We start from the raw sequence: 57,671 nt of genomic DNA, 5'->3' as shown, positions 1-57,671 counted from the left end.
GGGCGCTATGTACTACCGAGCCACGTTGACGTCCGAGGGGCGCGTGATGGATATCACTGTGGGGCCCTGCAACCTTTTCCGGTGGACCGCTAGCCCGCACGGATGGAAGCGGCGCGCATATAAGCCGATTTGCGGACATCTTGCTGGCATAGTGCGCCCATGAAGATCCCGACTGCCGGCCGCCGAGACAGGAAGCAGCGCCCCCGCCGCAGGGCCCTCGTCCTCGCTCTCGCTCTTACCGCCGCCGTCGGCATCACCGGAGCCGCCGTACTCACCGGCACGCTCACCTTCGGGACTCACGGGCCCACCGCACATCCCGGCCCCGCCCCTGCTCCCGGCCCGTCCGTCGCCCCGTCCGGCCCGGCCCCGTCGCCCGGCGCCCCGGGTATCGGCGACCCGCTCCTGCCGCACGACGGCAACGGCGGCTACACGGTCCGCCGTTACACGCTCGCCTTCGACTGGCGCGCCCCGCGCACGCCCTTCGCCGCCCGCGCCACCATCAGCGCCACCGCCACACAGGCGCTGTCCCGCTTCAACCTCGACTTCGCGGGCAACACGCTGCACACGGTCACCGTCGACGGCGCACCGGCGACCGCCGAACGTGACGGCGACGAACTCCTCGTCACGCCCGCGAGGCCGATCCCCAAAGGCAACCCCTTCACCGTGCGGGTCGCCTACACGGCCGATCCGACCCAGCAACGGCAGCGCGACGACGCGATCCGGACGTACGGCTGGGTGCCCACGTCCGACGGCACCGTGGTGTGTGCGCAGCCCAACGGCGCCAAGATGATCTTCCCGGTGAACGACCACCCCAGCCTCCGGGCGCCCATCACCTTCCGCATCACCACCCCGCCGGGCCTCAGCGCGGTGGCCAACGGGCGGCTCGTCGAGCGCGTCCGGCGACCCGACGGACGGGTCCGGTGGACGTACGACTCCGAGCACCCGGTCGCGGCCCAGCTGATCCAGCTGGCGATCGGGAAGTTCACGTTCGTCGACAGCACCGGCCCGCGCGGGCTGCCGGTCCGCGACGTGGTCCCCGAGGACCTGGTCGCCGACACCGAGGACCACCGCTCCCGCACCTCCGAGCACCTGACCTGGCTGGAACGGCGGCTCGGCCCGTACCCCTTCCGCCGCTACGGCGTACTGGTCGGGGACACCGACCTGCCGGTGGCGCTGGAGACACAGGCGCTGTCCGTGGTGCCGAGGGCCGCGCTGCTGGGTGACCGGGTCGACGCCGAACGCGACCTCGTGCACGAGCTGGCGCACCAGTGGACCGGTAACAGCGTCGCCATCCGGCGATGGTCCGACCTGTGGCTGAGCGAGGGACACGCCCGCTTCTACGAACGTCTCTACTCCGACGAACACGGCGGCGTCGCCATCGAGGACGCGATGCGGGCGGCCTACGAGCAGCACGACCGGTGGCGGCACGACGCCGGGGCGCCCGCCGAACCCACCGAGCCGACCCTGTTCAAGGTGATGCGGTACGACGGCTCGGCGCTGGTGCTCTACGCCCTGAGGGAGAAGGTCGGCGAAGAGACGTTCGACCGGATCGAGCGGTCCTGGGTGACGAAGTACCGGGGCCGGGTCGCCGGCACCCGCGACTTCATCGCCCTCGCGTCCGACGTGGCGGGTGAGGACCTGACGCCGTTCCTGACGCCGTGGCTGTACGGGGAGCGGACCCCGCCCATGCCGGGGCATCCCGACTGGGAGGTGGACCCGGTTCAGGACTGAGCGGGCATGCGGCAAGTCCCGGACCGTACCCGTCGGTACGGGGTCCTGGGGCGACTCCCGCCCGGGCGGAGGTACTGCCGCTGACCGGGTGGCCTGTGGCGGGCGGCTGGTCCAGCCCGGTGACGCTTGGCGCGACGTGGCGCTGCGGGCACGGAAGCGTACGAGGGGTGACGTGGAGAGCGACTCCGCCGTCGTGGTTGCGCCGAGCATCGCCGGAGGCCTTTGCTATGACAGAACCCGCCGCCCCCCGTGTCCCCGACGCCGTACGCCGGCGCCGCCGCCGGGTCGTCTGCGTGGCCGCGTCAGTGGCGCTCCAGGTCCCGCTGCTGGTCACGCTGCTGAGCCTGCCACCCGCCGACAAGGATCCGGGGGTCGGGAGCGCCGCGGCGGACGAGCGGCGTCTGCAGGACGTCTTCACGGCCGCCGCCGCCGAGTACGGCGTGCCGCGCAACGTGCTCATGGGCGTGTCCTACCAGCAGTCGCGATGGGACTCCCATCGGGGAGCGCCGAGCGTCGTCGGCGGCTACGGGCCGATGCACCTGGTGGACGTGCCCTACGCCCAGGGGATGCTGCCCGGTGGGGGTGCTCTCGCGGGCCCGCAGACCTCGAAACACACGGGGAACTCCCGGGGCACCCGCTCCGCGCAGCCGGCCGACCTGCAGCGCGCCGCCCGCCTCATCGGGGTCCCGGTCGAGCAGCTGCGAACGGACCCCGCCGCCAACGTGCGCGGCGGCGCGGCACTCCTCGCGGCGATCCAACGCGAGCTCGGCAAGCCGCTCAGCCCCGACCCCGCCGACTGGTGGGAGGCGGTGGCGCGTTTCCCGGGCATGAGCGACACCGTCTCGGCGAACACGTACGCGCACGACGTCTTCACCGTGATCCGGCGCGGCGCCCACCGCACCACCGATACGGGGCAGCACATCACCCTCCCCGCCAGCCCCGGCGTACGGCCCCATCCGAACAATCCCCGGCAGCCGAAGGACATCGAGTGCCCGCCGGAGCTGTCCTGCTCCTGGCTCAGAGCTCCGTACGTCGAGATCGGTGACGGCGAATACGGCAACTACGACCCGGCCGACCGGCCCAACGACCAGAAGATCGAGTACATCGTCATCCACGACACCGAGGGGCCCCTGCCGTCCATGTTCAAGACGGTCGAGGACCCGTACGAGGTGTCCTGGCACTACTCGATCCGCTCCAGCGACGGCCACGTCACCCAGCACGTCAAGACGAAGGACGCGGCCCGGCACTCCGGCAGCCAGTACATCAACGCCCGCTCGATCGGCATCGAGCACGAAGGGGTCCTCACCCAGCCCGAGACCTGGTACACCGAGCAGATGTACCAGGCCTCGGCCCGCCTGGTGCGCTACCTGGCCGAGAAGTACGACATCCCGCTCGACCGGCAGCACATCTTCGGCCACGACAACGTGCCGTCCCCGATGGGCGTGACCATCCCCCACATGCACGACGACCCCGGCCCCTTCTGGGACTGGCAGCACTACTTCGACCTGCTCGGCGCGCCGCTGCGCGGCAAGGCCGGACGGGACAGCGACATGGTGATGATGCTGCCCGACTACACCACCCACAAGCCGCTGTTCACCGGATGCAAGACCAGCGGTGTGGCGTGTGCGCCGCACGGCTCCAGCGCCGTCCGCCTGCACACCGAGCCACGCGACGACGCCCCGCTGATCCAGGACCCCGGCCGCCGCCCGGGCGGCGATCCCTCCACGGAGGACGTCAACGACCTCGGGTCGAGAGTCTCCGCCGGCCAGATCTTCGCGGTCGCCGGCCGCAGCGGCGACTGGACGGCGATCTGGTACCAGGGCCGCAAGGCCTGGTTCAAGAACCCCAAGGTACGCCCGACGGCCGTTGCCACGACCGGCCGGATGGTGACCCCGAAGGACGGTCTGAGCGAGATCCCGGTGTACGGGCGTGCCCTCCCGGAGGCGGACGCCTATCCGGACGATGTGCCCGTGAAGGCCGAATCGCCGCTCCCGTACAGCCTCCTCGCGGGCCAGCGCTATGTGACACAGGACCGGGTCGCCGGTTCCTACGTCGACAAGTCGGGCTCCGACGGCACGTTCCGTGTGGTGAAGGGCGAAGAGGAGTTCTACGAGATCCAGTTCGGCCACCGGCTCGCATACGTCCGCGCGAGCGACGTGGACGTGGTGGACTCACCCGGCGCGGCAGGAGCACCGTCACGCCCGCGTCGGTGACACGGCCCTAGGCGTCCGTGTCGAACGTGTAGTGGGCGGTGTGGTCCAGCAGGTCCGCCGGGGTCACGTCGTTCCACGGCTTCATCGGCTCGTTCAGGTCGACCACGTTCGGCGTCCCCGCCGCCGGGACATAGCCGGATCCCGGATGCCGGCGCTGCCACTCGGCCCACAGCTTGTCGATGAAGGCGTGGTGCAGCCAGAACACCGGATCGTTGGGGGAGACACCGGTGGCCATCTGGCCGCCGACCCAAACGTGCACCCGGTTGTGCAGATTGACCCCGCGCCAGCCCTCCAGATGGTTGCGGAAGCCCTCCGAGGCGCTGTTCCACGGCGCCATGTCGTACGTCGCCATGGCGAGCACGGAGTCCACCTCGGCCCGCGTCGGCAGCTCCCGCACGGCGCTGCCCAGCGACCGGCGCAGGAACGTCCGCCCGTCGACCCGCACGTTGATCGGCCAGTCGCCGCTCGCCGCGGAGAACGGCCCGTCCCCCACGCGCCCGTCACGGGCCCGCCCGTTGCCGCCGAGGAAGTCCGGCCCCCACAGCGAGGACCGCACGGAGCGATCGGCGGTCCAGTCCCAGTACGGCAGCGTCACCGACGCGTCCACCGACTGCAACGCCCGTTCGAACTCCAGCAGGAATCTGCGATGCCAGGGCAGGAACGACGGTGAACGGTGCCCGGTGCGTTCGCCGTTGTCGGTGTCACCGAGGATGAAGGCGTTGTGCGTCGTGACGAACTCGTCGTAACGGCCACTGCGCTTGAGCTCCAGGAGTGCTGCGACGAAACGCCGCTTCTCGTCGGTGGTCAGGGTCGCCTGGTTCTTGCGGACGGTCATGTGCGGTGCTCCAAGTGTGGTGCGGGAGAGGTCAGTTGGCGGGGAACGGGACGAGCTCGGCGCCCTGCAGCTCGTCGACGGCGGCGCGCGCGGCGGCACGCGGGGTGGGCACCGGGTCGTAGTGGCTGACCACGCTGATCCAGGTGCCGTCGGCGTTCCGCATCACGTGCAGCTCGGCGCCGTCGACGAACACGGCATAGCCGCCGCCGTGATGCTGGTGACCGCCCCCGGCGACGGGTCGGCCCTGTATCCGGCGGCCCTTGTAGACCTCGTCGAAGGGTGCGGGGGAGGCGTGGCCGTGGTCGTGCCCGGTCGGGTCCTGGGCGGGAGCGGCGTTGGCGTCGGCCGCCGCGCCCGAGGCGACGACAGAGGTGGCGCCGGCGGTCGCGGCGAGGGCGGCCGCGGCGGTGAGCGCGCGGCGACGGCTGAGTTCCGGCATGCGGACCTCCAGGGGTCAGGGGACGCTGCTTTCGGCAGGTCGTTCGATTGGCGACCCCGCATGCCTATCGGTCCGATGGAAGGCGGAAGAAATCACCCGCGCATGGTTGGCTCCGATCCGGACAAGTGCCCACATGTCGTGCAAGGTTGAACCAAGATGATCTTGTCGGCGTGCCTGTCCGGCAGACCCCGGAAGGGGGAATTCCTTCCCCTGGGAGCGATCTCTCCGGCATTCCTTCGCCGATCGCCGTCGCCACAGTGGCCTGGCTCACTCGGTGAAACTGACGCGAACGCACGCCGGTGGCAGATGACAGACTGACGTCCATGGAAGAGCGTGAATTCGGCAGGTCGGGTCAGCATGCGTCGGTCGTCGGTCTCGGCACCTGGCAACTGGGCGCCGACTGGGGAGACGTCGACGAGAAGGAAGCCCTCACGGTGCTGGAGGCGGCGGCCGAGTCGGGGGTGACCTTCTTCGACACCGCCGACGTCTACGGCGACGGGCGCAGCGAACAGACCATCGCCACGTTCATCAGCAGCCGGCCGGACCTGCATGTGCTGGTCGCGACCAAGATGGGCCGCCGGGTCGAGCAGATCCCCGGGAACTACGTCCTGGACAACTTCCGCGCCTGGAACGACCGGTCCCGCCGCAACCTCGGCGTCGACCGCATCGACCTCGTGCAGCTGCACTGCCCGCCCACGCCCGTCTACTCCTCCGACGAGGTCTTCGACGCCCTGGACACCCTGGTCGAGGAGGAGCGCATCGCCGCGTACGGCGTCAGCGTGGAGACCTGTGCCGAGGCGCTCACCGCGATCGCCCGGCCGAACGTGGCGAGCGTGCAGATCATCCTCAACCCGTTCCGGATGAAGCCGCTGCGCGAGGTGCTGCCCGCCGCCCGGGAGTCCGGCGTCGGCATCATCGCCCGGGTGCCGCTGGCGTCGGGCCTGCTGTCCGGCAAGTACACCAAGGACACGGTCTTCCCGGAGAACGACCACCGCACCTACAACCGGCACGGCGAGTCCTTCGACGTGGGCGAGACCTTCTCCGGCGTCGACTACGCCACCGGCGTCGAGGCCGCCGCCGAGTTCGCCGCCCTCGCCCCCGACGGGTACACCCCGGCCCAGCTGGCCCTGCGCTGGATCATCCAGCAGCCCGGCGTCACCACCGTGATCCCTGGCGCCCGCTCCGCGCAGCAGGCCCGCGCCAACGCGGCCGCCGCCGGGCTGCCGGCCCTGCCCGACGCCACGCTCACCGCCATCCAGGACCTGTACAACCTGCGGATCAAGGACCAGGTCGAGACGCGCTGGTAGCAGCGCCGCGCACGGGGAACCCGGTTGGGAAGAACCTTTGGTCATTCTCAACCGGGAGGAACCGTGTCGACCGCGGAAGGCAGTGTGCGCAGGTCCAGGGGGCGTGACGAGACCGAGGAGGAGCGAGCCGACCGCATGTGGGGCGAGCTCATCCAGGAGGTCCGTGTCGCGCAGATGGGCGTCCAGATCCTGTTCGGTTTCCTGCTGACCGTCGTCTTCGCCCCGACCTTCGCGGACCTGCCGGACACGGACCGGAGGATCTACATCGTGACCGTGGTCCTGGGCGCCACAGCGACCGGCGCCCTGATCGGACCGGTGTCCCTGCACCGCCTGGTGTCCGGCCGCCGGGTGAAACCGCAGGCGGTGACCTGGGCCTCCCGGCTGACCCTGGTGGGCCTGGTCCTGCTGCTCGCCACCATGGTCTGCTCGCTGCTGCTGATCCTGCGCGTGGCTACCCACGACCCCTACGTGCCGTGGCTGGTCACGGGCGTCGTCCTTTGGTACGTGCTGTGCTGGTTCGCGCTGCCGCTGTGGACCCGGCGCCGTCATACGAGTCACTGAGCCGTCGTACGCGTCACTGACGGGACAGCGCGGCCAGCTGCCGGTCGTGGAACCGGCTGAGCAGGAGCAGCGAGGCGGTGGCGCCGATCAGGGCGCAGAACATGTCCCACTGCGTGTCCCACACGTCGCCCTGCGTGGCCAGGAACGCGTCCGCCGCCTCGCCGCCGATCACGGCCGCCGCCCACTCCAGCATCTCGAAGACCGCGCTGAAGGCGAGGCACGCGCACACGGTCAGCGGCGCCAGCCAGCGGCTGCCGCGCAGCGGTGAGGTGCGCACGAGCAACTCCCGTACCAGGATGGCGGGTGCGAAGCCCTGCATGAGGTGACCGAAGCGGTCGTAGGGGTTGCGGTCCAGGCCGAAGGTGTCGCGCACCCAGTCACCGAGCGGGACCTGCGCGTACGTGTAGTGGCCGCCCAGCACCAGGACCAGCGCGTGCGCGGCCAGCAGGCAGCACAGCAGGCCGGTCATCGGGAACCGCCGCCAGGTCAGGAACAGCAGCGGCAGTCCGACGATCACCCACACCGTCTCCAGGAACCAGGTCGCCCGGTCGTGCGGCTCCCAGGCGGAGACCGCCAGTGCCACGACCACCAGCGCGGCGAGCAGCAGGGGCAGGCGCCGGCCGGAGCGGGTGACGGACAGCGGCGGCATCGGGCGTGGCTCGGGACTGACAGCGGACATGGGGACCACTCCTCTTCGTGGGAGCCCCATGGTGGCGGCGCCGGGCGACCCGGACATGAGTACGGCTACTCAACTCCGCCACGCGCCCAGGCATGCCTACGCTCGCTCAACTCCCGCCGCACCCTCAGCCCTCGGCGATGACCTCGGCCAGGAAGTGGTCCACCTCGATCCGCTCCTGACCGGGCGCGACGATCTCGTGGGTCTGGCGCAGGAACGACTCCACGGCCGGGGCCCAGGCGAACACCACCGCATGATGGCGTTCGCCGTCGGACCGGGCGTCGCCGAGGAACTCCATGCGCAGCTCCTCCCACACGCCCGTCGACACCGGGCGGAACCGCACATCGCCCATGCCGACGGGCCGGTGCAGCCCGTCGAGGACCATCTCGCGGTCCAGCCGCCACCGGGCCAGCACATGCCCGTCGTGACTGAACACCGCGGTGACGGCGAACGGGTCGTCGGCGTCGTAGCTGAGGTGGGCGAGCACGGGGAAGCGTTCCGTGGCGCCCGCCTGGAGCTGCATGACCAAGGTCTTGTGCACATTGGGGTTCACGAGAGGGCCTCCGAGGAGAACGGTCGTAGAGACCTCTAGTACCCCTGTCGAGCGCGTGATGCTCAGTGCTGAGGGTGATTCTCCGCTACTCGCCCCGGAGTTCACCCGAGGGCGTCGCGCAGTGCCGGCAGCAGGGTCTTCGCCGACCAGTCCAGGTACTCCGGCTGCGAGTCGCCGCCGATCTGGACGAGGGCGATCTCCGTGAACCCGGCCTCGGCGTACGGGCGTACCGCCGCCACGAAGTCATCCGGGTCGTCACCGCAGGGAATCGACTCGGCGACGTCGTCCGGTGACACGAACTGAGTGGCCGACTCGAAGGAATCCGGGTGCGGCAGCTCGGAGTTCACCTTCCAGCCGCTGCCGAACCAGCGGAACTGCGCGTGCGCCCGCTTCACCGCCGCGTCGCGGTCGGTGTCGTAGCAGACCGGCAACTGGCCCACCCGCGGCTTGCCCGTGCCGCCGTGCCGGTCGAAGGCCTCCAGCAGGCCCGGCTTCGGTTCCGTGGCGATGACGAGGTCGGCGAGTCGGCCCGCCAGCGCGCAGGAGCGTTCGCCGGAGACGGCGATGCCGATCTGCGGCGGCTCGTCGGGCACGTCCCACAGCCGGGCCGACTCCACGTCGAAGTGCGTACCGCGATGGTTCACATGGCCGCCCGCGAACAGCGCCCGGATGATCTCGACCGCTTCCTCCAGCATCTCGTGCCGTACGTCGACGGACGGCCAACCGCCGCCCACCACATGCTCGTTGAGGTTCTCGCCCGACCCGAGACCCAGCCGGAAGCGGCCCTGCGACAGCAACTGCATGGTCGCCGCCTTCTGCGCCACCACCGCCGGGTGGTAGCGGAAGGTCGGACACGTCACGTAGGTCATCAGCGGGATGCGGTCCGTCGCCTGCGCGGCCGCGCCCAGCACACTCCACGCGTACGGGGAGTGGCCCTGCGAGCGCAGCCACGGAAAGTAGTGGTCCGAGGTCACGGAGAAGTCGAACCCGGCGTCCTCGGCCCGCACCACGTGGTCCACGAGATCACGGGGGCCGGCCTGTTCGGTCATCATCGTGTATCCGATTCGCACCATAAGGGGCGAGTTTCCGTGTGGTGCGAGCGGAAACGGCGCAGCGGCGAGCGATGGGGATCAGTGGGCCCCGGCCATCAGTCCTCGGCCGGGCGGAAGGTGCGCAGGAAGACGTCCAGTGCCTGGCGGTTCTCGGCGTCGTCCCAGTCCTCGGCCGGGGTCGTCCAGCGCAGTGAGTAGCCGCGGCCGTCGCCGATGAGGAAGCCGCGGCCCAGGGTGCGCACCCGGGTGCCGTCGACGTCGGCGAGCCACTCCATGTCTGCGGCCTGCTGCCCCCGGTACGTCGTCGCTTCGATCTCCCCGAGCCGCCGATAGTCGTCGGCGGCCTGCTTCAGCCCCGGTTCGACGTCGTCGCGCCAGACGGCGACCGGGTCCGGCCCGATGCGCTTGCTGTACGTCACCGCCAGCGTGCGCGGATCGTCGGGCGCGCCGAGCACCACGCGGTACGCCAGGTCGGACGCGCGTGTCGTGCTCAGTGGTTTCCAGCCCTCGGGGAGGGCGATGGAGAAGCCCTCGGGGGAGCGGTAGGTGCGGAAGCCCGGCGGCAGGGCGGGGGCCGAGGGGGACGGGGCCGCGCTGGTGGGCGGGGTGCTCGGAGTGGTCGGGGCGCTCGGGCTGGTCGGCGCCGGTGATGCCGGGGTCGGTGATGCCGGAGTCGGTGCGGGGGTGGACGGGCGGTTCGGCGCCGGTGTGGCCGCGGAGGCGGGCGGTCGGGGCTCGGTGCCGGACGCGGAGGTATTCGTACCGGGCAGCTCGCGGGTCACGGCGAGGACGGCGACAGCGACCGTGACCACGGCCAGGGCCGTCCCGGCGATCATGGTCCGCCTGCTCCACCCCGGGTCGGTGGCGTGCAGGGCCGTGGCGTACGCGCGGCGCAGCCGGGGGACCGGTGCGGTGGGCAGGGCCGCGTCGGGGTCCTCGTTGAGCACCCGGCTGAGCGACTGGCGCACCACGGGCCGGGTGAGGCGCTCCCGGGAGTCCTTGCGCAGCAGCCCCTGGACGGCCTGGGTGAGCGGCCCGGCGCGCAGCGGTTGGCGCAGCGGGAGCCGGTCCACGCCCTTCAGCGTGGCCTCGGGCCGGTCCCGGTCCCGGAACGGCGGGCGCCCCTCGACCATGGTGTAGAGGATCGCCCCCAGCGCCCACAGGTCGGCGGCGGGGCCGATGCGCTCGTCGCGGGCCTGCTCCGGGGAGGCGTACGACAACGCCGTGAGCCGTGGGGCCAGGGTCGCGCCCGCCAGCCCGAAGCCCGCCACCACGACCGGACCGTCCTCGCGGACGAGGACCTGGCCGGGGCTCAGCTCGCCGTGCGTGATGCCTTGGCCGTGCGCGGCCTCCAGCACGTCGAGCAGCTCCAGCCCGATCCGGGCCGCCCGTACGTAGTTGAACGAGCCGTGCTCCGCGAGGAGTTCCCCGAGCGGCGTACCGCCGATCCACTCGGTGACCGTCCACAGCGCGCCCTGCTCGGCGACCGCGTCGACGACGGTCGCGACCCGGCCGGGGCACAGCCGTGCCATCGTCTCCGACGTGCGCATGATGCGTCCGATGGTCCGGCGCGCCGCGTCCCCGTCCGGCTCGCCCGGCAGCCCGACCTGCGTCAGCAGACAGGGGCGCCCGGCCTCGACGTCCTCCCCGTACCAGCAGACGCGGTTCGTTTCGCGATGGACGACCTCAAGGAGGCGGTACCTCCCGGCGACCAACTGGTGTGCGGAGACGTACGCCTTGCTCATGGTCATCCCTCGCTGAACGCATGGCTCTCACCTTTCCCAGAGGTACGCGGGGCGCCACGGAGTGTGTTCAACGAGGGCGGCGCATATTCGGGCGCGGCCGAATTTTTGACGTTCCGTCAGTGCACGGCACCCCTTGCGTCGGACCGGCGTCCTCACTCCCCTCCATCGGAACAGAGCGCACCCCTGATCCCGGCCGACGCCCACGGTCCGGCGGGAGTGGGCGGCGGTGGATAGAATCGCACGTAGGAAGCGGCACTTTTCGCCTGAAGTGGCGCTATGTGGGCACGGCAGTGAATGACATGAGTCTGTACACGGGCCGGCCCTCCGGCCTGATCGGGAAGCAGATCGCGGGCTATCGGATCGAGCGTGTGATCGGCCGCGGTGGCATGGCCGTCGTCTACCGCGCGAAGGACCTCCGTCTGGACCGCACGGTGGCGCTCAAGCTGATCGCCCCGGAGCGCGCTGCCGACGACACCTTTCGGCGCCGCTTCACCTACGAGTCACGGGTGGCCGCGGCGATCGACCACCCGCACATCGTGCCGATCTTCGAAGCCGGTGAGACCGACGGCGTCCTGTACATCGCCATGCGTTACGTCTCCGGTCTGGACCTGCGGGCCATGCTGGACCGGGAGGGCCCACTCCCCGTCCCGACCGCCCTGCGCATCGCCACCCAGGTGGCATCCGCACTCGACGCGGCCCATGAGCACGATCTGGTGCACCGGGATGTCAAGCCAGGCAACATCCTCGTCGCCGCGGGCACCGACAGCGACCACCCCGAACACGTCTATCTCACGGACTTCGGGCTGACGAAGAAGTCGCTGTCGCTCAGTGGCTTCACCGCCGCGGGCGAGTTCGTCGGCACGCTCGACTACATGGCGCCGGAACAGATCTCCGGCCGGCCGGTGGACGGCCGGTGCGATCTCTACAGCCTCGCCTGCGTGGTCTACGAATGCCTCGCCGGCGGGCCGCCCTTCCAACGGGACGAGGACGTGGCGCTGCTGTGGGCGCACCAGTACGACCAGCCGCCTCGTCTGACCGAGCGGCTGCCGGGGATCGCGCCCGCCGCGGCCGACGTCATGGCAAAGGGCCTGGCGAAGATCCCCGAGGACCGCTACGGCTCCTGCCTGGACTTCGTGGCGGCCCTGCGTGTCGCCACGGGGCACGGCGTGGGCCGAGGCGCTCATCCACCCTCCCAAGTGGATGCTGGGCCTCTCGGTGTCTCGGGGATCCCGGCGCCACCCCCGGAGCCTCCGGCCTGGGCCCGGCCGGTCTTCCGCGGCCCGCCCGGCGGGCCGTAGACCGCTTCTGCCGGGCGTCACAGGCCCAGGGAGATGGCCAGCCGGGTCAGTTCTGCCGTGCTGTTGATGCCCAGCTTGGCCCGGATGCGGCGGAGATAGGCGTCCACCGTGTGCTTGGAGAGTCCCATGTGGCGGGCCGTCTGCAGGTAGGTGCGTCCTGCGGCGATGTGCTGCAGGGTCTCCTGTTCGCGCGGGGCCAGCGCGAGTGCGGGGGCTTCGGCGTGCGGTGTGGCGAGGGTGAGGCTCATGGGACTCTCTCCGAAAGATCGGCTCCGTCATCCCTGCTCACGGCTTCGGGAGCGGGGGACATGTGCCGGAATGTCGTATTTGTCCTCCTGGTTAAAAAGGTTGCGGGCGCGACTTCATAACGGTGTCGTCGGACTGTCACAGGCGTGTCACAGCACCCGCCGGCGTGCGTGCCACGGCGCGATGCGCCCTCAGTACCCGGCGAGCGACTGCTCGGCCCAGATGGTCTTGCCGATGGGCGCGTGTCGGGTGCCCCAGCGCTGGGCGAGCTGGGCGACCAGCAGCAGGCCGCGCCCTCCCTCGTCGAAGGTCCGGGCACGCCGCATGTGCGGGGCGGTGCTGCTCGAATCGGAGACTTCGCAGATCAGGGTGCTGTTCTCGTGAATCAGCCGCAGCTGGATGGGCGGCCGGCCGTAGCGGATGGCATTGGTGACCAGTTCGCTGACCACGAGTTCGGCGACGAAGGTGGCCTCATCGAGCCCCCAGACCGTCAGCTGGTCGGTGGTACGCCGACGGGCCTGGGCGACGATCGAGGGGTCGGACGGCAGGTCCCAGGCGGCGACCCGATCGGCATGGAGGGCACGGGTACGGGCGACGAGCAGGGCGACGTCGTCCTCGGGGCGGTGGGTCAGCAGACCTGTCAGTACCCGGTCGCAGACCGTCTCCAGGGTGGAGGCGGGACGGGACAGGGCCGCGAACATCCCGTCCAGGGCCTCGTCGATGTCGTGGTCACGGGTCTGCAGCAGACCATCGGTGTAGAGGGCGAGGATGCTGCCCTCGGCGAGTTCGGTGTCCACCGTCTCGAAGGGCAGGCCCCCCAGCCCCAGCGGCGGGCCCACCGGGACATCGAGGAGGTACACGGCACCGTCGGGAGAGACCACGACGGGCGGGGGATGGCCGGCCCGGGCGAGGGTGCAGTGGCGGGAGACCGGGTCGTAGACCACGTACAGGCAGGTGGTGCCGATGCCCCCGGCGCCCTCCGTGCCGGCCTCGTCGGCGGTCAGGTGGATGATGAGGTCGTCGAGGTGGGTGAGCAGCTCGTCGGGCGGCAGGTCGACGTCCGCGAGGGTGCGTACCGCGGTGCGCAGCCGGCCCATGGTGGCGGCGGCACGCATGCCGTGCCCGACGACGTCGCCCACGACCAGGGCCACCCGGGCCCCGGACAGCGGGATCACGTCGAACCAGTCACCGCCCACGCCGGACTCGGTACTGGCGGGCAGATAGCGGGAGGCGATCTCGAGTGCCGGCTGATCGGGCAGCGTCTGCGGGAGCAGGCTGCGCTGCAGGGTCATGGTGTTGGTGCGCTCCCGGGTGTGGTGGCGGCGTGCGTTGTGGATACTGACGGCCGCCCTCGTCGTGAGCCGCTCGGCCAGCCGCAGGTCTTCCGGCTCGAAGGGCTCCCGGCGCTGGTGACGGGCGAAGACGGCCATGCCGAGAGCGACACCGCCGGCGCGCAGGGGCACCGCCATCATCGAATGGGTCCCGTACTCGCGGATCCAGGCGGCTCCGGGGTCCTGGGCCACCCACCGGGCAATGACCAGGTCGTCTGTCCCGTACAGCACGCCACGGCCCGCAGCCAGACACTCGGCGGGAGGTGACAGCGGCGGATAGACGATCGTCCCTCCGACCCCCACCGGGGACTCCGGGCTTCCGGCGAGGACCGAGCGCACAGCGGTACGGCACATGGCGACCGGGCCTGCCGCTGGGCCGGGGGTCGGCTCGTCGCCGCGCGGGGGAGGGTCGAGCAGGTCTACGGCCACGAAGTCGGCGAGCCGGGGGACGGTGACGTCGGTCAGTTCCTGCGCGGTGCGGGCGCTGTTCAGGGTGGTGCCGATGTGGGCGTCGGCGTCGCTCAACAGGGACGGCTGCTGCCGGGGGCTCTCGACTTCCGTCCTGTCGTGCGCGGCCAGGAACACGGCTCGCACCTGGCCGTCCGGGTCCCGCAAAGGGGCCAGCGAGGTCGCCCAGTCGTGTGCCGCGCTCGTACCCGTGGGCTGGACGAAGGCCCCCACGTGCTGCGGCTCACCGGTCTCCAACGCCAGGCGCATCCTCCGTGCGATCTCGTCGCTCACGGGATCCGGCGCGATGTCCGGCAGACGCAGCCCCTGCATCGCGGCCTCAGACAGGGACAGCGCGCGCTCCACGCCGGCATTCGCCCGCATCAGGCGCAGGTCCGTGTCGAAGATCGCCAAGAGGCAGGGGGACTGGGTGAACGCCCATTCCCTCATGGTTTCGCTCCATGGCGTGCGGGGCGTGCCTGGCACGGGGGACAGCACAAGCCACTTGCCGGCACCGCTGGTGGACGTCGAGCGGTGCGCGAGCAGTCCCACGTCCACCCGGTGGCCGTTCCGGTGCCGCAGCGCCACGGTGCCGCTCCACCGCTCCTGCCCGAGTGGGGCCCGGCGCGCCGCATCGCTGACGACATCGGCGAGCAGGCGGGCGGCGGGCAGTCCGATGACTTCGGAGGTCACATAGCCGAGCAGTCGACGCGCACCCTCACTCCAACCGATCACGATGCCCTGCTCGTTGATGGTGGCCGAGGCCGTGTCCGCCGAGTGACGGGAGGGGTCCGTCTCCTCCGGCCGCTCACCAGGAGAGATGGGAAATCGTTCCATCGCCGCTCATCTCGCCCTCGCTAGTTCCCTTCGCGCTGTCCCTGCGGGGACCCGTACGCGAAAGGACTCCACTGACCAGCATGATCCAGCGGGGCCGGGAGCACCAACGCACGGCCGCGCTCGGAGCGCGGATCGTCGTACTTCTGCGAGTCGGCGACCGCTATCAAGATCATTTTTCGGTGTCAAGCCACGTATTCGAGTGGCGTGACGCACGTTGTCCCGCGGGGTTTATTGGAAGCACGTCCTCACCGGGAAAGTCCCGGAGAACACGAGGGCGGGAAATTGTCCCCGGAGTATTCCGTGGGGCGGTTTGCAAACCCTATTGATGCAGAATGGAGAATTCCAATGATCGAGCGTATCTGGACCCGTCGTTTCGTACTGGCCGGAGCTTCCGTGGCGCTGGTGGGCGCGGGTATCGCACTGCCCTCGACCGCGATGGCCGCACCGGCCGCCGCGCCGCAGCAGGCCGTCGCCTTCACCCAGGACGACAGCGCGGACGGGATCGGTACCGGCGGCGACGCCAATGCCGAGAACACCACCGTCGGCGGTGAGGCCACCGGCGGTAACGCCAACTCCGGCGTCGGCGAGTGCAAGGGCAAGTGCGAAATCAATACCGGTAACGCCACCGGCGGCAACGCCAGCGCCGATGCCATCAATACCGGCGATGCCACAGCTGTGGGTGGTGACGGCACGGGCACGGGCGGCACGGTCGACAAGAAGGAGATCAAGAACGAGATCAAGGAGAAGCTGAAGAACAAGTTCGGCAAGTGAGGGCGGACGGCCCCGTAGTCCCGGGGTCACGACCCGGTGACCCCCCGACACAGCAGACGCCGGAGAGGCCTCAGCCTCTCCGGCGTCTGTGCCGTGCCCTGATGCTCAGCGTGTTCTTCCTGCGGGTACTCAGGCCTGACCGCTTGTGGCTGTCGCGTCACCGCTCACGGCAGTTGCATCGCCGGCGTTGGTGGCGTCGGCGCTGGCATCGCCGCTCGTCGCGGCACCCGTGGTGATCGTGCACCTGCCGATGCAGGTACCGACGCCGGAGATGGCGGAGCCGGTGGTGGCTTCGCCACCGGCAGTGTTGTTCTCGGCGGCGGCATTGCCGCTGGCAGCGGTGGCGTCGCCGGCGCCGCCGTCCTTGTCCTTGTCCTCGTCCTTGGCCTTGGCGCCTTCGGCCAGGGTGCCTTGCACAACCGCGCTCACGGCCTCCAAGCGGCCACCGCTCAGAACGTCAACGGTCCGGACGGCGCTGACACTGGCGTGGCAAAGACCGGTGCACGCACTGACGGCTCCGTCACCCACAGCGGTGTTGGTGCTGGCGCCGCAGATGCCCGTGCAGTCGCTGAACGCGCCGGTCCCCGCAGTGGTGTTGGTGCTGCCGTCGCACAGGCCCAGGCACCCGCCGAAGGCACCGTTGCCTGCGGCGGTATTCGTGCTGCCGGTGCAGAGGCCCACGCAGCCTGCCGAAGCGCCGTCACCTGTGGCGGTGTTGACGCTGTCGTGGCAGAGGCCGGTACACCCGCTGGAGCCGTCGACTCTATGGGCCTGGCCGGGCTGAGTCAGCGTGACGCCGTGCTGCGGGGCTGCCGGTGCGGCCATCGCGGTCGCGGGCAGGGCCAGGCCGCCGGTCAGTGCCACGGAAGCCGTGGCCAGCACGATACGACGGGTCCAGGAACGCTGTTTCATCGGAATTCTCCGGGGTTCTTGTGTCCGTGGTTCGGCGTTGACGTTAGCGTGCGGACCGTGCCGCGAGCGGGATTTGCGAAGTGCGGTGTGTTCTCGCCCTGCGTGTCTACTTCTTGAGTTGCTTTCAGGGGTCGTCGACGTCGGTGTCTTGTATCAAGATCGGTTTTCGGTGTCAAGCCACGTATTCGAGTGGCGTGACGCACGTTGCCCGGCAGGGTTTATTGGAAGCACGTCCTCACCGGGAAAGTCCCGGAGAACACGAGGGCGGGAAATTGTCCCCGGAGTATTCCGTGGGGCGGTTTGCAAACCCTATTGATGCAGAATGGAGAATTCCAATGATCGAGCGTATCTGGACCCGTCGTTTCGTACTGGCCGGAGCTTCCGTGGCGCTGGTGGGCGCGGGTATCGCGCTGCCTTCGACCGCGATGGCGGCACCGGCCGCCGCGCCGCAGCAGGCCGTCGCCTTCACCCAGGACGACAGTGCGGACGGGATCGGTACCGGCGGCGACGCCAATGCCGAGAACACGACCGTCGGCGGTACCGCTACCGGCGGTAACGCCAACTCCGGCGTCGGTAGCTGCAAGGGCAAGTGTGTGATCACCACCGGTGACGCCACCGGCGGCAACGCAAGCGCCGATGCCATCAATACCGGCGATGCCACAGCTGTGGGTGGTGACGGTACGGGCACGGGCGGCACGGTCGACAAGAAGGTGATCAAGAAGGAGATCAAGGAGAAGCTGAAGCAGAAGTTCGGCAAGTGAGGCCTGCGGCTTCCGACACAGCAGACGCCGGAGAGGTGCACAGCCTCTCCGGCGTCTGCATGGCGTTTGGTGCCCGGCGGGGCAGGGGTGGTTGGTCGCTACTCGGAGGAGTTGCCGTTGTCGGAGTTTGAGCCGGAGTTCGAGTCGGAGTTGGAGCCGGAGTCCGAGCCGGAGTCCGACGAGCCGGAGTCCGAGTCGGAGTTTGAGTCGCGGTTGGCGTCTGGGTTGACGGGGTTCGGTTCGGGGTTGGGGTTGGGGTTGGGGTTCTCGGCGGGAGCTTCGTTGTTGGGGGCGGGCTCGGGGTTCGGGTTGGGGTTTGGGTTGGGCTGGGGGTCAGGGTTTGTGTTGGTGTCCTGGTCGTTGGGGTTGGGGTTGGGGTTGGGGTTGGGGGTGTTCTCGGTGTCCGGGTTCGGGTTCGGGTTGGGCTGGGGGTTCGGGTTCGGGTTCGGGTTGGGGTTTGGGTTGGGCTGGGGGTTTGGGTTGGGGTCTTGGTCGTTGGGCTTCGGCTCCGACTCGTTTTCGCTGGGTTGGGTGCCGGTGTTGGAGTCCTCTTCCTTGTTGAGGTCTTCGTCCTTGAGGTCTTGGTTGCCGGGGTCGACGGGGCTCGTATTGGGGTCTTGGTCGTTGGTGTTCGCGTCGCGGTTGTCGTCGCGGTTTTCCCCAGGCTTGGTTTCGCGGTCGTCGTCGTTGGTCTTGGTGTCGCTGTCCTTGTCGGGCTTGGTGTCGCGGTCCTTGTCAGGCTTGGTGTCGCGTCCGTCGTTGCCGGTCTTGGTGTCGCCGTCCTTCTTGTCGGGCTGGGTGTCGCGGTCCTTGTCAGGCTTGCTGCCGGGGTCCTTGTCAGGCTGCGTGTCGCGGTCCTTGCCGGTCTTGTTGTCGCGGCCCTTCTCGTCAGGCTGGGTGTCCGGTGCCTCCTTCGCCGGAGGCGACTGTGCCGGTGGCAGTGGCCAGTGCTTGGGCGGAGGGGCGGTCTTCTGGTCACGTTCGCCGTTGTCGCCCGAGGGGCGGCTGACCCAGTCCCGGTCCTTCGTGTCGAAGATGACGAATTCCTTCATCTCCGTGGCCGAACGGTTGACGACCACGACCTTCTGCGGCCGGTATCCGGACCAGGCGGTCCCCTTCTGCTTGGGTGTGCCTTTCTGGGCGACCGCACGGTCGAGCGGGTTGCCGCAGGCGCAGCGCACCTTCGGCTCTCCGTAGCCATTGACGAGGACGGCCGTGCCGGCCTGGAGCACCGCCTGGTAGCTGGTGGATGCGCCGTCGCGGTAGCCGTGGTTGGTGACGCGGGTGTCGGAACGCAGCTGTACGGGCGTCAGTGAGCGCAGATAGCTGGGGACCGTGGACTCCCGGATGCCCAGAACCGAGGCGAAGGCTTTGTTCTTGGCCTTGTCGGAGGACAGATAGCGGATCTGTTTCTCCACGTCGCAACTGGCGACGTTGCGGCTCCCGCCGTAAAGGCCGGGTTCCGATCCCGCCACACTGCGGATGGCGTTGGTCTTGGTGGGTGTACTGGGCGCGGCAGCGGGCAGCGACGAGGTCGTGTTCGCTGTCGACTGGGTGTACGGATCCGGCCCGGTTGTGTTGGTGGGCTGCAGGATGACCTCGCCGGCCTGAGCCGGTGCACCGACCGGGCGGGTGAGGAAGACCGTCAGACCCACAGCGGCGACAAGGGCGGTGATTGCCGTCATCCGCGGCACGGACCGCCACCAGGGGCCATGCCCTCCCCCGCTTGGTCGCCGCTTCGGGTGGTCGGGGCCACCCGGGCCACCCCGGCCACCCGAGCCACCCGACCCCCCACCGCCGCTCGGCGGAGGTGGGGGCGGAGGAGGTCCTGCCTGTTCGCTGGACGGGCGGTCGGCGAGAGGGCCGGAGGGTGGGCCGGTGGGGCGCTCTGAGAGCGGTTCGGAATTCACAACTTTCCCTCCCGCCGGGCGAAGCAAATTGTGTAGATCGAAGGTTCGTTAAAGATTCATCCACGCTTCGTGTGGATTTCACCCCTTTGGTTCCTATTGTGCGCTTCGGTCCCGCAGAGTCCCAGCGGGCCGGGTCATCGGGACTCACCCGGCCGGTCAACGATCTGCGTCGGCGCCGGGGTCTCGCCTGACGTCTGCGTCGTCGTGGTTTCCTCGGTGGACGGCTCGGAGGAAACGGCATAGGTGTCGGCCCCTGTGCCGTCGCAGTACACCCAACGTTCCTGCTCGGCGTCGTACAGCCACACCGCCTCCCCGTCGATGACCATCCCGGCCCGCAGGCCGCGAGTCCGCCGCCGGAAGGCCTCGCCGTCCGCCTTCCCTGCCGCCATGTCCTCCAGGGCCAGTCCGTAGCGGCTGAGCGACTCCCTCACCCGGGCCAGCAGCGGGCGCGGGTCGGTCGCGCGGGTGGGCGGTGCTCCGGCCATGGGCGGGGTCTGCGGCACGGGCACCAGCAGGCGGCCGTCGACCCAGGCCGACCAGCCGTTGAGGCACACGATGTGCCCCCAGTCGCCGCGCCGTTCGATGAGCTGGACGGGCAGAAGTGGGTCGAGCGGCACGGTCGGGCGGGAAGGGTCGGGAGCCTCCCAGGCGGCCAGTCCGTCTCTGGGGACGACATGGGTCGGAAGGAAGTCGGCGTCGGGGGCGGCCATGTCTTTCGCTTCCGTCACTTCCGCATGATCGCGGGCTCGAGGTCGCCCGGGCGGGCGCGTCCGATGTGCACAAATATTTTAGCTTTCAGCACTTTTTGTCGCCCGGCGGTGTCAACGGGGCGCCGGTTGGGGCGCCTCACGTGACCCATCTCATTGGTTGAGAATTCACCAACCTGAGATCAAGTTCGGTAAGGCTTACCTCATATACTTCTCGGGCCCCTCGCCGCCGCATCGGCGGTGCCGGGGGCTTCTTCCGCCCTCCCGCACGACAGGACAACCATGCGCACCACCTTCCGCGGCCTCGGCGCGGTGCTCGCTCTCACACCGCTGCTCGCCGGCTGTTTCGTGTCGGCAGAGGAGGGCTCGGGCGCGGATGGCGCGGCCGGGGCGGACGGACGACTGAGGGTCGCCCTCGCCGTGCCGCCGGTGCAGGCCCTGTCGCCGTACAGCAATGACGCCACCGTGCTGAGCAAGCTCTCCGTCGCCGAGGGCCTCACCGCGCTCAACAAGGACGGGGCCGCCGCCCCCGCGCTGGCCAAGTCCTGGACCCGGAAGAACGACACCACCTGGACGTTCGAACTGCGCGAAGCCACCTTCCAGGACGGCACCGAGGTGACCGCCGAGTCGGTCGTCAACTCCCTCGACCACGCGAACGCGGCCGAGACCAAGCCCCGTGTCCTCAGCGACGTAACCCTCACCGCCAGGGCCGACGACGCCGACACCGTCACCATCAGCACCAAGTCCGCCGACCCGGTGCTCCCGCTACGGCTGGCCAGCCCCGCCCTCGCCGTCCTCTCCGCGAAGGCGTACCAGAAGGACGGCACCGTCAGCCCGGTCGGCAACGGAACCGGCCCCTTCGCGATCACGAAACTCACCGGCAAGACCGGGGCCGCACTCGACCGTTACGACGGCTACTGGGGCGGCAAGGCCAAGGCATCCGGCATCGACGTGACGTGGATCGCCGACGGCACCGCCCGCGCCAACGCCCTGCGTGGCGGCGACGTCGACATCGCCGAGTGGATCCCCACCGCCCAGGCGAAGCTGCTGGACACCGACATCCGCCACGAAGTGCCGTCCGTACGGACCGACAGCCTGGTCCTCAACACCCGCGGCGGCCTCTTCTCCGACGCCTCGCTGCGCGCCGCCGCCCGCGAGGCCGTGGACGGCTCCGCCCTCGTCGACTCCGTCTTCGGCGGGTACGCCGATCCCGCCCAGGGCCTGTTCGGGCCCGCCGTTGCCTGGGCGGCCGATCAGCGCGTCGAGGTGACCGGCCGTGCCAAGGCCGCGACCCCGGCCCAGGTCAAGGCGAAGACCAAGGGCAGGACCCTGCGCCTGGCCACCTACACCAACCGCGCCGAACTCCCCGAGGCCGCCAGCGTGCTGCAACAGCAGCTGGAGAAGGCCGGGTTCACCGTGCGGCAGGACGTACGCGAGTACACGCAGATGGAGGCCGACCTGCTCGCCGGCAAGTACGACGCCCTCGTCTTCTCCCGGGTGACGCTGCTGGACACCGGCGACGCGGTCGCGTACCTCGCGAGCGACTACACGAGCGACGGTGTCTACAACATCGCCGGTCTGAAGGACCCCAAGGTGGACCAGGCCATCAAGGCCGCCGCCGAGGAGGGCGACACCCAGCAGCGGCAGCAGAAGATCATGCGGGCCGAAGCGGAGATCCTGCGCACCGACGCGGCGGTGCCGCTGGTCCACGAAAAGGTCGTGCAGGGCATCGCCACCGACGTCGAGGGCGTCATCCTCGACCCCCGCGAGCGCTCCCTGATCGACGTCGACACGCATCTTAAGTAGCAGCCGATGGGTGCCATAACGGCCGGTGCCAAGGCCCGCCCGGCCCAGTGGCGCGCGGGCCTCGGCCGCCTCGTCGCCGGGGCCGCGCTGCTGACGGCCGTGGCCCTGCTGCCCTGGCTGTCCGGGACCGACCCCGCGCTGACCGTCCTGCGGGCCCGCTCCGCCGACCAGGACCCGACTCCCGCCCAGCTGGCCGCCGTACGGGAGCAGTTGGGCCTGGATCAGGGGCCGCTCACCCATCTCGCGCACTGGCTGGGCGGCCTGCCGCGCGGGGACGCGGGCACCTCCTGGGTGTCGGGCGAACCGGTCCTGCCCCAGGTGAGCGCCGCCTTCGCGGTCTCCGTCACGCTGATGCTCGGCGCACTCGTGGTCACCCTCGCGGTGGCCGCGCTGGTCAGTGCGCGCACGCTGTATCTCGGCTCCCGGCGACGGCTGCGGCAGGCACGGGCGGGCACCGGCGCGGCCGTCCTCGCCGCGCTGCCCAAGTTCCTGCTCGCCTCGCTGCTCGCCACGGTGTGCGGGGTGTGGCTGGGCTGGCTGCCCTCCAGCGGCTGGGAAGGGCCGTCGTCGATGGTGCTGCCCTCGCTCGCCCTCGGCGTGCCGTCCGGGGCGATGATCGGCGGCCTGCTCGACCAGTCGCTGCCCGCCGCCTTCCAGGAGCCCTGGGCACGGACCTGGCACGCCTTCGGGTTCCCGCCCGGGCTGACCGCCCGCAACGCGCTGCGCCGCGCGCTGGCCGGAGTACTCCCACAACTCCTGCCGACCGTCGTGGGGTTGGTCGGCGGTGCCGTCGCGGTGGAGAAGATCTTCAACATTCCCGGACTCGGCCGCCTCGCCCTGGACGCCGCCCTCGCGCAGGACCTCCCCCCGCTGCAGACCGCGACTATGGTTCTGATCCTGCTCGGCGTGACCGCCGGCCTTCTCCTCCAGGCCCTGCGCCGCGCACTGCTTGGCCCGGCCCTGCGGGACGGCGCCCTTCCCGCGCTGCACGCCCCGGACCTGCCACGGCGGCGATCGATGTCCTGGATCGCCGCATTCTGCGGCATCGCCCTGCTGACCGTGGTCGGGGCAGGTCTGCTGCGCGACCCCCTGCACGTGGACACGGCGGCCCGCCTCCTGCCGCCCTCCCCGGCACACCCGTTGGGCACGGACGCGCTCGGCCGCGATCTGCTGGCCCGGCTGGGCCATGGCGCGCTGCGTACGACCGGCGTGGCTCTCGCGGTGACGACGGTCAGCGTCCTGCTCGGGCTGTTGCTCGGCACGGCGGCACAGGTGAGCTCCGGCCTGACGGAGGCGATGTCGACGCTCCCGGCCGTCCTCGCCGGGCTGCTGACGACCGCGGTGACCGGGCCGTCGGTCTGGGGTGCCGCGCTCGCGGTGTGCATGGTGGGCTGGACTCCGTACGCCGCACAGACCGCGGCGCTGCTCGAACAGGAACGGGCCAGCGGTCACATGCTCGCGGCGCTCTCGTTCGGCGCCGGTCCGCGGTACCTGCTGCGCCACCACCATCTGCCCGCCGTACTGCCCGCCGTCCTGCGCAACGCGCTCCTACGACTGCCCACCACGGTCCTGGTACTGGCGTCCCTCGGCTTCCTCGGCCTGGGCGAGCAGCCGCCCACCGCGGAGTGGGGCCGCCTCCTGTCGGAGAACCAGCCGTACCTGGAACTGGCCCCCTGGGCGGTACTCGGCCCGGCCTGCGCGCTCGTCCTGCTCTCCGTTCTCGCCGTGTCCGGTGCACCTGGCACCGGTCAGCGGCGTCACAGGTCGAGTTGGTAGCCGTTCACCTGATGCGTCGGCACATAGCCGAGGCTGTCGTTGATGTGCCGCATGGGTGAGTTGCTGTCGGCGGTGTCGGTGATCAGGCCGTCGAGGTCGGGGTGCTGGTCGTGGGCGTGCCGGATCGACTCCGCCTTCATCCACCGGCCGAGGCCGTGCCCGCGGTGCTCGGGCAGCACGCCGGTGCCGTAGTGCTGACCATCGCCCTTTCCGCCGCCGGGAACGACCAGTTCGGTGAAGCCGGCGATCGAGTTGTCCGACGTGTCGACGGCGACGACGGTGTGGAGCAGGTCCCCGCGTTCTTCGACGACCCGCGCGACGGCCCGGACCCGGTCGACGTCCCAGGTCGGCGGCACGTGGTCGGCCTCGTCCATGGGCATGTCATCCATGGCCCGGCGTGCGGAGGTGAAGGTCTCGGCGAGGTGGTCGGGGACGACGCCCTGCCATGACTCCAGCCGGTAGCCGGGGTGCGGCTGTTCGACGATTTCAGTGAGGGCAGCGATGTCCGCACCGGCCAACGTGAGTCGCGCGTAGGTCAGTGCGAGGACCTTGCGAAAGCCGCGCGCCGCCAGGAACCGGTCCCCGGCCGAACCGGCCTCGGCGTGGGCGGCGACGCCACGCCTGCCCTCCTCGCGGGCGGCGGCCACGGCCGCATCGAGCAGCCGCGAGCCGACGCGGTTGCGCCGCTCGGCCGGATGAACAGTCAGCTCCAGCTCGGCCCGGTGCTCCTGACCGGCGTCGCTGGACAGGCGCAGGAACGCCGAGCCGACCGGTATTCCGTCGGCGTCGGACGCCAGCCAGGCCAGGCGGTGGCTGAACGGGCCACGGTTGGGGTCCGTCAGCGGCGTGATGCGAATCGACAAGGTGTCTCCGTCGTGAGGTGGTCGCAAAGGGCGGCGCGTGGGGCTGACCGCCCGGCACTCCTGCGCACCTCTCTGAACGAGCGGTCCGGACGGCAGCGAACGGCCGGGGGAACATAGCTGCTTCGCCACACGTGCCGCAACGAGATTTCGGAATCCTGTTCCCGGTCGGTCCGACGCCTCACCGGCGCTCAGCAGTCCCGCGATGCAGCCTGCGGCGGGCGACGAGTTCGACCGTCAGGGCCACGGCGAGCGCCTCGACGGCCAGCAGTGCGATGAGTACGAAGAGCTGGACGGCCCCGGCGAGCACGGGGGAGGCGCCCGCCAGGAGCATGCCGACGAACGCGCCCGGCAGGGTCACCAGGCCGACAGTACGGGTCTGGTCGAGGGCGGGCAGCAGGGCGTCCGACGCGGCGGGCCGGACCACCAGGAGGTGGGCGTCGCGCTCCAGGAGCCCCAGCGCCAGGGCGGCCTCGACCTCCCCGTACCGCAGGGCGAGTTCGTCCAGCGCGCGGCGGCCCGCGAGCACCGTCGCGGTGAGCGCGCCGCCGATGAGGATGCCGCTCACCGGGACGACGGCGATACCGGGGAGGGGGAGCAGCCCGGCGAGCACCAGCCCCGCCAGGACGGGCAGCACGGGGGCCGCGATGGGCAGGGCCGCCCACCACCAGGTGCCGTTCGGCGTGATGCGCCGTCCGGCCGTACGGGTGGCGACGGCGAACATCAGGAGCAGGAAGCCGAGCAGGGCCGCGGTGTGGCGGACGGCCCAGCCGACCACCAGGGACACCGCGGCCAGTTGCACGGTCGCCCGTACACCGGTCACCACGACCTCGCGGGCCCGCCCGTAGGACTCGTCCGGGGACAGGCGGAACACCGCGACCACCGCGGTGGCCACGACCACCAGGACGACGAGGGCCACGGCGAGCGCCGTACCGACCGGCAGCAGGGTCTCCGCAGCGAGGTGACGCACGCGTCGCCCCTAGAGCCTGTCCGTCCTCGCGGTGTCGGCGGTGCGCCGGGCCAGGAGGGAGTCGAGGATCTCCCCGGCCCGTACGGCGGTGGTGGACAGCAGGGTGGAGGTGAGGCCGTGGGTGTGTTCGGTGCCGCCCTGGAGGTAGATGTCGGCGGTGACGTTCGGGGCGGTCTCCACGCGGTGGTCGCGGCCGACCCTGAGGGTGTCCTCCTCGTCGCGCAGACAGAGCTTGGCGAGCTCGCCCAGGTGGTCGCCGATGCCCTGGGGCTGGTAACCGGTCGCGTAGACCAGCAGATCCGAGGCGATGACCTCGCGTTCGCCGGTCGGCAGGAACTCCACCGTCACCCGCACGTCGTCCGCGCCGTCCTCGACCTCGCGGATGCGGGAGACGTTCATCATCCGCAGCCGCTGCCTGCCCTGGACCTTCTCCTGGTACATCGTCCGGGACAGAGCCTCGATCAACTCCATGTCCACCACCGAGTAGTTGGTGCTGCGGTGGTAGTCGAACAGCGACTGTTTCACCTCCCGGGGCGCGCCGTAGTACAGGTCGACGGCCTCGGGATCGAAGATCCGGTTGGCGAACGGGCTGTCGTCGGCGGGCGTGTAGCCGTACTTGGCGAACACCGAGCAGATCTCGGCGTCGGGGAAGGTGCGGTGCAGGTAGTCGACGGCCTCGGCGGCGCTCTGACCGGCGCCGAGCACGACGGCGCGGCGTACGGGGGCTCCGGAGCGCACGCGTTCGTCGACGCGGGGAAGCAATTCGCTGTTGTGCCATACCCGTTCGGACCGGACGGCACCGGGCGGGAGGTGCGGCTCCAGGCCGGTGGCGACGCAGATGCTGCGCGCCCGGCGGACCGTCAGCCGCTCCGGGGTGGCCGGATCGCGGCTGGCGACGTCGAAGTACCTCACCTCGCCGTCCTCGGTGACGGGTCGTACGGAGACGACCTCGGCGGAGTACTCCACGAGCGGCGCGACCCGGCCGGCCGCCCACTCGAAGTAGTCGTGGAACTCGATGCGCAGCGGGAACAGTGTCTTCTGGTTGAGGAAGTCGACCAGTCGGCCGCGTTCGCGCAGGTAGCACAGGAAGCTGAAGTCACTGGTGGGGTCGCGCATGGTCACCAGGTCCTTGAGGAACGACACCTGCATGGTGGCGTCGTCGATGAGCATGCCGCGATGCCAGCCGAACCGAGGTTGTTTTTCGAGGAAAAGGGCCCGGAATCCGCCGTCTTCGCGTGATGTCGCGCCGCGCTCGTGGAGCGCGATCGCGAGCGCGAGATTGGACGGTCCGAAGCCGATGCCCAGAAGGTCGTGGATGGAATCCGGCCCGCTCTGCAGTGTCGTCACCGCTTCATCGCCTCCCATGAAGGGGGGACACAGTGTTCCGAAAGTTGGAACACAGCCTCCCCCAAGCAGGCTCATGCTAGATAAGGTAAGCCTTACCTAGCAATGCCTGAGGAGGCTCATATGCGGGTCGTCATGTTCGGCTATCAGACGTGGGGACACCGGACGTTGGGGGCTCTGCTCGACTCCCGGCACGAGGTGGTCCTGGTCGTCACCCACCCCAAGAGCGACCACGCGTACGAGAGGATCTGGAGCGACTCGGTCGCCGACCTCGCCGAACAGCACGATGTGCCGGTGCTGTTGCGCAACCGTCCGGGCGACGACGAACTCCTGCGCGCGCTCAAGGAGGCCGAGCCGGACATCATCGTGGCGAACAACTGGCGCACCTGGCTGCCGCCGGAGATCTTCGACCTGCCGCCGCACGGCACGCTCAACATCCACGACTCGCTGCTGCCCGCCTACGCCGGCTTCTCGCCGCTGATCTGGGCTCTCATCAACGGCGAGAAGCAGGTCGGGGTCACCGCCCATCGCATGGACGCCGAGCTCGACATGGGCGACATCCTGCTCCAGCGCGCGGTGCCGGTCGGGCCCACCGACACGGCGACGGACCTGTTCCACCGCACGGTCGACCTCATCGGCCCGATCGTCACCGACGCCCTGGACCTCATCGCATCCGGCAAGGCGGTGTGGACGCCGCAGGACCGCTCCCGCTCCAGCTTCTTCCACAAGCGGTCCCCGCAGGACAGCCGGATCGACTGGACCTGGCCCGCCGAGGACCTGGAGCGGTTCGTACGGGCCCAGTCGGACCCGTATCCGAACGCCTTCACCCATCACCGCGGCGAACGCATCCGGATCCTCTCGGCCGCCGTCTCCGAGGGCCGCTACGGGGGCACACCGGGGCGGATCTTCATCCGCGAGGGCGACGGGGTGGTCGTCGTCGCCGGGGCCGATGCGCGGACCGGGCGCCTGCCCGGTCTGGTGGTCAGGCGAGTGCGGACCGAGGACGGCACCGAGTACGCCGCCACCGACTACTTCCGCACCATGGGTGGCTATCTGACGGACCGTCCGTAGAACAAGGGTGCGTGACGGCCCCGTCCGTGATGGAGCTTGCACGGAGCGGACCGGTGACTCGCCGGTCCGCCGCCCGCTCCCCGGCCTCAGCCGGTCGTGCCCGGGACGGCGACGGCGGCCGACTCGTCGGTGCCCTCGTGGTGACGGCCCATCGGGATCACCATCGGCGTCCGGCTGACCGGGTCGTCGCCGACCACGCATCGCAGCCCGAAGACCTCCTCCACCATCGCCGCGGTGACGACCTCGGCGGGAGCACCCTCGCCCACGACGCGGCCCGCCTTCATGGCGACGACGTGATCGGCGTACCGGCAGGCCTGGTTGAGGTCGTGCAGCACCATCACGACCGTGCGGCCCTGATGCCGGTTCAGGTCGGTGATCAGGTCGAGGACGTCGATCTGGTGCGCGAGGTCCAGATACGTCGTCGGCTCGTCCAGCAGCATCACCGGGGTGCCCTGCGCGACCGCCATGGCGATCCACGCCCGCTGTCGCTGCCCTCCGGAGAGCTCGTCGACGGTCCGGTGCGCGAGGTCGGTCATCGCCGTGGCCCGCAGCGCCTCGTGCACGGCCTGCTCGTCGTCGGCGGACCACTGCCGCCACCACGTCTGGTGCGGTGAACGACCGCGCCCCACCAGGTCGATGACCGTCAGTCCCTCGGGAGCGACGGGCGTCTGCGGCAGGATGCCGAGCCGTTGCGCGAGGGCGCGGGTGGGGATCGAGTGCACCGAGCGCCCGTCGAGATACACGGCACCGGACTTGGGCGTGAGCAGCCGGGCCAGCGCCCGCAGCAGCGTGGACTTGCCGCACGCGTTCGCGCCGACGATCGCCGTGATCCGGCCGGAGGGGATCACCACGTCGAGGTCCTCGACGACGACCCTGTCGTCGTACGCCAGGCGCAGTGCCTCGGCGCGCAGGTCGGGGCCGCCCGCGGAGCCTTCGTACATCTCGTGCTTCGATGACAAGTTGTCAGCCTCCTGAACCGGCGCGGTTGGCGCGGACGAGCAGCCACAGCAGTACGGGTGCGCCCAGCACGCCCGTGACGATTCCCACCGGAAGCTCCGTGTCCGGGATCAGCTTCCGGGCGATCAGATCGGACACGAGCACCATCACGGCACCGGTCAGACCGGCGGCCACGGGCGGCGGGACGGCGGTGCCGGCCAGGCGCTGGGCGACCTGGGGTGCGGCGAGCGCCACGAACGCGACCGGCCCGGCGGTCGCCGTGCCGAAGGCCACGAGCCCGACGGCGATGAGCAGCACGGCCACGCGGACGGCCTGTACGCGTGTGCCCAGACCCCGGGCGACGTCGTCGCCGAGTTGCAGGGTTCGCATCAGCCGCCCCAGCAGCAGCGCCGCGGGCAACAGGACGGCCATGGTCAGGGCCAGCGGGCCGATCTGCTGCCAGGTGCGGCCGTTGAGGTTGCCGACCAGCCAGCCAAGCGCGGCCTGCGCCTGGAACTGGCGGCCGTGGGCCATGAGGTAGTCGGTGGCGCTGGTGCAGATCCAGGCGATGCCGACGCCGACGAGGACGATCCGGTAGCCGGTGGTACCGCGTTTCCACGCCAGGACGTACACCAGCAACGCGGCCGTCAGCGCGCCGAGCACACCCAGGGCCTGGGTGCTTGCGCCGGTATCCCAGCCGAGGACGATCCCGGCGACCACCGCTGTTCCGGCGCCCTGGGTGATGCCCATCATGTCGGGGCTGGCGAGCGGGTTGAGCGTCATGGTCTGGAGCAGGGCGCCCGAGACGCCGAACGCGATGCCGACGAGCAGCCCCGCCAGGGCCCGCGGCAGGCGCAGTTCATGGACGATCAGCTGGGTACCGGGGTCGCCCGCGCCGAACAGGGCCCGCATCACATCGGTGAGCGGGAGGCTGATGTCCCCGATGGCGGTCTCCAGGCAGAACGCGAGAAACGCGGCGGCGGCCAGGACCAGGCACACGGCCACCAGCCGGGGCCGCAGCACCCCGGAGACGGGCGGCACGGCGAGCCGGAAGGGAACGCGGCGCGCGGAGCGGGGGACGGCAATCCGGTCCGCCGCATCTGTCGGGCCCGTTCCGGGCACGAGTTCGGTCGTCATGAGGTCACCGCTCCGTGCGTCGGTTCGACATGGCGCACAGGTCCGCGGGTCGGTTCCTCATGGGGCCATGGGTTCGGGTGTCGGCTCGTGGCGGGGCCGCAGGCCGCGTGTCGGTACGTGACGGTCGGTCCCTCCGGGTGTCGGCTCGTGGCGGGTCCGCAGCCTGTGTGTCGGTGGGGGATGGCCGATGGCTGCGGGTGTCGGTTCGTCCGGGGCCCGCAATCCGGGTGTCGGTGGGTCATAGCCCGTCCCTCCGGGCTTCGGCTCGTCGCGAGTCCGCAGGCTGTGGGTCGGTGGGGGACGGCCCATGGCTGCGGGGTCGGCTCGTGGCGGGTCCGCAGGCCCGTGTGGTGGTAGGTCATGGCCCGTTCCTTCGGGTGTCGGCTCGTCCCGGGCCCACCGCCCGTGCGTCGGTACGTCACGGCCCGCCCCTCCGGGTGTCGGCTCCTCGCGGGCTCGCCGCTTCGTGCGCCGGTGCTGCAGGGCCCACACCCCCTGCGTCGGTACGTCATGGCTCACAGCTCCGCAAGTCGCCGGCGGCGGACCAGTGCGATGAAGAACGGGCCTCCGATGAAGGCGACCAGGACGCCCGCCTGGATCTCGATCGGACGGGCGATCAGTCGCCCGGCGATGTCTGCCGCCAGCAGCAGGCAAGGGGCGAGCACCGCCGACAGGGGGAGTAGCCAGCGGTGATCCGGACCGATTCCGGCGTACTGCGCCAGGACGCGCGCGATGTGCGGCACGACCAGGCCCACGAAGACGACCGGGCCGATCACGGCGACCGCTCCGCCGGTCAGCAGTGTGACGGCCACCACCCCGCAGACGCGCACCGTGCCCAGCTTCAGCCCCAGCGACTTCGCGACGTCGTCGCCGAGCGCGAGGCTGTTGAGGGCGGGAGCGCAGGCCAGCGCGAGGACCGCGCCGACGGCGAGGAACGGCAGGACGCGCAGGAGGACTTCGTCGTTCTGGTTGGCGAGCGATCCCGCGGACCAGAAGCGGTAACGGTTGAGGGCGTCGGGGTCGGTCAGCGCCACCGCACTGGTCAGGGAGAACAGCAGGGACGTCACCGCGACACCGGCCAGGGCCAGTTTGACCGGCGTCGATCCGGACCGTCCCAGCCCGCCCAGGAAGTACACCAGCACGCTGGCCGCCAGCGCACCGGCGAAGGCGAACCAGATGTAGCCGTACACCGAGCCGATGCCCAGGACACCCACCGACAGCACGACGGCGAACGCCGCGCCCGCGCTCACGCCCAGGATGCCCGGATCCGCCAGGGGATTGCGGGTGAGGGCCTGCATCAGCGCCCCCGACAGGCCCAGCGCGGCCCCGGTCGCCAGGCCGAGGGCGGTGCGGGGGAGCCGTACCGACCAGATCACGTTCTCGACCCGGGAGTTGGGCGCGTCGCCGAGCAGCGTGTCCCAGACCTGGTCGAGGGGTACGGCGAGCGCGCCGTACGCCATGGACAGGGCGCACAGCGCGAGGAGCGCCGCACCGGAGAGCGCGAGCAGTATGACTGCGCGGGGGCCTTTCGCCGCCCGGACCGCTGAGGTCCCCACGTCAACTTCCTTTGATGAGGCTTACCTTAACCAAGCGTAGGGCGAGACGGCCCGGCATCCCACCCCTTGGTGAACCATGTGGTCCCCCTGTGAATTAGGTAACCCTTACCTTAGTATGTCGCCGACCCCCGGCCCAGGGCCGGGACCGACCCGCTGGGGAGGCACGCTGCTGTGTGCGGTTCCGAAGAAGTCCTGACCTACTGGCGACGGATACTCACACCGCTCCCGCTGGAGACATCCCTGCCCACCGACCGGCCCCATCCCGCGCGGCCCGCCCCGGAACGGCACACCCGCACTCTGGCCGATGTCCCCGAAGCCGCCGACCCCGTACTGCTCGCGGCGTTCATCGCCCTGCTCCACCGCTACACCGGCGCCTCCGACCTCACCGTCGGCCACGACGGGCTACCGGTGCGGGTGTCCGTCGACCACGACCCCACCTTCCAGGAACTGGTGCGGCGGGTGACGGAGGCCTGGGAGGAGGCGGAGACCTACCGGGTGCCCGCCGAGCTGCTCATCGACGAACTGCACCCCCGGCCGACGCGGGGCGGGGGCCTGTTCTTCAACACGGCCTTCGCAACGGCCGCCCGGCCCGTCGGGGATCTGCCCGCTCCGGTCGACGTGGTGCTGGAGGTACGCGAGGGCGCGGCGCGGGCGTCGTACGACCCCCGCCTGTTCGACGGCACCACCGTCGAGCGGCTGCTCGGCCACTACCGGACCCTCCTCGCCGACGCACTGGCCCGCCCCGACACCCCTGTTGCCCGGCTCGGCCTGATGAGCCCGGAAGAGGACCGGCAGGTCGTCGTCGACTGGAACGCCACCGAGCACACGGTGCCGCCGCACACCTGGCCCGCGATGTTCGCCGAGCAGGTACGGCTGCGCCCCGACGCAGTCGCCCTGGTCTTCGAGGACGAGGAACTCACCTACGCCGAGCTGGACGAGCGGGCCAACCGGCTCGCGCACGCCCTCATCGCGCGCGGCGCAGGACCCGAACGCATCGTCGCGCTGGCGCTGCCGCGCTCCACCGACCTGATCGTCGCCGAGGTCGCCGTCCTCAAGTCCGGCGCCGCCTATCTGCCGATCGACCACGACTACCCGGTGGACCGCATCGCCTACATGCTCGGCGACGCCGCCCCCGTCTGCATGGTGACCACCGAGGAGACCGCGCGGGAACTCCCCGAGCGGGACGGCATGACCCTGCTCGCACTCGACTCACCCGATACGGCGGCGGAGTTGGCCGAGCAACCGGCCCACGACCCCGATGCGCCCGTCTCCGTCCTGAACGCCGCCTACGTCATCTACACCTCGGGCTCCACCGGACGCCCCAAGGGCGTCGTCCTGGCCCACAGCGGCGTGGCGAAGCTCGTCGCCACGCAGACCGAGCGGTTCGGCATCGGGCCGCACAGCCGGGTGCTGCAGTTCGCCTCGCCCAGCTTCGACGTCGCGTTCTGGGACCTGTGCCTCGGACTGCTCTCCGGCGGCCGGCTGGTCGTCGTACCGGCCGAACGACGGGTGCCCGGCGCCCCGCTCGCCGACTACGCGAACGCCCACGGCATCACGTTCATGATTCTTCCGCCGGCGCTGCTCGCCGCCATGCCCGACGACGTACGGCTGCCGCCCGCGGCCACGCTGCTGGCGGGCACCGAGCGGGTGTCGCCGGAGCTGGTGGGCCGTTACGCGCGCGGGCGGATGATGTTCAACGCGTACGGCCCCACGGAGGCCACCACCAACTCCACCCTCGGGCTGTGCGATCCGGACATCCCGGCGGGGTCGGTCGTGCCGATCGGCGTTCCCGACCCGGGCACGCGCGCGTACGTCCTCGACGCGTTCCTCCGGCCGGTTCCCGCCGGTGTCACGGGCGAGCTGTATCTCGGGGGAGCGGGCCTCGCGCGGGGCTATCTGGGCCGCCCCGACCTGACCGCCGAGCGGTTCGTCGCCGACCCCTTCGGCGCGCCCGGCGAACGGCTCTACCGCACCGGCGACCTGGTCCGCTGGAAGGCCGACGGACGGCTGGAGTTCCTCGGCCGCGCCGACACCCAGGTCAAGATCCGCGGCTTTCGCATCGAGCCCGGCGAGATCGAGTCCGTGCTGCGCGGCCACCCGGCCGTCGACCAGGTCACGGTGGTCGCCCGCGAGGACCGCCCCGGCGACCGGCGGCTCGCAGCGTACGTCGTGCCCGCGCTCGACGCTCCGGACGACCGTGTGGCGGAGTGGAAGCAGGTCCACGAACTCCTCTACAGCGCCGCCGGTTCGGAGGGCTTCCGGGAGAACTTCGCGGGCTGGAACAGCATGTACGACGGGCTCCCCATCCCCGTCGAGGAGATGCGGGAGTGGCGGGACGCGACCATCGAGCGCATCCGTGAACTCGGTTCACAAAGGCGTGTGTTGGAGATCGGCGTCGGCAGCGGCCTGATCCTGTCCCGGATCGCGCCCGACTGCGAGGCGTACTGGGGCACCGACCTCTCGGCCGAGGCGATCGGGGCGCTGCGCGCCCAGGTGGACATCACCGGGGTCGAACTGCGCGCGCAGCCCGCGCACGACACGACCGGGCTGCCCGTCGGCTACTTCGACACCGTCGTCCTCAACTCCGTGGCCCAGTACTTCCCGAGCGCGGAGTACCTCACCGACGTCCTGCGCAAGGTGTCCGAACTCCTCGCCCCCGGCGGGCGGATCTTCGTCGGCGACGTCCGCAATCTGCGGCTGCTGCGCACCCTGCGCGCCGCCGTCGAGACGCGGCGGGCCGTCTCCGAGGACAAGAGCGCCCTGCGCGCGGCCGTCGAGCAGTCGGTGCGGTGGGAGGGCGAGCTGCTCCTCGACCCGGACTTCTTCGCCGCGCTCGACGGCTTCGACGCCGACATCCGGATCAAGCGGGCCGCCCACCACAACGAGCTGAGCCGGTACCGGTACGACGTGGTCCTGCGTCCCGGAGCAGCCGCGCCCGGGATGCCGGAGGAGCAGGCGGTGCACTGGGCCGCCGTCGGCGGCCTCACCGGCCTGGCCGGGCTGCTGGCCGAGGGGCCACGGAGGCTGCGGGTCACCGGCGTGCCCAACGCCCGTCTCGCCGACGACCTGGCCGACCTGCGGCGGCTGGAGGGCAGCAGCCAGGAGGCGGCATCCGGCGTCGACCCCGAGGACGTCCACGCCCTGGCCGCCGAGCACGGCTACGCCGCGGCCCTCACCTGGAACGGCGCCGCAGACGACGGCGCGTTCGACGTGGTCCTCGCCCTCGACGGCGCGCTCTCCGGGCTGTACCGAACCGCCGAGGCGTACCCGCACGCGAACCGCCCCGCCCCCTTCCGCGACGTGCAGGCCCTGATGCGGACCCTGCGCTCGTACGCCGCCGAGTGGCTGCCCGACTACATGGTCCCGTCGGCCTTCGTCCCGCTGCACGCACTGCCGGTCACCCCCAGCGGCAAGATCGACGCCAAGGCGCTGCCCGTCCCGGACCGCTCGGCGATGAGCTCGGGCCGTCCGCCGCGCACCGCCCGCGAGAAACTGCTGTGCGGGCTGTACGCCGGCGTGCTCGGGCTGGACTCGGTGACGGCCGAGGACGACTTCCTCGCCCTCGGCGGTGACAGCATCACCGCCATCCAGCTGCTGGTCCGGGCGCGAGAGGCGGGGCTCAGGCTCACCACCCGTGACGTGTTCCGGCACCGCACGGTCGAGGCCCTCGCGAAGGCGGCCGTCGATCGCACCGACGAGCACACCGCCGACCTCCCGCTGGTGGAGGTCGACGCGGCCGAACTCGCCGAGATCCAGGGCACGCGGCCGCTCGCCGTCGAGGAGCTGCTCCCGCTCACCCCGCTTCAGCAGGGCTTCTTCTTCCATGCGGTCCAAGCGCTGAGCGGCGGCCCGGACGGTGACGCCTACGTCGTACAGCAGGTGCTCGACCTGGCAGGACCGGTCGACGGCCCCACCCTGCGCCGCGCCGCACAGCACCTGCTGGACCGGCACGCGCCGCTTCGAGCCGCCTTCCGCCAGGGCCCGGACGGCACGCCGGTGCAGATCATCACCCGGGGCGCCGAACTGCCGTGGCGGGAAGTCGACCTGTCGGCACAGGACGGCGAGGTCCGCGAGTCGCTGGGTGAGGCGGTGGCCGCCGACGAGCGAGCCAAGGGGTTCGACCTGGCGGCGCCCCCACTGCTGCGCTGCGCGCTGATCCGGCTCGGGGAACACCGCAGCCGACTGGTCCTGACGTTCCATCACATCGTCGCCGACGGCTGGTCATTGCCCGTCCTGCACCGCGAACTGATGGCCGCCTACGGCAACGACACGCCTCCGCTCGCCGACGTCACCCCCTACCGCTCCTTCCTGCGCCGCCTCGCGGAGCAGGACCGTGACGCGGCCCGCGACGCCTGGCGCACCGCCCTCGCCGGGCTCGACGAGCCGACCCGGCTGGTCGACGCCCCGGGCACGTCAGCGCCGGTGCGGCCGGCGCACGTCCGCGTGGAGCTGCCCGAGTCGACCACCGCGCGCCTCACCGAGCGGGCCCGCGCCCACGGAGTCACCCTCGGCACGGTGGTCCAGGCCGCCTGGGGGCTGCTGCTGGGCAGGCTCACGGGCCGGGGCGACGTGGTGTTCGGCACAACGGTCTCGGGCCGGGACAGCGAGGTCGAGGGCATCGCCTCGATGGTGGGCCTGTTCATCAACACCCTGCCGACCCGCCTGCGTTGGTCGCCGGGCGAGCCGCTCGGGGACCTCCTTGTCCGCCTCCAGGAGGAGCAGGCTCGGCTGCTCGACCACCAGCATCTCGGCCTCGCGGAGATCCAGCGGCTGGCCGGGCACGCGGGCGGCGGCGAACTCTTCGACACCCTCGTGGTCTTCGAGAACTACCCCGCCGAGACCGACCTCCGCGACCCCTCGGGCAGCATCCGGATCACCGGCGACGCGTTCCACGACGCCGTCCACTATCCGCTCGCCCTCGTCGTCAAGCCCGGCCGACGACTGGACCTGCGCCTCAAGCACCACGAGGAACGGCTGGACGCCGACGCCGTGCGCGCACTCGGCGACCGGCTCGCCCGCATCCTGGAGGCGATCGCCGACGACCCGGCGAACCCCGCAGCCTCCGTCGAGCTGCTGTCGCCCGACGAGGCCCTGCAGGCCCACCCCACCGGCGAGGAGCGCCCCGTCCCGGAGACCACCCTGTCCGAGGCGTTCGCGGCACAGGCCTCCCGCACCCCGGACGCGACCGCCGTCGTGTTCGAGGACGAGCGGCTGACGTATGCCGAACTCGACGCCCGCGCGGAGGCGTTGGCTGACCGGCTGCGCGGTCGCGGCGCGGGTCCGGGGGCGTTTGTCGCGGTCGCGGTCCCACGGTCGGCGGAGCTGATGGTCGCGCTGATCGGCGTACTGAAGTCGGGTGCCGCCTATCTGCCGGTGGACCTGGACTACCCGGCGGACCGGGTGGCCCACATGCTCGCCGACTCCGGCGCCACGACGGTGGTCACGCTGACCGCGACGGCCGACCGACTGCCGGAGACGGGCCCCTCGGTGCTGCTTCTGGATGCCCCGTCGGAGGACGCGGAGCCCGTCACCGGGCGCGGGGCCCGCCCCGACGACCCCGCCTACCTCATCTACACCTCCGGCTCGACCGGCCTGCCCAAGGGCGTGGTCGTCACCCACCGCGCCATCGTCAACCGGCTCGCGTGGATGCAGGGCGCGTACGGGCTGCGCGCCGACGACCGGGTGCTGCAGAAGACGCCGTCCAGCTTCGACGTGTCCGTGTGGGAGTTCTTCTGGCCGCTCCTCGAAGGCGCGGCCGTGGTCCTCGCCCGGTCGGACGGCCACCGCGACCCGGCGTATCTCGCCGAACTCGTCCGCCGACAGGGCATCACCACCATGCACTTCGTGCCGTCGATGCTGGAGGCGTTCCTGCAGTCGGACGACGTGACCGGTGACCCCTCCTGGGCGGCCGCCCTGCGCCGCGTGCTGAGCAGCGGTGAGGCGCTGCCCGTCGAAGCCGCGCGCCGCTGGCACGCCCTGACCGGCGTACCGCTGCACAACCTGTACGGCCCGACCGAGGCCGCCGTCGACGTCACCTACCACCCGTACGGCGACGACGAGGGCACGACCGTGCCCATCGGGCGGCCCGTGTGGAACACCGGCCTGCGGGTGCTGGACTCCTGCCTGCGGCCGGTTCCCGACGGGGTTCCGGGCGAGCTGTATCTGACGGGCGTGCAACTCGCCCGCGGCTACCACGGCCGCCCGGCGCTGACCGCCGAGCGGTTCACGGCCGACCCCTACGGCCCGCCCGGCACCCGCATGTACCGCACCGGCGATCTGGTGCGGCGCCGCGCGGACGGGGTGATCGAGTACCTGGGCCGCACCGACCGGCAGGTCAAGCTGCGCGGCAACCGCATCGAACTCGGCGAGATCGAGGCGGCGTTGGCGCGCCTGCCCGAGGTGGCACAGGCCGCCGTGACGGTACGGGACGACGCGCTCGTCGCCTACGTGGTGCCGCAGGCCGGTGCCGCCCCGGACGCCACCGCACTGCGCGACGCCCTGTCCGGCACCCTCCCCGCCCCCCTGGTCCCCGGCGCCTACGTCGTCCTCGACGCCCTGCCGCTCACCCCCAGCGGCAAGCTGGACCGGGCGGCGCTGCCCGCACCCCGGGCCGTACGGGCCGCCGCCCGCGACCCGCGCACCCCGCGCGAACAACTGCTCACGGAGATCTTCGCCGCCGTACTCAAGCTCACGGACGTCGGCGTCGACGACGACTTCTTCCTGCTCGGCGGCGACAGCATCAGCTCCATCGCCGTCTCCAGCCGGGCCCGCCGCGCGGGCCTGGTGCTCGACCCGCGCGATGTCTTCGAGCACCGCACACCGGCGGCGCTCGCGGCGGCCGCCACCACGGCGGACGAGACGACGGTCACCGTGTCCGTGTTCGAGCTGACCGACGAGGAACGCGCCTCGGTCGAGCGACTGGCGCCGGGCCGTATCGAGGACGTATGGCCCCTCGCCCCCCTCCAGGAGGGCCTGTTCTTCCACTCCACGTACGACGACAGCTCCCTCGACGTCTACACCGTCCACGAGTCCTTCGACCTCGCCGAACGCGTGGACGCCGAGCGGCTGCGGGCCGCGACCCGCACCCTGCTCTCCCGCAACCCCAGCCTGCGCGCCGGGTTCACCAGCGAAGGACTGCGCCAGCCGGTGCAGTTCATCGTGCGGGACGCCGAGATCCCGCTGACGGAGGTGGACCTGTCCGGGCTGCCGACGGCCGAACAGGACCGGCGCATGCGGGAGTTGATGGACGAGGAGCGCTCCCGGCGCTTCGACCTGACCCGCCCGCTGCTGTTCCGGATGCTGCTGGTCCGGCTCGGCGACGCACGCGGCGACCGGCTCGTCATCGGCCGCCATCTGATCCTGTGGGACGGCTGGTCCGCCTGGCTGTTCCTGGACCAGCTGTTCGCCCTGTACGACAGCGGCGGCGACCCGGCCGGTCTGGCCCGCCCCGGCTCCTACCGCGACTACCTCACCTGGCTGGAGCGGCAGGACGACACCGACGCGACCCGCGCGTGGCGCGCCGCGCTGGCCGGTTTCGACGAGCCCACGCTGCTGGCGCCCGCCGTCGACGACCGGGGCCTGGAGCCGGTGATCCCGGAGCACCTCGACGCCGTCCTCGACCCGGAGGCCGCCGAACGGCTGCGCGACACCGCCCGCCGCCACGGCCTCACCCTCAACACGGTGCTCAACGCCGCCTGGGGCCTGGTCCTCGCGAGTGCGACCGGCCGTACGGACATCGTGTTCGGTACGACGGTGGCGGGCCGGCCGAGCGAGGTGCCGGACGTCGAGAACGTCATCGGCATGTTCCTCAACACCGTGCCCGCGCGCATCGCCTTCGACCCGCGCGAGCCGGTGCTCGACCTGCTGCGCCGCATCCAGGGCGAGCGGCTGGAGCTGATGCGGCACGAGTACCTCGGTCTGGGCGTCCTGCAGGCCGAGACCGGCCACCGGCGGCTGTTCGACACGCTGTTCGTGCTGCGCAACGCCGACACCGACGAACGGCTCGCCGAGCTGCGCGACCGGCACGGGGCGACGGCGGTCGCCAACGTGGACGCCACGCACTACCCGGCCAACCTGGTCGTCACCCCGGGCGCCCAGGTCCGCGTCACCCTCGCCTACCGCCCGGACGTGCTGGACGACGCGCACGCGCGCAGCCTGCTGGACCGCTTCGTGCTCCTGGTGGACCGGCTGGTGGCCGACCCCGCCACGCCCGTCGGCTCGCTGGACCCGCTGCTGCCCGCCGAGGCCACCGCACTGGCCCGAGAGGAGGCCGAAAACCGGCAGCCGGTGCCGCACGAGACGGTCGCGGACATGCTGGCCGCCCAGGCCACCCGCACCCCGGACGCGACGGCCCTCGTCTTCGGCGCGCAGACCGTGACGTACGCCGAACTCGACGCCCGCTGCAACCGGATGGCCCGGCTGCTGATCGCGCGCGGGGCAGGTCCCGAGCAGGTCGTCGCGCTGGGCCTGCCGCGGTCGATCGACATGGTGGTGGCGCTGTTCGCGGTGCTGCGCACGGGTGCCGCCTACCTGCCGCTGGAGCTGGACCATCCGGCCGAGCGGCTGTCGCTGATGCTGGCCGACGCCCGCCCGCTGCTCCTGCTGTCGACGAAGGCGGTGTCGCGGACGCTGACGGGCGTCACCCCGCGCGTCCTGCTCGACGACCCGGAGGTGGCGGCGGAACTCGCGGGTCTGCCCGCAGATCCCGTGCACCGGACCTTCAGCCTGGACCACCCCGCCTACGTCATCTACACGTCCGGCTCCACGGGCCGCCCCAAGGGCGTGGTCACGCCGTACGTCGGGCTGACGAACATGCAGCTCAACCACCAGAAGGAGATCTTCGCCCCGGCGATCGCGTCCGCGGGCGGGCGGCGGCTGCGCATCGCGCACACCGTGTCGTTCGCGTTCGACATGTCCTGGGAAGAGCTGCTGTGGCTCGTCGAGGGCCACGAGGTGCACGTCTGCGACGAGGAACTGCGGCGTGACGCCACCGCGCTGGTGGCGTACTGCGAGGAGCACCGCGTCGACGTGGTGAACGTGACCCCCACGTACGCCCATCTCCTCATCGAGGAGGGCCTGCTGGAGGGGCACCGCCCGCCGCTGGTGCTGCTCGGCGGCGAGGCGGTCACCGAGACGGTGTGGAACACGCTGCGGGACACGGAGGGGACGTACGGCTACAACCTGTACGGACCCACCGAGTACACGATCAACACCCTCGGCGGCGGCACCCACGACAGCGCCACCCCGACCGTGGGCCGCCCGATCCGTGCCACCCGCGCCCGCATCCTCGACACCTGGCTGCGGCCGGTGCCGGACGGTGTGGCCGGCGAGCTGTACATCGCGGGCGTGGGCCTCGCCCGCGGCTACCTCGACCGGCCCGGCCTGACGGCCGAGCGGTTCGTGGCCGACCCGTACGGGCGTCCGGGCGAGCGCATGTACCGCACGGGCGACCTGGTGCGGCGCCGCCCGGACGGCAACCTGGACTTCCTCGGCCGTACCGACGACCAGGTCAAGATCCGCGGCCACCGGGTGGAGCTCGGCGAGATCGAGACGGTGCTCGCTCAGCACCCCGAGGTCTCCCAGGCCGCCGTCCTCGCCCGCGACGACGCCTCCGCCCCCGGCACCAAGCGGCTGGTGGGGTACGTCGTCCCGGCGGAACCCGACGCGGAGGCTCTTCAGGCGGCCGAGCGGGAGCAGATCGGCGAGTGGCGGGAGATCTACTCGGCCGAGTACACCGAGATCGGCACGGCCGTCTTCAGCGAGGGCTTCGCGGGCTGGGACAGCTCCTACGACGGCGAGCCCATCCCCCTTGAGCACATGCGCGAGTGGCGCGAGGCCACCGTGGAGCGCATCCGCGAGCTGCGGCCGCGACGCATCCTCGAGATCGGCGTCGGCTCCGGTCTGCTGATGTCGCGGCTCGCCCCGGACGCCGAGTCCTACTGGGCGACGGACTTCGCGGCGCCCGTGATCCGCAAGCTCGGCGAGGACCTGAAGGCCGACCCGGAGCTGGCCCGGAAGGTGGAACTTCGCTGCCAAGCCGCCGAGGTGACGGACGGTCTGCCGACCGGCTTCCTCGACACGATCGTCATCAACTCCGTCGTGCAGTACTTCCCGAGCCTGGACCATCTGCGCAAGGTGATCCGGGGCGCGATGGGGCTGCTCGCGCCTGGCGGTGCCCTGTTCCTCGGTGACGTTCGCGATCTGCGGCAGGCCCGCGTGTTCCAGACGGGCATCCAGCTGGCCCGCGCGGGCGCGGAAGCCGATCCGGAGGCGCTGCGCCGGGCCGTGGACCGGGGGCTCGCCCTGGAGAAGGAACTCCTCGTCGACCCCGACTGGTTCAGCACCCTCGGCGTCGGCGTCGAACTGCGTACCAAGGCCGGCCGACACCAGAACGAGCTGACGCGGTACCGGTACGACGTGGTGCTGTACGAGGGCGCAGGCGCCGTCCCGGTGGACGACGCTCCCGTGCTCGACTGGACCGGCACGGGCGACCTCGTCGCCCGCCTGGACGGCGCGGAACAGCTCCGGGTCCGCCGCATACCGGACGCGCGAACGGCGGACGACCTCGCGGCGATGCGGGCGATGGACGCCGGACGGCTGCCCGGCCCGGCTGCGGCGGGCGAGGAGCCCGAGCACCTGCGGCGGCTGGGGGAGTCGTACGGCTACCGGGTCCTGACCACCTGGTCCGACGAACCGGGCTGCTTCGACGCGGTGTTCGTCCGCGGCACGGAACCCCGGCGCACCGTGGGCCTGCACCGCCCCCTCCCGGACCGTGGCACCGCTCCGTACGCCAACACCCCCACCGCCACCCGCGGTAACGGCGCGCTCGTACGACGGCTGCGCGAGGACCTGGGACAGCGGCTGCCCGGCTATATGGTCCCCCCCGCCTTCGTGGTCCTGCCACGGCTGCCGATGAACGACAACGGCAAGCTCGACGTACGGGCCCTGCCGGACGCCGAGCCCGCGGTGGCCCTGTCGGAGGGGCGCGGGCCGCGCACGCCCGTCGAGGAGGTGCTGTGCCGTCTGTTCGCCGAGGTGCTCGGGCTGCCCCGCACCGGCGCGGAGGACAACTTCTTCGACCTGGGCGGCCATTCGCTGCTGGCCACCCGACTGATCAGCCGGGCCCGCACCGAACTGGGCGCGGAGCTGGCGATCCGCGACCTGTTCGAGGCCCCGACGCCCGAGACGCTGGCGCTGCGCGCGGAGGCCGGACGGCCCGCCCGCCCGGTCCTCATCCCCGCGACGGAGCGGCCCGCGCGCATCCCGCTGTCGGCGGCCCAGCGGCGGCTGTGGCTGGTCGAGCGGATCACCGGCGACGGGGTCGCGTACAACTTCCCGCTGGTCTTCCGGCTCCGCGGCACGCTGGACCTCGACGCCCTGCGGAGCGCGCTGTGGGACGTGACCGACCGTCATGAGGCCTTGCGCACCCGCTTCCTGGTGGAGGACGGCGAGCCGTACCAGTGGATCGCGGCGGCCGGTCAGGCCGAGCCCGAGTTCCGCGTCACCGACTGCACCGAGGAGGAGCTGGCCGCGCGGATCGAGGCCGCCCAGCGCCGTCCCTTCGACCTGAGCGTCGAACTTCCGGTACGGGCAGAGGTGTTGCGACTCGGCGTCGAGGACTCGGTGGTGGCGCTGGTGCTGCACCACATCACCACCGACGAGTGGTCCGACCGGCCGTTCCTGGCCGACCTGAACCACGCCTACGCGGCCCGCACTGCCGGGCGGGAGCCGGACTGGGCGCCGCTGCCGGTGCAGTACGCCGACTACACGCTGTGGCAGGAAGCCCTGCTCGCCGAGGTGGGCGAGCGGCAGCTCGACTTCTGGACACGCACACTGCGCGATCTGCCCGAGCAGATCGCGCTGCCCCTGGACCGCCCGGGTGCGGCCCGGACCACCGGCCGGGGTGCCGTCGTGCGCAGGGCGGTGCCGGACATGACCGGGGCCGCGCTGCGGGACCTGGCCGCCACCCATCAGGCCAGCATGTTCATGCTGTTCCAGGCGGCGACGGCGGCACTGCTGCACCGGCTCGGCGCGGGGGAGGACATCCCGCTCGGCGCGCCGATCGCGGGCCGCACCGACAGCGCGGTGGACGACCTGGTCGGCTTCTTCGTCAACACGCTGGTGCTGCGCACGGACCTGTCCGGTGACCCGTCCTTCGCCGAACTCCTGGACCGCGTGAAGGAGTCGGCGCTCGCCGCCTTCGAGCACCAGGACGTGCCGTTCGACCGGGTGGTGGACGCGGTCAACCCGGTCCGGGTCGCCGACCGCAACCCGCTGTTCCAGGTGATGCTCGGCTACCACCACCGCCCCGACGGCGACCCCGATCTGTTCGGACTGCCGACCGAGTGGTTCGACATGGACACCGGCATGGCCAAGTTCGACCTGGACTTCACCTTCGTCGACCATGGCGCCGGACGCGACATGGCGCTGCTGCTGGAGTACGCCACCGACCTCACCGACACCGAGACCGCGGCCGCGCTGGCCGAGCGGCTGCTCGGCCTGCTGGAGCAGATCGCCCGGGACCCGGCACGGCCGGTGAACACGCTGCGCGTCCTGACCGACGAGGAGGAGTCGGCCGCCGCGACCGAGTGGAACGACACGGCCCGGCCGCTGGAGACCCGCACCGTCCCGGAGATCTTCGACGACGTCGTACGGGACCGCCCCGACGCCCCGGCCCTGGTCACCGGCGAGACCCGGCTGACCTTCCGGGAACTGTCCGAGCATGTGGACGCCGTGGCGCGGCTGCTGTCGCACCGGGGCGCCGGTGCCGAGACGGTGGTCGGGCTGGCCCTGCCCCGTGCCCTCATGGTCCCGGCGATCCTCGGTGTGCTGAAGTCCGGGGCTGCCTATCTGCCGCTGGATCCCGAGTACCCGGCCGAACGGCTTGAGTTCATGCTGCGGGACGCGGCACCGCTGTGCGTGCTCACCACGACGGCCCTCGCGTCGAGGCTGCCGGACGGCTACGCGCCGGTGCTGCTGGACGACCTCGACCTGCGAGCGGGCGAGGATGCCACGGCACCGGCCCCGCCCGCCCTCTCGAACACCGCGTACGTCATCTTCACCTCCGGTTCCACCGGCAGACCGAAGGGCGTCGTCGGCACCCACCGCGGCCTGAGCAACTTCATCGCCGCGCACCGCGACGACCTGATCGGTCCGGCGGAACGGGCCGCGGGACGGTCCGGGCTGCGGGCCGTGCACGCCGCGTCATTCAGCTTCGACGGCTCGTGGGAGCCGCTGATCTGGCTGCTGGCCGGCCACGAGCTGCACGTGACCGACGAGGCCACCATGGCCGACCCTGCCGCACTGCTGACGTATCTGGGCCGGGAGCGGATCGACTTCCTCGACGTCACGCCCACCTATCTGCGCGAGCTGATCCACCACGGCCTCCTGGAGCCCGGCGGCCACATCCCCGGTGTGATCGCCGTGGGCGGCGAGGCGACCCCCGCGCCGCTGTGGGAACGGCTGTGTGCCCTGCCCGGGGTGCAGGTCCACGACCTGTACGGCCCCACCGAGTGCGCGGTCGACGCCTACGGCTGGCACGACGACGCCTCCGGCCGGTGGGCCGCGCCGCTCGACAACATCCGCGCCCACGTCCTCGACCGCGCTCTGCGGCCGGTGCCGGTGGGAGTGACGGGCGAGCTGTACCTGGCGGGCGAGGGCCTGGCCCGCGGCTACCTGAACCGGCCCGGACTGACCGCCGAGCGGTTCACCGCCGACCCCTTCGGGGCGCCCGGCAGCCGCATGTACCGCACGGGCGACCTCGCCCGGCGGCGCCGTGACGGCTCGCTGGAGTTTCTGGGGCGGGCCGACAGCCAGGTCAAGCTACGTGGCTTCCGCATCGAACTCGGGGAGATCGAGGCGCTGCTCGCCGACCACCCGGGCGTGGCGACAGCCGCGGTCGTCGTCCGCGAGGACACCCCGGGCGTGCGCAGGCTCGTGGCGTACGTCCTCCCGGTCGGCGACCGTACGCCGGACCCGTCCGACCTGCGCGCGCGTGCGGCGTCCGCGCTGCCCTCGCACATGGTGCCGGCGGCCTTCGTCACGGTGCCCGCTCTGCCGCGCACCGTCAGCGGCAAGCTCGACGAGAAGGCGCTGCCCGCACCTGACTTCGCCGCCCTCACCTCGGGACGCAGGCCCCGCACACCACGCGAGGACCTGCTGTGCGAGGCGTTCGCTGCGGTCCTCGACGTGCCCGAGGTGGGCATCGACGACGACTTCTTCGCCCTGGGCGGCCACTCGCTGCTGGCCATGCGGCTGACCGCCCGCATCCGCGCGGTGCTCTGCGCCGAGGTGTCGCTGCGCACGGTGTTCGACGCGCCCACGGTCGCCCGGCTCGCCGAGCGGCTGACGGCGGACGGCACGACGGAGGCCGCCACCCGCCCGGCGCTGACGGTCCGCCCGCGCCCCGAGCGGCTGCCGCTGTCGTCGGCCCAGCAGCGGCTGTGGGTGCTGTACCAGGTGGAGGGCCCCAGCGCGACGTACAACATCCCCTCGGCCTGGCGGCTGACCGGAGCGCTGGACGTCGAGGCGTTGCGGGCCGCGGTTCACGATCTCGTCGTACGGCACGAGACGCTGCGCACCGTCTTCCCCGACGAGGAGGGCCGCGCCTTCCAGCGGGTGCTGGCCCCGGACGAGGTCCGCATCCCCTTCGATGTGGAGGACACGGACGAGGAGCAGCTCGCCCAGCGGCTGACGCAGGCCGGGGCGTACGGCTTCGAGCTGGACCGCGAACCCCCGCTGCGCGTCCATGTGTTCCGCACCGGCGAGGACGAGTGGACCCTGCTGCTCCTGCTGCACCACATCGCCGGTGACGAGTGGTCGGAGGTGCCCCTCAACCGGGACCTGGCCCTCGCCTACGCCTCCCGAACGGCCGGGCGCGCCCCGGACTGGGCACCGCTGCCCATCCAGTACGCCGACTACACGCTATGGCAGGAGCGGCTGCTCGCCGAGGTCAGCGAGCGTCAGATCGCCTACTGGCGGCAGGCGCTGGCCGGTCTGCCCGAGGAGCTGGCGCTGCCCGCCGACCGGCCCCGGCCACTGGAGGCCGGCTACCGGGGCGGCTCCGCCGACCTCTCCCTCGACGCCGAACTGGCCGCAGACCTGCACCGGTTGGCCCGGGACAACGGCGTCAGCGTGTTCATGGTGCTCCAGGCCGCCGTGGCGACCCTGCTCACCCGGCTGGGCGCCGGGCACGACATCCCGATCGGCAGCCCGATCTCCGGGCGCACCGACGCCGCCCTGGAGGACCTGGTCGGCTTCTTCCTCAACACCCTGGTCCTGCGTACCGACACCTCCGGCGATCCCACCTTCCGGGAGCTGCTGGCCCGGGTGCGGGAGACGGACCTGGCGGCCTTCGACCACCAGGACGTGCCGTTCGAGCGGCTGGTCGAGGTGCTCAACCCGGCCCGGTCGCTGGCCCGGCACCCGCTGTTCCAGGTGATGGTGGTGTACCTGGCGTCCGGCGGCGAGGACGACACGGGGCTTCCCGGGCTGCACGCCCGCCGGGACGACGTGGTACAGACGACGGCCAAGTTCGACCTGTCCTTCGACTTCGTGGAGCGCGGCGACGGCAGCGGTGTCGACGGCGTCCTGGAGTACAGCGCCGAGTTGTTCGACCACACCACCGCGCAGTCCTTCGCCGACCGTCTGCGGCGCGTCCTGCGCGCCGTGACCGCCGACCCGGACGTCACCGTCGGGCGCGTGGACATCCTCGGCGAGGACGAGCGGGACCGCCTGGTCGGCGGCTGGCACAGCCGGCCGCTCCTCGCCGCGCCGACGACCGTCCCCGCGTTGTTCGAGTACCGGGTGCGGCAGTGCCCCGAACTGCCCGCCGTGGCCTCCGAGGGCATCGAGCTCACCTTCGCCGAGCTGAACGCCGAGGCCAACCGACTGGCCCGGCTGCTGGTCGCACACGGGGCAGGCCCGGAGCGGTTCGTGGCACTGGCCCTGCCCCGCACCGCGCGGTTCCTGGTGGCCGTCCTCGCGGTGCACAAGGCGGGGGCCGCCTATCTGCCGCTCGACCCCGACGCACCGGCCGAGCGCACGGCCGACGTCCTCGACGACGCCCGTCCGGTGCTCACCCTCACCACCCGCGACCTCGCGGGTGCCCTGCCCGCGGGAGGTGAGGTGCTGGCGCTGGACGAGCCCGCGGTGAAGGAGCGGATCGCCGCCCACGATCCGGCCGACCTCACCGACGCCGAGCGGACCGCCCCACTGTCGCCCGCTCATCCGGCATACGTCATCTACACCTCCGGCTCCACCGGCCGCCCCAAGGGCGTCGTGGTCACCCACGGCACCCTCGGCAACCTGTTCCGCAGCCACCGCGAGACGCTGTACACCCCGGCGACCCACGCCACCGGGAGGCGGCACTTGCGGGCCGGGCACGCCTGGTCCTTCTTCTTCGACGCCTCCTGGCAGCCGCAGTTGTGGCTGCTGGACGGGCACTGCGTCCACATCGTCTCCGAGGAGGTCCAGCGCGATCCCGAACTCCTTGCCGCGGCCGTGGTGGAGCACCGCTTCGACTTCCTGGAGGTCACGCCGTCGTTCTTCGCGCAGATGGCCGACAGCGGCCTCCTGGACGGGGACGACTGCCCCCTCGCGGTCGTCGGCGTCGGCGGTGAGGCCGTCCCGGTCGCGCTGTGGCGGCGGCTGGCGGCGCTGCGCGGCACCGAGGCGTTCAACCTCTACGGTCCGACCGAGTCCACCGTGGACGCCCTTGTCGTGCGCGTCCGCGACAGCGAATGCCCGCTCGTGGGACGGCCGGTGACCGGCACCCGCGCCTACGTGCTGGACGACCTGCTGCAACCGGTACCGCCCGGCGTCACCGGCGAGCTGTACCTTGCGGGCGGCGGCCTGGCCCGCGGCTATCTGGGCGCTCCCGCCCTGACGGCCGAGCGGTTCGTGGCCGACCCGTTCGGCGCGCCGGGCACGCGGCTGTACCGCACCGGCGACCTGGCCCGCTGGACCGCCGACGGCCGCATCGACTACCTCGGCCGGGCCGACGACCAGGTCAAGATCCGCGGCTTCCGCATCGAACCGGCCGAGATCGAGTCCGCGCTCACCGGCCATCCCGCCGTCGCTCAGGCGCTGGTGACGGTACGTCAGGAAGGTCCGCGCAAGCAGCTCGTGGCGTACGTGATCCCGGTCCCGGGCTCAACACCGGACCCGGCCGCGCTGCGCGCCCACGTCGCCGCCCGGCTCCCGGACCACATGGTCCCCGCGGCCGTCGTACCCCTGGACCGGTTCCCGCAGCTGGCGAACGGCAAGCTGGACCGGGCCGCCCTGCCCGCGCCCGACTTCTCCGCCCTGTCGTCCGGCCGCGCGCCCGCCACTCCCATGGAGAAGGCGCTCTGCGCGGTCTTCGCCGAGGTGCTGGGGCTCGAACAGGTCGGCGTGGACGACGACTTCTTCACCCTGGGCGGCGACAGCATCGTCGCGATGCAGCTCGTCGGCCGGGCCCGGGCGGCGGGCGCGCGGATCACTCCGCGTCTCGTCTTCCGGCACCGTACGGTCGCCGCGCTCAGCACGGTCGCCGAGTCCGCCGACAGCGCCGCACCGCGCCCGGAGGACGACGGCACCGGCACCGTGCCGCTCACCCCGGTGATGCACTGGCTGCGCGAACTGGGCGGCCCCTTCTCGACGTACCACCAGGCCGCGCTCGTCCGTACGCCCGCGGAACTGGACCTGCCCGGTCTGACCGCCGTGCTCCAGGCACTGGCCGACCGGCACGACCTGCTGCGGGCCACCCTGGTGCGGCCGTCGCGCGACGACACCGAGGACTGGTCACTGCACGTCCCGTTCGTCGGGGCGGTCGACGCCGCCGGGTGGATCGACCGGGTGGACGTGGCCGGGCTCGACGCCGAGGCGCTGGGCGAGGCCGTGCGCGAGCACGCGCACGCGGCCCGGGCGCTGCTGGACCCGGACGAGGGCGCGATGGTGCGGGCCGTGTGGTTCGACGCGGGCGACGCGCCCGGACGGCTGCTGCTGATGGCCCACCACCTGGTGGTGGACGGCGTGTCGTGGCGGGTGCTGCTGCCGGACCTGGCGGCGGCCTGGCAGGACGTCTCCGCCGGGCGGCCGGTACGGCTCGAACCGGTGGACACGTCATTCGCCCGCTGGTCGCGGCTGCTGTCCGAACTGGCCCAAGATCCCGCGCGCGAGGCGGAGCTGCCCGTGTGGACGGCCGTCCTGGACGGCGGCAGCGAACCCTTCCCTCTCGTACGGGCCTTGGATCCGGACCTGGACACGACCGAGACCCAGCGCGAGGTGATCACGCGGCTGCCTGCCGAGCCCACCGGGCCACTGCTGTCGACCGTGCCCGCCGCGTTCGGCGCCGGCGTCAACGACGTGCTGCTCACCGGTCTCGCCCTGGCCTTCGCCGACTGGCGGCGGCGCGGCGGCGGAACCGACACCTCCGTCCTGGTCGACCTGGAGGGCCACGGCCGCGAGGAGGAGCTGGGCGGCGACGGCGTCGACCTCTCCCGCACGGTGGGCTGGTTCACCAGCGTCTTCCCGGTCCGCCTCGATCCGGGCCCGATCGACCTGGCCGAGGCCTTCGCGGGCGGCCCCGCGGCCGAGGAAGCGGTACGCCGGGTCCGCGAGCACCTGGCCTCGCTCCCCGCGAACGGCGTCGGCTACGGCATGCTGCGCCACCTCAACCCCCGTACCCGCGAGGTACTGGCGGTCCGAGAACCGGCCCGCGTCGAGTTCAACTACCTCGGCCGGTTCGGTATCCCGGAGGAGACGGACTGGTCGTACGCGCCCGAGGAGGACGCGGCCGACATCGGACCGGAGGCCGCGATGCGTGAGGGCCACGCGCTGAGCATCAACGTGGTGACCGAGGACCGGGCGGACGGGCCGGTGCTGGCCGCCCACTGGTCCTATCTGGAAGGTCTGCTGCCGCGCGAGACGGTCGAGGACCTGGCCCGGACGTGGTTCCGGGCCCTGGAGGGACTCATCGCGTGGGCGCAGAGCAACCCGCACAAGAGAGGACAGGCATGAGCAGCAACCCGTTCGAGGACCCCGAGGGCGTCTACCTGGTGCTCGTCAACGACGAGAACCAGCACAGCCTGTGGCCGGACTTCGTGGACGTACCGGCCGGCTGGCGGGTGGTCCACGGGCCCGCGCCCAGGCAGGCCTGCCTGGAGTACGTCGAGACCCACTGGACCGACATGCGGCCGCGCAGCCTGGCCGAGGCCATGGACGGCTGAACACGACGATGGGGGCGGCCCCTAGGGACCGCCCCCATCGCCTTGCCGGTTCAGGAAGCGGGCTGCTCCACCTTCGTGTCGGCCTTGCCGTCGACGGCCGCCGCCAGCTGCGGAACCAGCCGCTCGACCACGTACCGCAGGCTGAGGACGGTGCCCATGGACAGCGCGTTGCCGTAGTCGCTGGTCTCGTTGACGTAGACCTCGCGGCCCTCCTCCACCACCTTCAGGTCCTTGTACGAGGCGTCCTTGTGCAGCTTGTCGGCGTCCTTGGTCACGTCCGCGACCTGCCACACGATGGCGTCCTGGTCGAGCAGATCGGTGCGCTCCTTGCTGATGTTCGCGCCGAACTGGTCCCCGATCACCTTGTCCAGGTCCTCGGGCAGAGTGAACCCGAGGTCGGTGAGGAGATGCGACCGCGGGTCCTGGCTGCCGAAGACGAACATGCCCTCGTACGGCGTGGCCATCACGGCCGTCTGCCCCTTGAACTCGGGGTGCTCCGCGACGGCCGCCGCGATCGCGTCCTCGGTCTCCTTGACCGCCGCGGCGGCCTGCTCGGGCTTGCCGAGCGCCTTGCCGATCGTCTCGGTCTGCTCCTGCCACGGCACGCCGTAGTCGTTGTACTGCTTCGGCTGGGCGACCACGGGGGCGAACTTGGACAGCGACTCGTACTGCTCCTTGGTGAGTCCGCCGTAGACCGCGAGGATCAGGTCCGGCTTGAGCGAGGCGATCTTCTCCACCTGCGGGCCGGTACCGGTGTCCTTGAGTACGGTCGGTGCCGCCCCGCTGCCGAGCTTGTCCTCGGCCCAGGGTCCGACGGCGCCCTTGTAGCCGCCCAGCCATTCGGTGGTGCCGACCGGGACCTCGCCGAGCGCCAGGACCGAGTCCTGGTCGGTGAGGCCGACGGTGACGATCCGCTTCGGCTCGGACTTGATGGTCGTACTGCCGTACTTGTGCGCGACGGTGACCGGGAACGCGGACTCTCCGGAGGCGCCTGCCTGCGCACTCGCGTCCGTGTCGTCGGATCCGGAGTCGTCACCGCCGCAGGCCGTGGCCGTGACGAGGAGCAGGAGGGCTGAGGCGAGCGTGGCGGCGAGCCGTGGTGCTCTGCGGGAGCGGAACATCGTGGTCCTTTGTTGTTCGGGTTCCAGTGGAGCGGGGTGGTGCGGGGTGGATCTCGGTGGTGCGTTTACGGGGTGTGGGGGCCGGATCTCAGCGGTGCGTCTACGAGGTGTGGGGGCCGGGGTGCGTGTGGTTGCCGGTGTGGTTGCCGGTGTCGCGGGTGTCCGACCACGCCTTCCAGATGGCCGCGTAGCGTCCCTGGGCGGCGCGGAGTTCGTCGTGGGTGCCGGTCTCGACGACGCGGCCCGCGTCCATGACGACGATGCGGTCGGCGGTAGCCGCCTGGCTGAGGCGATGGGCGACGATCAGCGCGGTGCGGCCGTCCACCGCCTGGGCGACCGCCTTCTCCAGGGCGCGGGCTCCGGCGCTGCCTGCCTCGGCGGTGGCCTCGTCGAGGATCACCAGGGGAGGGTCGGCCAGGATCAGCCGGGCGAGCGCGAGAGCCTGCGTCTGTGCGCCGCTGAGCCGGTGGCCGCCGTCGCCGACGACGGTGTCGAGGCCGTCGGGCAGCGCCTCGGCCCAGGCCAGGGCGTCGACGCGGTCGAGTGCGGCGCGCAGTTCGCCGTCGGTGGCGTCGGGTTTGGCGAGGCGGAGGTCGTCGGCGAGCGGGCCCGCGAAGACGTGGGTCTCCTGGGTGATCAGGGCGACCGTCCGGGAGGCTGCCGCGCCGAGTTCGGTCGGTGGCACGCCGCCGATCAGGACGGTGCCGGTGGTGGGCGGCTGGATGCCCGCGATCAGTCGGGCCAGCGTGGTCTTGCCGGCGCCGCTGGCGCCGACGAGGGCAACGCGTTCGCCGTGCTGGATCGTCAGGTCGATGTCGTGCAGGACGGGATGGCCGGGCCGGTACGCGTGACCGAGGCCCCGCACGGTGACCTCGACGCCGCCCGACCGGACGGAACCGGTCCGTTCCGGGGGCGGTGGCTGGTCGGTGACTCCGACGAGCCGCGACAGACTCGCCGTGGCCGACTGGGCGTCGTCGAGGAGGACTAGCGCCGAGTTGACCGGGGCGAACAGGCTGTGGAAGTACAGGGCGGCGGCGGTCGCCGTGCCGACGGACGCCGAGCCCTGGCGGACCAGCCAGTAGCCGGTGAACAGCACGGCGGCGAGTCCGATGTACTCGGCGATGTGCAGACGGCTGTAGAAGCCCAGCACCAGCCGCACCCCGCGCATGGTCAGCGCCACCACGGACCAGGACCGCTCGGTGACCCGCTCGGTGTGCTCCCGTTCCAGCCGGAAGGCGCGCACGGTGGAGCTGCCCGCGATGGTGTCGAGCAGTTGCTGCTGCTGGGCGCTCGCGGCCCGGCGCTGCTCGGCGTAGAGCGGGACCGCGCGGTCGACGTACCAGCGCGCGGTGGCCGCCTGCACGGGCACCGCGAGCAGCGCGGCCAGCAGGAAACGCCAGTCGAGCAGCGCCAGCGCGCCCAGCGTGAGGACGATGGTCAGCAGGGACCTGGCCAGTTCGGGCAGGGCGCTGCGGATGGCCTCGGCGATGAGGGAGACGTCGGCGGTGACGCGTGCGGTCAGATCACCGGCGCCGGCCTTCTCGATCCGCTCCAGCGGCAGCCCCAGCGCCCGCTCGACGAACAGCTCGCGCAGCCGGGCCAGGGTCGTCTCACCCAGCCGTGAGATCAGGGACAGACCGAACCCGGCGGTGACGCCCTGCGCCACGGCGACGGCCAGCAGCAGCGCCGCGGTGGTGGTGATGGCGTCGACGGAGCCGCGGTCGGCGGCCAGGTCGACGATCCGGCCCAACAGCGGCTGTACGAGCAGTCCGACGGCCGTGGAGGCGACCATGACGGCGAAAGCGGTGAGGGCCAACCGCCGTTGCGGGCACAGCAGTTCGGCGACGGCGGCGCGGGTGCGGGCCGGGGTCGCGACGGGGAGGAGGGGGGAGTCGGAGTGGTTGTTGGTGCGCGGCTCGGTCATGTGAGGACCGCCGTCCGGTAGGCGGCGAGGTCGTGGACGAGGTGCTCGTGGATGCCGCTCGCGGTGACCCTGCCGCCCTCGATCAGGACGACCCGGTCGGTCACGGCGAGCAGTGCGGGGCTGTTGGTCACCAGGACGGTGGTGCGGCCGCCGCGGACGTCCCGGATCCCGGCGGCGATGCCTGCCTCCGTGACGGCGTCGACGGCCGTGGTGGGCTCGTGGAGCACGAGCACCGGCGCGTCTGCGGCCAGCGCCCGGGCCAGCGCCACGCGCTGCCGCTGACCTCCGGAGAGCGAGTGGCCGCGTGCGGTGACGGCCGTGTCGGGACCGTCGGGCAGGGCGCGTACCACCTCGTCCGTGCCCGACGCGGCGATCGCGGCGGTGACGGGAGCGGCGGCGTGGGCGCCGACGGCGGCGGTGACGTTGTCGAGGAGCGTGCCCTCGAAGAGGTCGGCGTCGTGCTCGGCGACCAGGATCGCCGCCCGCACCTCGGCGAGGCTCAGCGCGGGCAGTTCCGTCCCGTCCAGTGCCAGGGCCCCGCTCTCCGGGTCGGCGTGGCGGCCCAGGCAGCGCATCAGGGCCGTCGCGTCGCCGGGGTCGGTGGTGACGACGCCCACCGTCTCGCCCGGGGCGATGTCGAGGTCCACCTCGCGCAGAGAGCCGTACGACAGGCTGCTCAGCCGCAGTCGACCTTCGACCCGTCGCAGGACGGCGCCGTCGGACGGCCCTCCCGGCGTCACGGCCCGGTCGGCGCCGAGCACCTCGGCGATCCGGGCGGCGGACGCCCGGCCCTGCGCCAGCTGCGCGTTGACCCAGGAGAACTCGGAGAGCGGGCCGATGAGGAAGAGCGCGAGCGCGACGGACGAGACGAGTTCGCCGAGGCCGATGTCGCCGCGTGCGGTGAGCCGTCCGCCGACAAGCGCCACCAGAGCGAGGAACGCGCCGGTGAGGATGGTGACGACACCGTTCTGCCAGGCCTCGGCCCGGGCCGCGCGCAGGGTGGCGGTCAGCGACTCCTGGCTGATACGGCGGTAGCGGGCGACGGCCGCCGGTTCGGCGCCGATGCCCTTGAGCACCCGCAGCCCGGCCACGAGGTCCGCCGCGACGCCCGAGGCCCGCGCCGCGCGTTCCTGCTCGGTCTCGCTGCGCCGCTCCAGGGGCTTGCTCAGCAGATGCACCAGCCATAGCAGCAGCGGGGTGCCCAGCAGCACGAGCAGACCGAGGACGAGGGAGATCCGCAGCAGGACGACCGCGCCGACGGCCAGGCCGGTCGCGGCCGCGATGCCGACGATGAGCGCCATCGTGACGGCCCCGACCCGCTTGGCGTCCTCGGTCGCTGTGTTCGCCAGCTCCCCGGGCAGCCGGCCGTCCTCCGCGCCGCCTTCGGGGGCGAGGACGCGGCCGATCAGCTGGGTCCTGAGGCGGTGCGCGGCGGTCACGGAGGCGCGTTCGCCGGCTCGTGCGCTGAAGCGGAAGCTGAAGGACAGCCCGACGTAGACGACGGCCAGGACGCCGAGCCACAGCAGCAGTCCGCCCGCATCACCGTCCACGACACCTCGTTCGACGGCCAGTCCGATGAGCACCGGCACCAGGGCTTCGCCCGTCTGGTGACCCATGCCCAGGACCGCGCCGAGCGCGACGTCGCGGCGCTGCCCGCCGACCGCACGCCACAGGACACTCCGCCCCGGCAGGTCCGCTTTTCTCACGCATCCCTCCGGAAGGGGGTTCACAGCGTCCATACATCGTGCACAAAACTTAGGTAAGGCTAATCAGAACTGCCCCTCGCGGCTACCCCCTTGAGGTCTCGAAGGGGCATCGTCGACGCTGATGAGCCGGTATCTGTGTGCGTACGTCGAACTGCCGCGCCGATCTGCCCGTTTGGGCCGGGCGCGGCGCGCGGCGAGGATCAGCGCGTTCACCTTCGGGCGTTCCTTGCGCAGCCTGTTGAGGGCCGCCCGGGGCATGTCGGCGAGCGCCGCCGCGGACGCGTGCTGGGCGCCCCCGCGAATCGCCTGGAGCAGCACGAGCAACGCGGCCGGGGCCGGCGGACGCGCAGCGCCGTTGCCGTCGGACCCGTGCGACCGGGCCAGTGCCCGCGCACCCGACAACGCCGCGGCGAACGCCGGGTTGTGGTCCTGCCAGTTCAGCAGCAGCCGTTCCGGCACCCCGGCGGCCGCGGCACACCCGGCCGGACCGAAGCCGAGGGCCGCCGCCCGCACGGCCTCGGCCATGCGCGCCAGTGTCTCCTCGCGCAGGCTCGGACCACGCCCCAACGCGGCGAGCAACTCGCCGTCGAGTCCTTCTTGCGCGTCGATCCGCGCCAGCACACCATCGGCCCAGGCCGCCAAGTCGCGGTCGGGGCCAGCTGTTTCCGTCACCGGAGCCCCCTTAGGTTAGCCTTACCTAAACACATGAACGAGCCATGTGCCAGCAGGTCGCCGGGGAGAACCGGAAGGAGCCGTCCTTGCTCTCGTCGAGGATCACCAACGCCCGCATCATCACGATGGATCCGGCCCGCCCGATCGCCCACGAACTCGGCATCTGGCGCGGCCGCATCGTCGGCCTGGACGAAGAGGTGGCGGGACTGCCGGCGCGGCGCACCCTGGACCTGGACGGCGCCGTGGTGCTGCCGGGCTTCATCGACAGCCATGTGCATCTGGCCTGGACCGGGTTGAAGGCGGCGGTCCCGAGTGTCGCGCCGAGCACCCGGGCCGACGACGTACTCCGGGTCGTTGCGGACGCGGTCGCCCAGGCGCCCGCCGACGCCTGGCTGGACTTCGGCGGCTACGACCAGCGCACCCTCGACCGCCCGCTGACGGCCGCGGACCTCGACGCCGTCAGCGCGGGCCGCAAGGTGTACCTGGGCCATCTCTCCGGCCACGCCTGCCTGGTGAACACCGCGATCCTGCGAGACCTCCCCGCCGAGGCGGTCAGCGCCGACGGCTTCCTCGTCGAGGGCGCCATGGGAGCCGCCCTGCGGACCCGGCCACCGCACTCCCTGGAGGAACTGGCCGGAGCCATCGAGCACGCGGCCCGCGTCTGCCGCTCCGAAGGGGTGACGGCGTGCGCCGAAGCGGGAGTCGGCGGCCGTCTGATCGGCCACAGCCCCATCGAGGCGGCGGCCTACCAGCTCGCCCACGACGCAGGCCGGCTGCCGATACGTGTGCAGCTCATGGTGGCGGCCGACGCCCTCGACCACGTCCGCACGGCCCCGCAGGACACCACCAGCCGCGCCCTCGCACTAGGCCTCCGCACCGGGTTCGGCGACGGTGCCCTCTCCCTGGGAGCCCTGAAGATCTTCACCGACGGCGGGATGATGGCCCGCACGGCCGCGCTGACCAGCCCCTACCGGGGAACCGACACCTCCGGGCAACTCCAGGCGAGCGCCGAGGAGTTGGGGGACACCATCGTGGCGGGGCACCGCGCGGGCTGGCAGCTCGCGATTCACGCCATCGGCGACCGGGCGGTCGACGTCGCCCTGGACGCCCTGGAGCGGGCGCAGCGACTGCACCCGCGCCCGCAGGCACGTCACCGCATCGAGCACGCGGGCCTGGTCCGCCCCGACCAGCTGCCCCGGCTGGCCGCGCTCGGAGTCACCGTCGTCGTCCAGCCGAGCTTTCTGCGCTACTA

General features: G+C 71.7%; 34 protein-coding genes (1 of these 34 only partly in view). 13 read left to right on the top strand and 21 right to left on the bottom strand.

The features are described 5' to 3' along the window. Positions 1-159 precede the first annotated feature (159 nt). Positions 160-1,731 (top strand): M1 family metallopeptidase, encoded by a 1,572-nt coding sequence (locus tag SSP24_RS15535; RefSeq protein WP_229866300.1) that lies wholly within the window; start codon positions 160-162, stop codon positions 1,729-1,731. A 227-nt stretch (positions 1,732-1,958) separates the two neighbouring features. Continuing rightward, entirely contained in the window at positions 1,959-3,944 is a 1,986-nt protein-coding gene (locus SSP24_RS15530) for an N-acetylmuramoyl-L-alanine amidase (protein WP_141310114.1), read from the top strand. Positions 3,945-3,951: 7 nt separating this feature from the next. Here SSP24_RS15530 and melC2 read toward each other — a convergent pair whose 3' ends face one another. Continuing rightward, positions 3,952-4,779, bottom strand: a complete 828-nt coding sequence (melC2, locus tag SSP24_RS15525) for a tyrosinase MelC2 (protein ID WP_141310113.1) — start codon at positions 4,777-4,779, stop codon at positions 3,952-3,954. 31 nt (positions 4,780-4,810) lie between these two features. Continuing rightward, complete coding sequence (gene melC1, locus SSP24_RS15520) at positions 4,811-5,218, bottom strand: apotyrosinase chaperone MelC1 (protein WP_141310112.1); 408 nt, start codon at positions 5,216-5,218, stop codon at positions 4,811-4,813. A gap of 323 nt (positions 5,219-5,541) precedes the next feature. Between melC1 and SSP24_RS15515 the strand changes: the two genes are divergently transcribed. Together SSP24_RS15515 and SSP24_RS15510 are read left to right on the top strand one after the other, a co-directional pair. After that, complete coding sequence (locus SSP24_RS15515) at positions 5,542-6,525, top strand: aldo/keto reductase (RefSeq protein ID WP_141310111.1); 984 nt, start codon at positions 5,542-5,544, stop codon at positions 6,523-6,525. 63 nt (positions 6,526-6,588) lie between these two features. Continuing rightward, the gene (locus SSP24_RS15510; protein ID WP_141310110.1) at positions 6,589-7,086 is read left to right on the top strand and encodes a DUF6328 family protein; all 498 of its coding nucleotides are present in this window, start codon (positions 6,589-6,591) and stop codon (positions 7,084-7,086) included. 13 nt (positions 7,087-7,099) lie between these two features. Here SSP24_RS15510 and SSP24_RS15505 read toward each other — a convergent pair whose 3' ends face one another. The 4 genes from SSP24_RS15505 to SSP24_RS15490 all read right to left on the bottom strand — a co-directional run bounded on the left by SSP24_RS15505 (position 7,100) and on the right by SSP24_RS15490 (position 11,118). Then, complete coding sequence (locus tag SSP24_RS15505; RefSeq protein WP_141310109.1) at positions 7,100-7,765, bottom strand: DUF2238 domain-containing protein; 666 nt, start codon at positions 7,763-7,765, stop codon at positions 7,100-7,102. A gap of 124 nt (positions 7,766-7,889) precedes the next feature. After that, positions 7,890-8,315: an SsgA family sporulation/cell division regulator gene (locus SSP24_RS15500; protein ID WP_167529596.1), complete on the bottom strand. Its 426-nt coding sequence runs from the start codon at positions 8,313-8,315 to the stop codon at positions 7,890-7,892. A 101-nt stretch (positions 8,316-8,416) separates the two neighbouring features. Next, positions 8,417-9,388 carry an LLM class F420-dependent oxidoreductase gene (locus SSP24_RS15495; RefSeq protein WP_141310108.1) on the bottom strand — a complete coding sequence of 324 codons (972 nt, stop codon included), beginning with the start codon at positions 9,386-9,388 and terminating at the stop codon, positions 8,417-8,419. Between the two features lie 74 nt (positions 9,389-9,462). Continuing rightward, positions 9,463-11,118, bottom strand: a complete 1,656-nt coding sequence (locus SSP24_RS15490; protein ID WP_141310107.1) for a serine/threonine-protein kinase — start codon at positions 11,116-11,118, stop codon at positions 9,463-9,465. Between the two features lie 293 nt (positions 11,119-11,411). On the opposite strand from SSP24_RS15490, the gene SSP24_RS15485 reads away from it, so the two are divergent. Continuing rightward, complete coding sequence (locus tag SSP24_RS15485) at positions 11,412-12,410, top strand: serine/threonine-protein kinase (RefSeq protein WP_174864652.1); 999 nt, start codon at positions 11,412-11,414, stop codon at positions 12,408-12,410. Positions 12,411-12,427: 17 nt separating this feature from the next. Here SSP24_RS15485 and SSP24_RS15480 read toward each other — a convergent pair whose 3' ends face one another. Further along, entirely contained in the window at positions 12,428-12,658 is a 231-nt protein-coding gene (locus tag SSP24_RS15480; protein ID WP_141310105.1) for a response regulator transcription factor, read from the bottom strand. A gap of 189 nt (positions 12,659-12,847) precedes the next feature. Next, the gene (locus tag SSP24_RS15475) at positions 12,848-15,271 is read right to left on the bottom strand and encodes a SpoIIE family protein phosphatase (protein ID WP_141310104.1); all 2,424 of its coding nucleotides are present in this window, start codon (positions 15,269-15,271) and stop codon (positions 12,848-12,850) included. 345 nt (positions 15,272-15,616) lie between these two features. On the opposite strand from SSP24_RS15475, the gene SSP24_RS15470 reads away from it, so the two are divergent. Continuing rightward, positions 15,617-16,042 carry a hypothetical protein gene (locus tag SSP24_RS15470; protein WP_141310103.1) on the top strand — a complete coding sequence of 142 codons (426 nt, stop codon included), beginning with the start codon at positions 15,617-15,619 and terminating at the stop codon, positions 16,040-16,042. 129 nt (positions 16,043-16,171) lie between these two features. Here the strand turns inward: SSP24_RS15470 and SSP24_RS44910 are convergent, their stop codons facing one another. Next, on the bottom strand, positions 16,172-16,954 hold the full coding sequence (locus tag SSP24_RS44910; protein ID WP_141310102.1) for a hypothetical protein: 783 nt from the start codon (positions 16,952-16,954) through the stop codon (positions 16,172-16,174). Positions 16,955-17,337: 383 nt separating this feature from the next. Here SSP24_RS44910 and SSP24_RS15460 point away from each other — a divergent pair, with 383 nt between their 5' ends. After that, the gene (locus tag SSP24_RS15460; RefSeq protein ID WP_141310101.1) at positions 17,338-17,715 is read left to right on the top strand and encodes a hypothetical protein; all 378 of its coding nucleotides are present in this window, start codon (positions 17,338-17,340) and stop codon (positions 17,713-17,715) included. 98 nt (positions 17,716-17,813) lie between these two features. On the opposite strand, the gene SSP24_RS42845 is transcribed toward SSP24_RS15460, so the two are convergent. Then, positions 17,814-19,400 carry a DUF6777 domain-containing protein gene (locus SSP24_RS42845; RefSeq protein WP_167529595.1) on the bottom strand — a complete coding sequence of 529 codons (1,587 nt, stop codon included), beginning with the start codon at positions 19,398-19,400 and terminating at the stop codon, positions 17,814-17,816. Positions 19,401-19,759: 359 nt separating this feature from the next. Beyond that, positions 19,760-20,335, bottom strand: a complete 576-nt coding sequence (locus tag SSP24_RS15445; protein WP_141310149.1) for an SH3 domain-containing protein — start codon at positions 20,333-20,335, stop codon at positions 19,760-19,762. A gap of 279 nt (positions 20,336-20,614) precedes the next feature. Here SSP24_RS15445 and SSP24_RS15440 point away from each other — a divergent pair, with 279 nt between their 5' ends. Both SSP24_RS15440 and SSP24_RS15435 read left to right on the top strand, forming a co-directional pair. Beyond that, positions 20,615-22,138: an ABC transporter substrate-binding protein gene (locus SSP24_RS15440; RefSeq protein WP_141310099.1), complete on the top strand. Its 1,524-nt coding sequence runs from the start codon at positions 20,615-20,617 to the stop codon at positions 22,136-22,138. 6 nt (positions 22,139-22,144) lie between these two features. Next, a complete protein-coding gene (locus tag SSP24_RS15435; RefSeq protein ID WP_141310098.1) occupies positions 22,145-23,914 on the top strand; it encodes an ABC transporter permease subunit in 1,770 nt (589 codons plus the stop codon). Here the strand turns inward: SSP24_RS15435 and SSP24_RS15430 are convergent. The 3 genes from SSP24_RS15430 to SSP24_RS15420 all read right to left on the bottom strand — a co-directional run bounded on the left by SSP24_RS15430 (position 23,896) and on the right by SSP24_RS15420 (position 27,091). Then, positions 23,896-24,777, bottom strand: coding sequence for a GNAT family N-acetyltransferase (locus tag SSP24_RS15430; protein ID WP_141310097.1), 882 nt, complete (start codon positions 24,775-24,777; stop codon positions 23,896-23,898). The two genes, SSP24_RS15435 and SSP24_RS15430, sit on opposite strands and share 19 nt — an antisense overlap. A gap of 178 nt (positions 24,778-24,955) precedes the next feature. After that, on the bottom strand, positions 24,956-25,744 hold the full coding sequence (locus SSP24_RS15425) for an ABC transporter permease (protein ID WP_141310096.1): 789 nt from the start codon (positions 25,742-25,744) through the stop codon (positions 24,956-24,958). A gap of 9 nt (positions 25,745-25,753) precedes the next feature. Next, positions 25,754-27,091 (bottom strand): lysine N(6)-hydroxylase/L-ornithine N(5)-oxygenase family protein, encoded by a 1,338-nt coding sequence (locus SSP24_RS15420; protein ID WP_229865624.1) that lies wholly within the window; start codon positions 27,089-27,091, stop codon positions 25,754-25,756. 120 nt (positions 27,092-27,211) lie between these two features. Here SSP24_RS15420 and SSP24_RS15415 point away from each other — a divergent pair, with 120 nt between their 5' ends. Continuing rightward, a complete protein-coding gene (locus tag SSP24_RS15415) occupies positions 27,212-28,159 on the top strand; it encodes a methionyl-tRNA formyltransferase (RefSeq protein ID WP_141310094.1) in 948 nt (315 codons plus the stop codon). Between the two features lie 86 nt (positions 28,160-28,245). Here the strand turns inward: SSP24_RS15415 and SSP24_RS15410 are convergent, their stop codons facing one another. The 3 genes from SSP24_RS15410 to SSP24_RS15400 form a co-directional block, all read right to left on the bottom strand. Beyond that, a complete protein-coding gene (locus SSP24_RS15410; protein WP_141310148.1) occupies positions 28,246-29,100 on the bottom strand; it encodes an ABC transporter ATP-binding protein in 855 nt (284 codons plus the stop codon). Between the two features lie 22 nt (positions 29,101-29,122). Continuing rightward, positions 29,123-30,232, bottom strand: a complete 1,110-nt coding sequence (locus SSP24_RS15405; protein WP_141310093.1) for a FecCD family ABC transporter permease — start codon at positions 30,230-30,232, stop codon at positions 29,123-29,125. A gap of 515 nt (positions 30,233-30,747) precedes the next feature. Next, positions 30,748-31,788 carry a FecCD family ABC transporter permease gene (locus SSP24_RS15400; protein WP_141310092.1) on the bottom strand — a complete coding sequence of 347 codons (1,041 nt, stop codon included), beginning with the start codon at positions 31,786-31,788 and terminating at the stop codon, positions 30,748-30,750. A gap of 171 nt (positions 31,789-31,959) precedes the next feature. Between SSP24_RS15400 and SSP24_RS15395 the strand changes: the two genes are divergently transcribed. After that, positions 31,960-50,787, top strand: coding sequence for a non-ribosomal peptide synthetase (locus SSP24_RS15395; RefSeq protein ID WP_141310091.1), 18,828 nt, complete (start codon positions 31,960-31,962; stop codon positions 50,785-50,787). After that, the gene (locus SSP24_RS15390; protein ID WP_141310090.1) at positions 50,784-50,996 is read left to right on the top strand and encodes an MbtH family protein; all 213 of its coding nucleotides are present in this window, start codon (positions 50,784-50,786) and stop codon (positions 50,994-50,996) included. Before SSP24_RS15395 ends, SSP24_RS15390 begins: the two co-directional genes overlap by 4 nt. Before the next feature lie 50 nt (positions 50,997-51,046). On the opposite strand, the gene SSP24_RS15385 is transcribed toward SSP24_RS15390, so the two are convergent. The 4 genes from SSP24_RS15385 to SSP24_RS15370 all read right to left on the bottom strand — a co-directional run bounded on the left by SSP24_RS15385 (position 51,047) and on the right by SSP24_RS15370 (position 56,419). Then, on the bottom strand, positions 51,047-52,117 hold the full coding sequence (locus tag SSP24_RS15385; protein ID WP_141310089.1) for an iron-siderophore ABC transporter substrate-binding protein: 1,071 nt from the start codon (positions 52,115-52,117) through the stop codon (positions 51,047-51,049). 100 nt (positions 52,118-52,217) lie between these two features. Further along, positions 52,218-54,041 carry an ABC transporter ATP-binding protein gene (locus SSP24_RS15380; protein WP_141310088.1) on the bottom strand — a complete coding sequence of 608 codons (1,824 nt, stop codon included), beginning with the start codon at positions 54,039-54,041 and terminating at the stop codon, positions 52,218-52,220. Continuing rightward, positions 54,038-55,747, bottom strand: coding sequence for an ABC transporter ATP-binding protein (locus SSP24_RS15375; RefSeq protein ID WP_141310087.1), 1,710 nt, complete (start codon positions 55,745-55,747; stop codon positions 54,038-54,040). The genes SSP24_RS15380 and SSP24_RS15375 overlap by 4 nt, the downstream gene beginning before the upstream one ends. A 63-nt stretch (positions 55,748-55,810) precedes the next feature. After that, a complete protein-coding gene (locus SSP24_RS15370) occupies positions 55,811-56,419 on the bottom strand; it encodes a hypothetical protein (protein WP_141310086.1) in 609 nt (202 codons plus the stop codon). A gap of 86 nt (positions 56,420-56,505) precedes the next feature. Between SSP24_RS15370 and SSP24_RS15365 the strand changes: the two genes are divergently transcribed. Beyond that, positions 56,506-57,671, top strand: partial view of an amidohydrolase gene (locus tag SSP24_RS15365; RefSeq protein WP_141310085.1) — the 5' portion only. 397 nt of this gene lie beyond the right edge of the window; the window shows 1,166 of its 1,563 coding nt (coding positions 1-1,166); its start codon is at positions 56,506-56,508; its stop codon lies beyond the right edge, outside the window.

This window comes from Streptomyces spinoverrucosus (genome assembly GCF_006539505.1).
Taxonomy (GTDB): Bacteria; Actinomycetota; Actinomycetes; order Streptomycetales; family Streptomycetaceae; genus Streptomyces; species Streptomyces spinoverrucosus.
The sequence above is the reverse complement of the archived record's forward strand: the minus strand, read 5'-3'. Positions and strand labels throughout refer to the sequence as shown.

Coding starts and splice junctions, on each gene's coding strand:
- SSP24_RS15535 (WP_229866300.1), top strand. CDS start 160: ATGAAGATCCCGACTGCCGGCCGCCGAGACAGGAAGCAGCGCCCCCGC.
- SSP24_RS15530 (WP_141310114.1), top strand. CDS start 1,959: ATGACAGAACCCGCCGCCCCCCGTGTCCCCGACGCCGTACGCCGGCGC.
- melC2 (WP_141310113.1), bottom strand. CDS start 4,779: ATGACCGTCCGCAAGAACCAGGCGACCCTGACCACCGACGAGAAGCGG.
- melC1 (WP_141310112.1), bottom strand. CDS start 5,218: ATGCCGGAACTCAGCCGTCGCCGCGCGCTCACCGCCGCGGCCGCCCTC.
- SSP24_RS15515 (WP_141310111.1), top strand. CDS start 5,542: ATGGAAGAGCGTGAATTCGGCAGGTCGGGTCAGCATGCGTCGGTCGTC.
- SSP24_RS15505 (WP_141310109.1), bottom strand. CDS start 7,765: ATGTCCGCTGTCAGTCCCGAGCCACGCCCGATGCCGCCGCTGTCCGTC.
- SSP24_RS15495 (WP_141310108.1), bottom strand. CDS start 9,388: ATGGTGCGAATCGGATACACGATGATGACCGAACAGGCCGGCCCCCGT.
- SSP24_RS15490 (WP_141310107.1), bottom strand. CDS start 11,118: ATGACCATGAGCAAGGCGTACGTCTCCGCACACCAGTTGGTCGCCGGG.
- SSP24_RS15485 (WP_174864652.1), top strand. CDS start 11,412: ATGAGTCTGTACACGGGCCGGCCCTCCGGCCTGATCGGGAAGCAGATC.
- SSP24_RS15480 (WP_141310105.1), bottom strand. CDS start 12,658: ATGAGCCTCACCCTCGCCACACCGCACGCCGAAGCCCCCGCACTCGCG.
- SSP24_RS15475 (WP_141310104.1), bottom strand. CDS start 15,271: ATGGAACGATTTCCCATCTCTCCTGGTGAGCGGCCGGAGGAGACGGAC.
- SSP24_RS15470 (WP_141310103.1), top strand. CDS start 15,617: ATGATCGAGCGTATCTGGACCCGTCGTTTCGTACTGGCCGGAGCTTCC.
- SSP24_RS44910 (WP_141310102.1), bottom strand. CDS start 16,954: ATGAAACAGCGTTCCTGGACCCGTCGTATCGTGCTGGCCACGGCTTCC.
- SSP24_RS42845 (WP_167529595.1), bottom strand. CDS start 19,400: ATGACGGCAATCACCGCCCTTGTCGCCGCTGTGGGTCTGACGGTCTTC.
- SSP24_RS15445 (WP_141310149.1), bottom strand. CDS start 20,335: ATGGCCGCCCCCGACGCCGACTTCCTTCCGACCCATGTCGTCCCCAGA.
- SSP24_RS15440 (WP_141310099.1), top strand. CDS start 20,615: ATGCGCACCACCTTCCGCGGCCTCGGCGCGGTGCTCGCTCTCACACCG.
- SSP24_RS15435 (WP_141310098.1), top strand. CDS start 22,145: ATGGGTGCCATAACGGCCGGTGCCAAGGCCCGCCCGGCCCAGTGGCGC.
- SSP24_RS15415 (WP_141310094.1), top strand. CDS start 27,212: ATGCGGGTCGTCATGTTCGGCTATCAGACGTGGGGACACCGGACGTTG.
- SSP24_RS15410 (WP_141310148.1), bottom strand. CDS start 29,100: ATGTACGAAGGCTCCGCGGGCGGCCCCGACCTGCGCGCCGAGGCACTG.
- SSP24_RS15405 (WP_141310093.1), bottom strand. CDS start 30,232: ATGACGACCGAACTCGTGCCCGGAACGGGCCCGACAGATGCGGCGGAC.
- SSP24_RS15390 (WP_141310090.1), top strand. CDS start 50,784: ATGAGCAGCAACCCGTTCGAGGACCCCGAGGGCGTCTACCTGGTGCTC.
- SSP24_RS15385 (WP_141310089.1), bottom strand. CDS start 52,117: ATGTTCCGCTCCCGCAGAGCACCACGGCTCGCCGCCACGCTCGCCTCA.
- SSP24_RS15380 (WP_141310088.1), bottom strand. CDS start 54,041: ATGACCGAGCCGCGCACCAACAACCACTCCGACTCCCCCCTCCTCCCC.